The sequence below is a fragment of the Caballeronia sp. LZ043 genome (genome assembly GCF_031451075.1).
In the GTDB taxonomy this organism is placed as follows: domain Bacteria; phylum Pseudomonadota; class Gammaproteobacteria; order Burkholderiales; family Burkholderiaceae; genus Caballeronia.
On the sequence record NZ_JARUXT010000001.1, the window covers coordinates 182,812 to 237,479 of the forward strand.

At 64.2% G+C, this 54,668-nt stretch carries 59 protein-coding genes, 1 tRNA gene and 1 pseudogene (2 of these 61 only partly in view); 33 read left to right on the forward strand and 28 right to left on the reverse strand.

Annotated elements, in window-relative coordinates; genetic code table 11:
• The 4 genes from grxC to QCE64_RS00910 all read left to right on the forward strand — a co-directional run.
• On the forward strand, window positions 1–129 hold the final stretch of the coding sequence (gene grxC, locus QCE64_RS00895) for a glutaredoxin 3 (RefSeq protein WP_309913461.1). It extends 132 nt beyond the left edge of the window; the window shows 129 of its 261 coding nt (coding positions 133–261); its start codon lies off the left edge, out of view; its stop codon occupies window positions 127–129.
• 71 nt (window positions 130–200) lie between these two features.
• Entirely contained in the window at window positions 201–671 is a 471-nt protein-coding gene (secB, locus tag QCE64_RS00900) for a protein-export chaperone SecB (protein ID WP_309807086.1), read from the forward strand.
• 33 nt (window positions 672–704) lie between these two features.
• On the forward strand, window positions 705–1,703 hold the full coding sequence (locus tag QCE64_RS00905) for an NAD(P)H-dependent glycerol-3-phosphate dehydrogenase (RefSeq protein ID WP_309913464.1): 999 nt from the start codon (window positions 705–707) through the stop codon (window positions 1,701–1,703).
• Between the two features lie 64 nt (window positions 1,704–1,767).
• Window positions 1,768–2,334: an O-acetyl-ADP-ribose deacetylase gene (locus QCE64_RS00910; protein WP_310002450.1), complete on the forward strand. Its 567-nt coding sequence runs from the start codon at window positions 1,768–1,770 to the stop codon at window positions 2,332–2,334.
• Here QCE64_RS00910 and trmL read toward each other — a convergent pair.
• Window positions 2,307–2,777, reverse strand: a complete 471-nt coding sequence (gene trmL, locus QCE64_RS00915; protein ID WP_309928989.1) for a tRNA (uridine(34)/cytosine(34)/5-carboxymethylaminomethyluridine(34)-2'-O)-methyltransferase TrmL — start codon at window positions 2,775–2,777, stop codon at window positions 2,307–2,309. The genes QCE64_RS00910 and trmL overlap by 28 nt on opposite strands.
• Before the next feature lie 21 nt (window positions 2,778–2,798).
• Window positions 2,799–3,539 (reverse strand): ComF family protein, encoded by a 741-nt coding sequence (locus QCE64_RS00920; protein WP_310002451.1) that lies wholly within the window; start codon window positions 3,537–3,539, stop codon window positions 2,799–2,801.
• 213 nt (window positions 3,540–3,752) lie between these two features.
• On the opposite strand from QCE64_RS00920, the gene QCE64_RS00925 reads away from it, so the two are divergent.
• From QCE64_RS00925 to QCE64_RS00960, 8 genes are all read left to right on the forward strand, one after another.
• A complete protein-coding gene (locus QCE64_RS00925; RefSeq protein WP_310002452.1) occupies window positions 3,753–4,733 on the forward strand; it encodes a methyltransferase domain-containing protein in 981 nt (326 codons plus the stop codon).
• Window positions 4,734–4,977: 244 nt separating this feature from the next.
• Window positions 4,978–5,451, forward strand: coding sequence for a DUF2244 domain-containing protein (locus QCE64_RS00930; protein WP_309919523.1), 474 nt, complete (start codon window positions 4,978–4,980; stop codon window positions 5,449–5,451).
• 68 nt (window positions 5,452–5,519) lie between these two features.
• A complete protein-coding gene (gene coxB, locus QCE64_RS00935) occupies window positions 5,520–7,148 on the forward strand; it encodes a cytochrome c oxidase subunit II (RefSeq protein WP_309807092.1) in 1,629 nt (542 codons plus the stop codon).
• A 110-nt stretch (window positions 7,149–7,258) separates the two neighbouring features.
• Entirely contained in the window at window positions 7,259–8,872 is a 1,614-nt protein-coding gene (ctaD, locus tag QCE64_RS00940) for a cytochrome c oxidase subunit I (protein ID WP_309807093.1), read from the forward strand.
• Between the two features lie 73 nt (window positions 8,873–8,945).
• A complete protein-coding gene (locus tag QCE64_RS00945) occupies window positions 8,946–9,086 on the forward strand; it encodes a cytochrome oxidase small assembly protein (RefSeq protein ID WP_087047888.1) in 141 nt (46 codons plus the stop codon).
• A 9-nt stretch (window positions 9,087–9,095) separates the two neighbouring features.
• Window positions 9,096–9,668 carry a cytochrome c oxidase assembly protein gene (locus QCE64_RS00950; RefSeq protein ID WP_309807095.1) on the forward strand — a complete coding sequence of 191 codons (573 nt, stop codon included), beginning with the start codon at window positions 9,096–9,098 and terminating at the stop codon, window positions 9,666–9,668.
• 5 nt (window positions 9,669–9,673) lie between these two features.
• Window positions 9,674–9,874 (forward strand): DUF2970 domain-containing protein, encoded by a 201-nt coding sequence (locus QCE64_RS00955; protein WP_309913477.1) that lies wholly within the window; start codon window positions 9,674–9,676, stop codon window positions 9,872–9,874.
• A gap of 82 nt (window positions 9,875–9,956) precedes the next feature.
• On the forward strand, window positions 9,957–10,814 hold the full coding sequence (locus QCE64_RS00960; RefSeq protein ID WP_309807097.1) for a cytochrome c oxidase subunit 3: 858 nt from the start codon (window positions 9,957–9,959) through the stop codon (window positions 10,812–10,814).
• Window positions 10,815–11,010: 196 nt separating this feature from the next.
• Here the strand turns inward: QCE64_RS00960 and QCE64_RS00965 are convergent, their stop codons facing one another.
• Window positions 11,011–11,220, reverse strand: a complete 210-nt coding sequence (locus tag QCE64_RS00965) for a twin transmembrane helix small protein (RefSeq protein ID WP_309807098.1) — start codon at window positions 11,218–11,220, stop codon at window positions 11,011–11,013.
• 159 nt (window positions 11,221–11,379) lie between these two features.
• Here QCE64_RS00965 and QCE64_RS00970 point away from each other — a divergent pair, with 159 nt between their 5' ends.
• From QCE64_RS00970 to QCE64_RS00990, 5 genes are read left to right on the forward strand one after another with little or no spacing between them, the layout of a single operon-like run.
• Window positions 11,380–12,123 carry an SURF1 family protein gene (locus QCE64_RS00970; protein WP_309913480.1) on the forward strand — a complete coding sequence of 248 codons (744 nt, stop codon included), beginning with the start codon at window positions 11,380–11,382 and terminating at the stop codon, window positions 12,121–12,123.
• 29 nt (window positions 12,124–12,152) lie between these two features.
• Entirely contained in the window at window positions 12,153–12,818 is a 666-nt protein-coding gene (locus QCE64_RS00975; RefSeq protein ID WP_404987123.1) for an SCO family protein, read from the forward strand.
• Between the two features lie 36 nt (window positions 12,819–12,854).
• Window positions 12,855–13,964 (forward strand): COX15/CtaA family protein, encoded by a 1,110-nt coding sequence (locus QCE64_RS00980; RefSeq protein WP_309913483.1) that lies wholly within the window; start codon window positions 12,855–12,857, stop codon window positions 13,962–13,964.
• Between the two features lie 9 nt (window positions 13,965–13,973).
• The gene (cyoE, locus tag QCE64_RS00985) at window positions 13,974–14,879 is read left to right on the forward strand and encodes a heme o synthase (RefSeq protein ID WP_309807102.1); all 906 of its coding nucleotides are present in this window, start codon (window positions 13,974–13,976) and stop codon (window positions 14,877–14,879) included.
• On the forward strand, window positions 14,876–15,466 hold the full coding sequence (locus QCE64_RS00990) for an SCO family protein (RefSeq protein ID WP_309807103.1): 591 nt from the start codon (window positions 14,876–14,878) through the stop codon (window positions 15,464–15,466). Before cyoE ends, QCE64_RS00990 begins: the two co-directional genes overlap by 4 nt.
• Before the next feature lie 33 nt (window positions 15,467–15,499).
• Here QCE64_RS00990 and QCE64_RS00995 read toward each other — a convergent pair whose 3' ends face one another.
• Complete coding sequence (locus QCE64_RS00995; RefSeq protein WP_309913488.1) at window positions 15,500–15,799, reverse strand: YciI family protein; 300 nt, start codon at window positions 15,797–15,799, stop codon at window positions 15,500–15,502.
• Window positions 15,800–15,992: 193 nt separating this feature from the next.
• On the opposite strand from QCE64_RS00995, the gene QCE64_RS01000 reads away from it, so the two are divergent.
• A complete protein-coding gene (locus QCE64_RS01000; protein ID WP_309913492.1) occupies window positions 15,993–16,811 on the forward strand; it encodes a MetQ/NlpA family lipoprotein in 819 nt (272 codons plus the stop codon).
• Between the two features lie 87 nt (window positions 16,812–16,898).
• On the opposite strand, the gene QCE64_RS01005 is transcribed toward QCE64_RS01000, so the two are convergent.
• Entirely contained in the window at window positions 16,899–17,825 is a 927-nt protein-coding gene (locus QCE64_RS01005; RefSeq protein WP_309913494.1) for a bifunctional helix-turn-helix transcriptional regulator/GNAT family N-acetyltransferase, read from the reverse strand.
• Between the two features lie 319 nt (window positions 17,826–18,144).
• Here QCE64_RS01005 and QCE64_RS01010 point away from each other — a divergent pair.
• The 5 genes and pseudogenes from QCE64_RS01010 (at window position 18,145) to nagE (ending at window position 25,722) form a co-directional block, all read left to right on the forward strand.
• A pseudogene (locus tag QCE64_RS01010) lies at window positions 18,145–18,878 on the forward strand (GntR family transcriptional regulator).
• A 221-nt stretch (window positions 18,879–19,099) separates the two neighbouring features.
• Window positions 19,100–20,203, forward strand: a complete 1,104-nt coding sequence (gene nagA / locus QCE64_RS01015) for an N-acetylglucosamine-6-phosphate deacetylase (protein WP_309913500.1) — start codon at window positions 19,100–19,102, stop codon at window positions 20,201–20,203.
• Window positions 20,196–21,203: an SIS domain-containing protein gene (locus QCE64_RS01020; protein ID WP_310004103.1), complete on the forward strand. Its 1,008-nt coding sequence runs from the start codon at window positions 20,196–20,198 to the stop codon at window positions 21,201–21,203. The genes nagA and QCE64_RS01020 overlap by 8 nt, the downstream gene beginning before the upstream one ends.
• Window positions 21,204–21,215: 12 nt before the next feature.
• On the forward strand, window positions 21,216–23,813 hold the full coding sequence (gene ptsP, locus QCE64_RS01025) for a phosphoenolpyruvate--protein phosphotransferase (protein WP_310004105.1): 2,598 nt from the start codon (window positions 21,216–21,218) through the stop codon (window positions 23,811–23,813).
• A gap of 85 nt (window positions 23,814–23,898) precedes the next feature.
• Window positions 23,899–25,722, forward strand: a complete 1,824-nt coding sequence (gene nagE, locus QCE64_RS01030; protein WP_310002453.1) for an N-acetylglucosamine-specific PTS transporter subunit IIBC — start codon at window positions 23,899–23,901, stop codon at window positions 25,720–25,722.
• Between the two features lie 138 nt (window positions 25,723–25,860).
• Here the strand turns inward: nagE and rpoH are convergent, their stop codons facing one another.
• The gene (gene rpoH, locus QCE64_RS01035) at window positions 25,861–26,796 is read right to left on the reverse strand and encodes an RNA polymerase sigma factor RpoH (protein ID WP_309811346.1); all 936 of its coding nucleotides are present in this window, start codon (window positions 26,794–26,796) and stop codon (window positions 25,861–25,863) included.
• A 378-nt stretch (window positions 26,797–27,174) separates the two neighbouring features.
• Here rpoH and QCE64_RS01040 point away from each other — a divergent pair, with 378 nt between their 5' ends.
• Both QCE64_RS01040 and QCE64_RS01045 read left to right on the forward strand, forming a co-directional pair.
• On the forward strand, window positions 27,175–27,741 hold the full coding sequence (locus QCE64_RS01040; protein ID WP_309913506.1) for an acyloxyacyl hydrolase: 567 nt from the start codon (window positions 27,175–27,177) through the stop codon (window positions 27,739–27,741).
• 44 nt (window positions 27,742–27,785) lie between these two features.
• A complete protein-coding gene (locus QCE64_RS01045; protein ID WP_309807110.1) occupies window positions 27,786–28,169 on the forward strand; it encodes a nuclear transport factor 2 family protein in 384 nt (127 codons plus the stop codon).
• A 26-nt stretch (window positions 28,170–28,195) separates the two neighbouring features.
• Here QCE64_RS01045 and leuA read toward each other — a convergent pair whose 3' ends face one another.
• Window positions 28,196–29,860 (reverse strand): 2-isopropylmalate synthase, encoded by a 1,665-nt coding sequence (leuA, locus tag QCE64_RS01050; protein ID WP_310002455.1) that lies wholly within the window; start codon window positions 29,858–29,860, stop codon window positions 28,196–28,198.
• A 454-nt stretch (window positions 29,861–30,314) separates the two neighbouring features.
• On the reverse strand, window positions 30,315–31,286 hold the full coding sequence (ybiB, locus tag QCE64_RS01055) for a DNA-binding protein YbiB (RefSeq protein WP_309913511.1): 972 nt from the start codon (window positions 31,284–31,286) through the stop codon (window positions 30,315–30,317).
• A gap of 350 nt (window positions 31,287–31,636) precedes the next feature.
• Between ybiB and QCE64_RS01060 the strand changes: the two genes are divergently transcribed.
• The 3 genes from QCE64_RS01060 to QCE64_RS01070 are packed head-to-tail and all read left to right on the forward strand — an operon-like array spanning window position 31,637 to window position 33,619.
• A complete protein-coding gene (locus tag QCE64_RS01060; RefSeq protein ID WP_309913513.1) occupies window positions 31,637–32,335 on the forward strand; it encodes a fumarylacetoacetate hydrolase family protein in 699 nt (232 codons plus the stop codon).
• Between the two features lie 10 nt (window positions 32,336–32,345).
• Window positions 32,346–32,990 (forward strand): maleylacetoacetate isomerase, encoded by a 645-nt coding sequence (gene maiA / locus QCE64_RS01065; RefSeq protein WP_310002456.1) that lies wholly within the window; start codon window positions 32,346–32,348, stop codon window positions 32,988–32,990.
• A complete protein-coding gene (locus QCE64_RS01070) occupies window positions 32,987–33,619 on the forward strand; it encodes a LysE/ArgO family amino acid transporter (RefSeq protein WP_310002457.1) in 633 nt (210 codons plus the stop codon). The genes maiA and QCE64_RS01070 overlap by 4 nt, the downstream gene beginning before the upstream one ends.
• 62 nt (window positions 33,620–33,681) lie before the next feature.
• On the opposite strand, the gene ftsY is transcribed toward QCE64_RS01070, so the two are convergent.
• Window positions 33,682–34,932 carry a signal recognition particle-docking protein FtsY gene (ftsY, locus tag QCE64_RS01075; protein ID WP_309913519.1) on the reverse strand — a complete coding sequence of 417 codons (1,251 nt, stop codon included), beginning with the start codon at window positions 34,930–34,932 and terminating at the stop codon, window positions 33,682–33,684.
• A 259-nt stretch (window positions 34,933–35,191) separates the two neighbouring features.
• On the opposite strand from ftsY, the gene rsmD reads away from it, so the two are divergent.
• The 3 genes from rsmD to QCE64_RS01090 all read left to right on the forward strand — a co-directional run bounded on the left by rsmD (window position 35,192) and on the right by QCE64_RS01090 (window position 36,760).
• Entirely contained in the window at window positions 35,192–35,818 is a 627-nt protein-coding gene (rsmD, locus tag QCE64_RS01080) for a 16S rRNA (guanine(966)-N(2))-methyltransferase RsmD (protein WP_309929015.1), read from the forward strand.
• Between the two features lie 100 nt (window positions 35,819–35,918).
• Window positions 35,919–36,425, forward strand: a complete 507-nt coding sequence (gene coaD / locus QCE64_RS01085; RefSeq protein WP_309807118.1) for a pantetheine-phosphate adenylyltransferase — start codon at window positions 35,919–35,921, stop codon at window positions 36,423–36,425.
• 77 nt (window positions 36,426–36,502) lie between these two features.
• Window positions 36,503–36,760: a YfhL family 4Fe-4S dicluster ferredoxin gene (locus QCE64_RS01090; RefSeq protein ID WP_309807119.1), complete on the forward strand. Its 258-nt coding sequence runs from the start codon at window positions 36,503–36,505 to the stop codon at window positions 36,758–36,760.
• Between the two features lie 15 nt (window positions 36,761–36,775).
• Here QCE64_RS01090 and hisC read toward each other — a convergent pair whose 3' ends face one another.
• From hisC to QCE64_RS01130, 8 genes are all read right to left on the reverse strand, one after another.
• On the reverse strand, window positions 36,776–37,843 hold the full coding sequence (gene hisC, locus QCE64_RS01095) for a histidinol-phosphate transaminase (RefSeq protein ID WP_309929017.1): 1,068 nt from the start codon (window positions 37,841–37,843) through the stop codon (window positions 36,776–36,778).
• Window positions 37,844–37,855: 12 nt separating this feature from the next.
• Window positions 37,856–38,458 carry an aminoacyl-tRNA hydrolase gene (gene pth, locus QCE64_RS01100; RefSeq protein ID WP_310002458.1) on the reverse strand — a complete coding sequence of 201 codons (603 nt, stop codon included), beginning with the start codon at window positions 38,456–38,458 and terminating at the stop codon, window positions 37,856–37,858.
• Window positions 38,459–38,583: 125 nt separating this feature from the next.
• Entirely contained in the window at window positions 38,584–39,204 is a 621-nt protein-coding gene (locus tag QCE64_RS01105) for a 50S ribosomal protein L25/general stress protein Ctc (protein ID WP_309811349.1), read from the reverse strand.
• Window positions 39,205–39,359: 155 nt separating this feature from the next.
• Window positions 39,360–40,313: a ribose-phosphate pyrophosphokinase gene (locus tag QCE64_RS01110; protein WP_309807122.1), complete on the reverse strand. Its 954-nt coding sequence runs from the start codon at window positions 40,311–40,313 to the stop codon at window positions 39,360–39,362.
• Window positions 40,314–40,363: 50 nt separating this feature from the next.
• A tRNA-Gln gene (locus tag QCE64_RS01115) sits at window positions 40,364–40,440 on the reverse strand.
• A 55-nt stretch (window positions 40,441–40,495) separates the two neighbouring features.
• Window positions 40,496–41,377, reverse strand: coding sequence for a 4-(cytidine 5'-diphospho)-2-C-methyl-D-erythritol kinase (gene ispE, locus QCE64_RS01120; RefSeq protein WP_309929019.1), 882 nt, complete (start codon window positions 41,375–41,377; stop codon window positions 40,496–40,498).
• A 29-nt stretch (window positions 41,378–41,406) separates the two neighbouring features.
• Window positions 41,407–42,027 (reverse strand): lipoprotein insertase outer membrane protein LolB, encoded by a 621-nt coding sequence (gene lolB / locus QCE64_RS01125; protein WP_309913530.1) that lies wholly within the window; start codon window positions 42,025–42,027, stop codon window positions 41,407–41,409.
• Entirely contained in the window at window positions 42,027–43,904 is a 1,878-nt protein-coding gene (locus QCE64_RS01130) for a tetratricopeptide repeat protein (protein ID WP_309913532.1), read from the reverse strand. The genes lolB and QCE64_RS01130 overlap by 1 nt, the downstream gene beginning before the upstream one ends.
• Window positions 43,905–43,988: 84 nt before the next feature.
• On the opposite strand from QCE64_RS01130, the gene mutM reads away from it, so the two are divergent.
• Complete coding sequence (mutM, locus tag QCE64_RS01135) at window positions 43,989–44,819, forward strand: bifunctional DNA-formamidopyrimidine glycosylase/DNA-(apurinic or apyrimidinic site) lyase (RefSeq protein ID WP_309913534.1); 831 nt, start codon at window positions 43,989–43,991, stop codon at window positions 44,817–44,819.
• A 5-nt stretch (window positions 44,820–44,824) separates the two neighbouring features.
• Window positions 44,825–45,886 carry an A/G-specific adenine glycosylase gene (gene mutY / locus QCE64_RS01140; RefSeq protein ID WP_310002459.1) on the forward strand — a complete coding sequence of 354 codons (1,062 nt, stop codon included), beginning with the start codon at window positions 44,825–44,827 and terminating at the stop codon, window positions 45,884–45,886.
• Window positions 45,887–45,900: 14 nt separating this feature from the next.
• Here mutY and QCE64_RS01145 read toward each other — a convergent pair whose 3' ends face one another.
• The 11 genes from QCE64_RS01145 to kdsD all read right to left on the reverse strand — a co-directional run.
• Complete coding sequence (locus QCE64_RS01145; RefSeq protein WP_310002460.1) at window positions 45,901–46,542, reverse strand: LON peptidase substrate-binding domain-containing protein; 642 nt, start codon at window positions 46,540–46,542, stop codon at window positions 45,901–45,903.
• Between the two features lie 34 nt (window positions 46,543–46,576).
• Entirely contained in the window at window positions 46,577–47,473 is an 897-nt protein-coding gene (gene rapZ, locus QCE64_RS01150) for an RNase adapter RapZ (RefSeq protein ID WP_310002461.1), read from the reverse strand.
• A gap of 100 nt (window positions 47,474–47,573) precedes the next feature.
• Complete coding sequence (gene hprK, locus QCE64_RS01155; protein ID WP_061172712.1) at window positions 47,574–48,542, reverse strand: HPr(Ser) kinase/phosphatase; 969 nt, start codon at window positions 48,540–48,542, stop codon at window positions 47,574–47,576.
• A 201-nt stretch (window positions 48,543–48,743) separates the two neighbouring features.
• On the reverse strand, window positions 48,744–49,199 hold the full coding sequence (gene ptsN / locus QCE64_RS01160; RefSeq protein WP_309913543.1) for a PTS IIA-like nitrogen regulatory protein PtsN: 456 nt from the start codon (window positions 49,197–49,199) through the stop codon (window positions 48,744–48,746).
• 388 nt (window positions 49,200–49,587) lie between these two features.
• Complete coding sequence (gene hpf / locus QCE64_RS01165) at window positions 49,588–49,947, reverse strand: ribosome hibernation-promoting factor, HPF/YfiA family (RefSeq protein ID WP_309807131.1); 360 nt, start codon at window positions 49,945–49,947, stop codon at window positions 49,588–49,590.
• A 181-nt stretch (window positions 49,948–50,128) separates the two neighbouring features.
• Complete coding sequence (locus QCE64_RS01170; protein ID WP_310002462.1) at window positions 50,129–51,646, reverse strand: RNA polymerase factor sigma-54; 1,518 nt, start codon at window positions 51,644–51,646, stop codon at window positions 50,129–50,131.
• 133 nt (window positions 51,647–51,779) lie between these two features.
• Entirely contained in the window at window positions 51,780–52,547 is a 768-nt protein-coding gene (lptB, locus tag QCE64_RS01175; protein WP_309807133.1) for an LPS export ABC transporter ATP-binding protein, read from the reverse strand.
• 11 nt (window positions 52,548–52,558) lie between these two features.
• Entirely contained in the window at window positions 52,559–53,266 is a 708-nt protein-coding gene (gene lptA, locus QCE64_RS01180) for a lipopolysaccharide transport periplasmic protein LptA (RefSeq protein WP_309913549.1), read from the reverse strand.
• A 29-nt stretch (window positions 53,267–53,295) separates the two neighbouring features.
• Window positions 53,296–53,898, reverse strand: coding sequence for an LPS export ABC transporter periplasmic protein LptC (gene lptC / locus QCE64_RS01185; protein WP_309929030.1), 603 nt, complete (start codon window positions 53,896–53,898; stop codon window positions 53,296–53,298).
• A 4-nt stretch (window positions 53,899–53,902) separates the two neighbouring features.
• Window positions 53,903–54,442 carry an HAD family hydrolase gene (locus QCE64_RS01190; protein ID WP_309919534.1) on the reverse strand — a complete coding sequence of 180 codons (540 nt, stop codon included), beginning with the start codon at window positions 54,440–54,442 and terminating at the stop codon, window positions 53,903–53,905.
• A 20-nt stretch (window positions 54,443–54,462) separates the two neighbouring features.
• Window positions 54,463–54,668, reverse strand: the 3' end of a protein-coding gene (gene kdsD, locus QCE64_RS01195; protein ID WP_309913555.1) for an arabinose 5-phosphate isomerase KdsD. 778 nt of this gene lie beyond the right edge of the window; 206 of the gene's 984 nt are visible here — the last part of the coding sequence; its start codon lies off the right edge, out of view — the gene reads right to left on this strand; the stop codon is at window positions 54,463–54,465.

A 54,668-nucleotide genomic window follows, 5' to 3' on the forward strand; every position in this document is an offset into this window, starting at 1 on the left:
ATGATGACGCGCACCGGCCGTCGCACCGTGCCGCAGGTGTATATCGGCGAAACGCACGTCGGCGGCTACGACGACCTTTCCGCGCTCGACCGCCAGGGCGGCCTCGTGCCGCTGCTCGAATCGGCCTGAAGCAGCTCGCATTCCGGCGCGCGGGCCATCCTGACACCGCGCGTCCATACCGAATCACCTAGGAAATCACTATGTCCGACGAGAACAACCAGCCGTTTTTCAACATCCAGCGCATCTATCTGAAGGACATGTCGCTCGAGCAGCCGAATTCGCCGGCCATCTTCCTCGAGCAGGAAATGCCCTCGGTGGAAGTCGAAGTCGACGTGAAGGCCGACCGTCTCGCGGAAAGCGTGTTCGAAGTGCTGGTGACGGGCACCGTCACGGCCAAGGTCACGAGCAAGGTGGCGTTCCTGATCGAAGCGAAGCAGGCAGGCATCTTCGACATCCGCAACATTCCGGCTGAACAGATCGACCCGCTCGTCGGCATTGCGTGCCCCACCATCCTGTTCCCGTACCTGCGTTCGAATATCGCCGACGCCATCACGCGCGCCGGTTTTCCCCCCATTCACCTCGCGGAAATCAACTTCCAGGCGCTGTACGAGCAACGCATGGCCCAGCTCGCCACGGCGCAGGAAGGCGCGGCGAACGGCGCCACGCATTAAATTCCCGCGACTTCTGCCGACCGGAGCCGGGCAATGAAAGTAGCCGTTCTTGGCGCCGGCGCGTGGGGCACCGCATTGGCGGGCCACCTCGCGGAGCGGCACGACACGACCTTGTGGGCGCGCGACGCCGCGCTCATCGAATCACTCTCCCGCACGCACGAAAACACGCGCTATCTGGCTGGCGTGCGCTTGCCGCCGTCGCTGGCGTTCGAGACGGACCTCGCCGCCGCGCTGCGGCACGCGTGCGCGGATGACGCCCTCTGCGTCGTCGCCGCGCCGGTCGCGGGGCTGCGCCAGTTGTGCCGCGCCATGCATCGGGAAGGCATCGTTCCGGCGCATGTCGTGTGGCTCTGCAAGGGATTCGAGGCCGACACGCAGTGCCTGCCCAATGAAGTCGTCGCGGCCGAACTGCCCGGGCACAGGAGCAACGGCACGCTGTCCGGCCCGAGCTTCGCGCGCGAAGTGGGGCAGGGCCTGCCGGTCGCGCTGACGGTCGCGAGCGCATCGGCGGAACTGGCCGCGCGCACGGTTTCGGCGTTTCATCACGGCGCCATGCGCATCTATACCGGCGACGATGTCATCGGCGTGGAAGTCGGCGGCGCGGTGAAGAACGTGCTTGCCATCGCCACCGGCATTTCCGACGGCCTCGGTCTCGGCTTGAACGCGCGCGCCGCGCTGATCACGCGCGGGCTGGCCGAGATGTCACGTCTGGGCGTCGCGCTCGGCGGGCGGGCGGAGACCTTCACGGGCCTGACCGGTTTGGGCGACCTGATCCTCACCGCAACGGGCGACCTGTCGCGCAACCGTACCGTCGGCGTGCAGCTGGCGAGCGGCCGCACGCTCGACGAGATTCTCACGGCGCTCGGCCACGTCGCGGAAGGCGTGCGTTGCGCACGCGCTGTTCTGGCGCTCGCGCAGTCGCGCGGCATCGAGATGCCGATCACGCAGGCGGTATGCCGTGTGCTCTTCGAGCAGGTAGCGCCCCGCGATGCCGTGCAGGCGCTGCTCAATCGGGACGCGAAGGCGGAATAGGTCCGCGCAGGACCGGACAGGCGCGTCGTCAGAGTCGCTGAAGTCCACGAACCGGAGGCGCGCCATGGCCCAGCTCGAAGCCCGAAAGGTCGACATCACGACGCTGCAAGTCGATGCCATCGTCAACGCGGCGAACAAGTCGCTGCTGGGCGGCGGCGGTGTCGACGGTGCGATTCATCGCAAGGCGGGGAAGAATCTGCTGCGCGAATGCGAAACGCTCGGCGGCTGCGAAACCGGCGACGCGAAGCTCACCGCGGGCTACGACCTGCCGGCGAAACACGTGATTCACGCCGTCGGGCCGCGCTGGAGCGGCGGCAACAAGAACGAGCCCGAACTGCTTGCAAGCTGTTACCGGCGCTCGCTCGAACTGGCGGCTAAAGCCGGCTGCGAGTCGATCGCGTTCCCGGCCATCAGTTGCGGCATCTATCACTTTCCCGTCGAACAAGCCGTGCCGATTGCCGTGCGCACGGTCATTCAAACCCTGTCCGCCGCGCCTGGCATCAAGCACGTGATCTTCGCCTGCTTCCAGGACGACATGCTCGCGCGCTATCAGGCTGAACTCCAGGCCGCACTCCATTCCCAACTCCGGTCCGAACCCGACCTTCAGGCACCGCCTTCGAAACCGGCCTGACGCCAGGCCTCGAACGTCACGATCGCCACCGTATTCGAAAGGTTCAGGCTGCGGTTGCCGGGTCGCATCGGCAGGCGCACGCGCTGTCCGTTCGGAAAGCGTTCGAGCAGCGCAGGCGCGAGTCCGCGCGTTTCGGCGCCGAACACGAACCAGTCGCCGGGCCTGAATGCGTGATCAAAGAACGGCGTCGAACCGCGCGTCGTGAACGCGAACATGCGCGCCGCATCCGGCGCTTCCTTCCCGATGAACGCGTCCCAACTGGCATGCACGTTCATCTCGGCGTACTCGTGATAGTCGAGGCCGGCGCGACGCATCTTGGTGTCGTCGAGCGGAAAACCGAGCGGCTCGATCAGATGCAGCCGCGCCCCGGTGTTGGCGCACAGGCGGATCACATTGCCGGTGTTCGGCGGAATTTCGGGTTCGACGAGTACGACGTTGAACATGACAGTCTGAAGATGAAATGGTTAATCCTGCGGCGTGCGCAGCGCCACGAAGTTGGTGACGCGGCGCGCGCCGGCTCGCTTGAGCGTGTGGGCGAGCGCGTCGAGCGTCGCGCCCGAGGTCATCACGTCATCCACCACGCCGACGTGCAGGCCGCGCACCGCTCGCGAAACCGAAAACGCCTCGGCGACATTGCGGCGGCGTGTCTCCTGATCGAGGCGCGACTGCGCCGGCGTGTGCCGGTTGCGCAGCACGAGCGCTGCATCGCTTTGCACGCCCATCAGGCGCCCGAGCGGACGCGCGATCGCCCAAGCCTGGTTGTAGCCCCGTTCGACGAGCCGCTTGCGCGACAATGGCACCGCAACGATCACGTCCGGCCGGGGCAGGCCGCTGTCCTCGAACGCGCCATGCAGATGCCGCGCGAATGCCGGGGCCGCCGCGAGCTGGCCGCGAAACTTGAGTCCGACGGCCAGCGTATCGAGCGGCGCGCGATAGTGGGCGAGCACGAGCGTATCGTTGAAGGAAGGCGGTTTGTCGAGACACGCGCCGCAATGACAACGTGCATCGTCGCCGCGGCGGCGGAGCTGAAACAAGGTCAGCGGCAGGGCGCACGTGGCGCAGCGCATCCGCGGCTCGTTCCAGACTTGCGCATCGCATCCCGGGCACAGCAGGCTTTGCGACAAATTGCCGCATAGTGCGCACTGACCCGGCAGCGCAGCCGAGACGAGGCGCTTCAACGCTGTGCCGAATGCGCGCAGGCGCATGATGCCGCTGACAGCCGGCGAACGAGGCGATTGAGACGAGGGACGAATCGTGTTGGCGTTCAAGGCCGCTTGCCCGGAAAAATGATGGCTCGACCCGGCTGCTCGCACGCACTCGTCATGCGTCTCGCGGCCTTTATGCCTCGTATCAGCACTTCGCATGGGTCGTTTTAGAGACGACCGAGTATACTTCGCACTCTTCGCAAATAGATCGACATGTCCCCAACCTCCTCCGAAACCAGCCGTCCGGCCTATGATTCGCGCCGTTTGCGCGCGATCTTCGACGACCGCGCCGCTGCCTTCGACGAGGTCGCATTCCTGCCGCGCGAGATCGCCGGACGGATGCGCGAGCGGCTCGACTACATCAAGGTCGCCCCGCTGCGCGTACTCGACGCGGCGTGCGGCATGGGCGCCGATCTGCCCGGTCTGCGGGAACGCTTCGCCGAAGCTTCGGTGACAGGTGTCGATCTTTCGTCTGCGATGCTCGCACGCGCGCACGCCGCCGAGGCCGCCGATGGCGATGCCGGCGCAGGCTGGCGCCGCTTCCTCCCCGCGACACTCGCCAAGGCGCTCGGCGCGCGCGGCCCGCAACTCGCTCAGGCTGATTTCTCCGAGTTGCCGTTCGCATCGGGCGCATTCGAATTGCTCTGGTCGAATCTCGCGCTGCACTGGCACGCGCGCCCGGATCTCGTGTTTCCGGAATGGCAGCGCGTGCTGAAGGTGAACGGCCTGCTGATGTTCAGCACGTTCGGCCCCGACACGCTGCGCGAGCTGCGAGCCGCGTACCGCGAATCCGAGCGCACGCTGGGTCTCGCGCCTGTGCCGCACACGATCGATTTCGTCGACATGCATGATCTCGGCGACATGCTCGTGGAGAGCGGCTTCGAAATTCCGGTGATGGATCAGGAAGTCCTGACCATTACCTACAAGTCCCCTGAATCCCTGTTGGCCGATGTGAGACGGTGGGGCGCGTATCCGTTCGTCCGGGTTTACGCGGCGGGCCGCGCGGATCCGCAAGCCGTGCGCGGTGCGGTGCATCAGGCGCTGGAGGCGCTGCGCCGCGACGACGGCACCATTCCGCTGACCTTCGAGGTGATCTACGGCCACGCGTGGAAGGCCGTGCCGCGCACCACGGCGGAAGGACACGGCATTGTGCGGCTCGAGGATATCGGGCGAGGACCGAAACGGAAGTTGTAGGGAGAAGCGCCGAGCCGTAAATAGGGCTCAGGTTATGTCTGAAATTTGCGTGGAAAAGCTGCGCAAAAAGGTGCGTCAAAAGGGCGCAGAAGCTTGTGGCGCTTGGCTTTCCAGCGTTACGACCCTTGCTTGTGGATGCCCCTCAAGACGCCTATAATGCGTCAGTTTGTCGCCCGGGCTGACACAATTTTGGGCGAAATCCGAGCAAAAGTATGCGACTGCGTGCGGATTGATGGAGGCAGCGATGCAAGCCAGCCAGACGCTGACGGATACCGAGCCAGTCATCAAGGACTGGCTCATGAAGCGCAACTGTTCGGTATCGCCGCGTCAGTTCGTGGGCTTCTATCTGTCGCTTGCGTTGTTTTCGCTGGCAATCGCAACGCCGCTGTTCTTGAATGGCGCCTGGCTGGTGCTGCCGTTCACCGGAATCGAACTGACGGTCACAGGCATTGCGTTCGTGATTTACGCGCGTCATGCGGTGGACTACGAGCGAATCCGGCTGTATCAAAACCGGTTGTTGATCGAGCAGATGAACGCCGAAGAGCTGACGCAGTTCGAGTTCAATCCGCGTTGGGTGCGGGTCGAAGCGGGCGCGACACCGAGAGAACCGCTCACGATCACCTCGCGCGGTCAATCGGTGAAAATCGGACAACACCTTGCACAGCATCGTCGCCAACACTTTGCTGCCGAGCTGCGGGCCTCGCTGAGATGTCTTTGAGATGTCTCTGATGCGCGCCTGCGAGAGGAGCCGGCCGATGCTTGATGCCACGGGGGTCGAGGGTTTGAATGGAAAATTTGGGTAAGGATGCTATGAAAACAATCAAGCGAGCCCTCTCGGGCGTGCTGGCGGCAGGCGCACTGCTTTCCGCCGGCGCAGCCCTGGCGGTCGAAAACAGTCCAGGCGGTCCCGCTGTCAACGAGATCAACTTTCAGCCGCCCGTGACGAAGATCGCCGAGGAGCTCTACGGCCTCCATATCTTCATGCTCATCATCTGCACCGTCATCTTCGTTGGCGTGTTCGGGGTGATGTTCTATTCGATGTTCGTGCATCGCAAGTCGAAGGGCTTCAAGCCCGCCAATTTCCACGAAAGCACCACGGTCGAAATCATCTGGACCATCGCGCCGTTCATCATCGTGATCCTGATGGCGCTGCCCGCCACCAAGGCGGTCGTCGCGATGAAGGACACCTCCAACGCCGACCTCACCGTGAAGGTCACCGGCTATCAATGGAAGTGGGGCTATGACTACGTGAAGGGTCCGGGCGAAGGCATCAGCTTCCTGTCCACCCTGTCCACGCCGCGCAGCGAGACCAACGGCCAGAAGCCCATCTCCACGCTGTATCTGCAGGAAGTCGACAACCCGCTGGTCGTGCCGGTCGACAAGAAGATCCGCATCATCACCACGGCGAACGACGTCGTGCACTCGTGGTATGTCCCGGCCTTCGGCGTGAAGCAGGACGCGATCCCCGGCTTCGTGCGCGACACCTGGTTCAAGGCGGAGAAGGTCGGCACCTACCGCGGCTTCTGTACGGAGTTGTGCGGCAAGGAGCACGCGTACATGCCGGTGGTGGTGGAAGTGCTGTCCACCGACGACTACGCGAAGTGGGTCGACGGCCAGAAGAAGAAGATGGCCGCAGGCCAGGACGATCCGCTCAAGACCTACACCAAGGATGAGCTGATGGCGCGCGGCCAGCAGGTCTACACGTCGAACTGCGCGGTCTGCCACCAGCCGACCGGCAAGGGCGCGGGCCAGTTCCCGGCGCTCGACGGCTCGAAGATCGCGAACGGTTCGATCGCCGAGCACCTGAATCTCGTGCTGCACGGCAAGGGCGCGATGCCTTCGTGGCAGGGCGTGCTGAACGACGTCGAGATCGCCTCGGTCGTGACCTTCGAACGCAATAGCTGGAGCAACCACACCGGCGACGTGCTGCAACCGAAGCAGGTCATCGACGCCAAGGCCGGCAAGATGCCCGAAGGCGGCGGCACGGCAGCGGCGGCATCGGCATCCGCTCCGGAAGCAGCGAGCGCCGCGCCCGCCGCGGCCGAAGCGAGCGCCCCGGCGGCATCGGGCGCGGAAGCCGGCAGCGCGACGCAGGCCGCCGGCCTGCCCGCCAGCATCTATTTCGAGACGGGCAAGGACACGCTGCCCGCCGACGCGAAAAACGCGGTCGACGCCGCAGCGGCCTACGCCAAGGCGCATCCGGACGCGAAGATCGCGTTGTCCGGCTTCACCGATGCCACCGGCGGCGCCGACCTGAACGCCGACCTCGCCAAGCGCCGCGCGCAAGCCGTGCGCGATGCGCTGAAGGCAGCGGGCGTAGCGGAAGACCGTATCGTGTTGAAGAAACCGGAAACCATCACGGGGGGCGCCGACAACAAGGAAGCCCGTCGCGTTGAAATCAGTCCGGCTGCTTGACGTGCCTGGCGTGCTGTTTTCCTTCGCCGCATCGGAAGATGCATATAAGCAACGGAAAACCACGCGTCATTGCCAAGTGCCCCGAGTATTCGCTTTAGGAGATGATTGTCATGTCTAGCATCGGACACGATGTAGGCGCAGGCCACGACCACGCGCACGATGACCATGCGCACGAACTGCCGCATGGCTGGCGCCGCTGGCTTTTCGCCACCAACCACAAGGACATCGGTACGCTGTACCTGTTGTTCTCCTTCATCATGTTCCTCTCTGGAGGCGTGATGGCGCTCGGCATCCGTGCCGAGCTGTTCGAGCCGGGCCTGCAGATCATGCGCCCCGAGTTCTTCAATCAGCTGACCACCATGCACGGCCTCATCATGGTGTTCGGCGCGATCATGCCGGCGTTCGTCGGTTTCGCGAACTGGATGGTGCCGCTGCAGATCGGCGCATCGGACATGGCGTTCGCGCGGATGAACAACTTCAGCTTCTGGCTGCTGCCGGCCGCCGCCGTGCTGCTGGTCGGTTCGTTCTTCGCACCGGGCGGCGCGACCGCCGCGGGCTGGACGCTGTACGCGCCGCTCTCCACGCAGATGGGCCCGGGCATGGACTTCGCGATCTTCGCGGTCCACATCATGGGTGCGTCGTCGATCATGGGCGGCATCAACATCGTCGTGACCATCCTCAACATGCGCGCGCCGGGCATGACGCTCATGAAGATGCCGATGTTCGCGTGGACCTGGCTGATCACCGCGTACCTGCTGATCGCCGTGATGCCGGTTCTGGCGGGCGCCATCACCATGGTGCTGTTCGATCGTCACTTCGGCACGTCGTTCTTCAACGCAGCGGGCGGCGGCGATCCGGTGATGTACCAGCACATCTTCTGGTTCTTCGGTCACCCCGAGGTGTACATCATGATCTTGCCGGCGTTCGGGATCGTGTCGCAGGTGATCCCGGCGTTCTCGCGCAAGCCGCTGTTCGGCTATAGCTCGATGGTGTATGCAACGGCATCGATCGCGATCCTGTCGTTCATGGTGTGGGCGCACCACATGTTCGCGACCGGCATGCCGGTGACGGGCCAGCTGTTCTTCATGTACGCCACGATGCTGATCGCCGTGCCGACGGGCGTGAAGGTGTTCAACTGGGTGGCCACCATGTGGCGCGGCGCGCTGTCCTTTGAAACCCCGATGCTGTTCGCGATCGGCTTCCTGTTCGTGTTCACGATGGGCGGCTTCACGGGCCTGATCCTCTCGATGGCACCGCTCGACATCCAGATGCACGGCACCTACTACGTGGTGGCGCACTTCCACTACGTGCTGGTGGCGGGTTCGCTGTTCGCGCTGTTCTCGGGCTGGTACTACTGGGCGCCGAAGTGGACCGGCTGGATGTACAACGAGATGCGCGGCAAGATCCACTTCTGGGCGTCGATGATCTTCTTCAACATCACGTTCTTCCCGATGCACTTCCTGGGTCTCGCGGGCATGCCGCGCCGCTATGCGGACTACCCGGCGCAGTTCACCGACTTCAACCAGATCGCGACCATCGGCGCATTCGGCTTCGGCCTCGCGCAGGTGTACTTCCTGTTCGCGGTCGCGCTGCCCACGTACCGTGGCGGCGGCGAGCTGGAGAAGGCGAGCGACAAGCCGTGGGATGGCGCGGAAGGCCTCGAATGGACCGTGCCGAGCCCGGCGCCGTTCCATACCTTCGAGCATCCGCCGACGGTCGAGTAATCAGTCTGAATGTTTCGCGGGACGGCTCTCTTGAGCGTCCCGCGAATCGAGAGCAAGGAAAGCCAAGGAAAGCATGGCCCCGGATCCACAAAAAAGACGCACGCCCGAAGAAATCCGCGCGGGCAACAAGCGGCTCGGAATCGTCATGGTGTTGATTGCCGCCGTCTTCTTTGTGGGTATCGTCGTCAGGCAGTACCTGTTGTCACGAGGGTAGGAAAGCCAAGTGTCTGCTCCGCAGGAAAATTCGCATGTCGACCGGTCGTTCAACCGGTCGATGCTCGTCAAGCTGTTCGTCGTGGCCGCGCTGATGTTCGGCTTCGGCTTCGCGCTGGTGCCGATGTACAAGGCCATCTGCGAAGTCACCGGCATCAACAACCTCGTGCAGCGCGACGTCAGCGCGCGCGAGGCGAAGAACACGCAGGTGGATGCGAGCCGCACGGTGTCTATCGAGTTCGATGCGAACGCACGCGGTCCGCTGCAGTTCAAGCCGGAGCAGAACACGCTGGACATCCACCCCGGCGAAGTGATGACGGTGATGTACCAGGTGACCAACCAGCAGGGTCGCACGGTGAAGGCGCAGGCCATCCCGAGCTATGCCCCGAAGCAGGCCACCGAGTATTTCAACAAGATCGAATGCTTCTGCTTCACGCAGCAGACGCTCGGCCCGAACGAAACCAAGCGCCTGCCGGTGGTGTTCGTCGTCGACCCGAAGCTGCCGAAGGACATCAGGACGATCACCCTGTCGTACACGTTCTTCGAGCTGGATGCGCCGAAGACGGTCGAGAAAGGAACCTGACGGCCATGAGCGCGGATTCGCCGAAGGGTGGTTTCCTCAAGCTCATGAAGGCCGTGTTCTGGTCGTTCTTCGGCGTACGCCGGCGCGCGGACCTGGAAAGCGATGCGGCCCAGCTGAACCCGCTGCATCTGATCGCGGCAGGCATCATCGGCGCGGTGCTGTTCATCGTCGTGTTGCTGCTGATCGTGCGCGCGGTAGTGGGATAGACGGAACGCCGGGACGTGGCCCAGCCATGCGTCCGGCGGGAAAAGAAAATTCAAGCAACTGGATCGAAGTGGAGAATCAACAATGAGCGGTCAAAACGAGAGCCCGTACTATTTCGTGCCGCATCCGTCGCGGCATCCGGTGATGGCTGCAACCGGCCTGCTGATCATGCTGGCGTCGCTGGCATCGTGGGTGAACGGTCATAGCTTCGGGCCTGCGGGCACGTTCATCGGCCTGCTGTTCGTACTGTTCGTGCTGTGGCACTGGTTCGGCGACGCCATCTCCGAATCCGAAGGCGGCATGTACGGCAAGCGCGTGGATGTGTCGTACCGCTGGAGCATGAGCTGGTTCATCTTCTCGGAAGTCATGTTCTTCGCGGCATTCTTCGGCGCGCTGTTCTATGCGCGGCAGATCGCGCTGCATGAACTCGGCAGCCTCGATTACAAGCTGATCTGGCCGGACTTCAGCGCCGTCTGGCCGAACAACGGTCCCGCCGCGCTCGTGCCGCATTTCCGCGCGATGGTGCCGTGGCCCCTGCCGACCATCAACACCGCGCTGCTGCTGTCGTCCGGCGCGACGCTGACGGTGGCTCACCACGCGCTGCGTGAAGACCATCGCAAGAAAGCGATCATCTGGCTGGGCGCCACCGTGCTGCTGGGCCTGATCTTCCTGTTCTGCCAGGGCTACGAATACTTCCACGCGTACAACGAACTGAACCTGACGCTCAATTCCGGCGTGTATGGCTCGACGTTCTTCCTGCTGACCGGCTTCCACGGCTTCCACGTGTTCCTCGGCGGCACGATGCTGGCCGTGGTGATGATCCGTCTGATCCGCGGTCACTTCACGGCGGAGCATCACTTCGCCTTCGAAGGCGCCGCATGGTACTGGCACTTTGTCGACGTCGTGTGGCTGGGTCTGTACGTCGTCGTCTACTGGCTGTAAGAAGACTGGAGCGGACCGGCGCGCTGCGCCGTCCGCGATGCGCGACCGGTGGCAACGCTGGTTGAAGAGAGCATAGAAGCAGTGACCTACACGCCGCCCTCGAAGTCCACAGGGGCGGCGTTGTCGTTTGAAGCGCAGTGAGCAGGACAGGCACCGGGCGCGACAATCCGTCTCGCGGGACCTGCCCGCAACGGCGTTATCGTCCGATCGGCACGCCCGATGATTGAATCCAGCCCATCCAGTGAGCGAACAGGATGAAGAGGAACAGCGAGATGGACAGTCCGACGCGCGCGGCGAGCGACCAGACCATCCGCTTGGTGCGGCCCTTGTCGGTCATCATGAAGTAGAGCGCCGAGCCCAGGCTGCCGATGATCAGGATGAATGCGATAGCAACGAAGATGTGCATGAAACCAGCCAGCGTTGTTTGCTCGTGGGTCCGGTTGGCGGCACTTCAGGCCATGTCAGGAACCACCTTGAGCAGTATGGAATCGAAACATCCTATTATCTCACTCGACGGATTGCGCCGTGCGCCGCTCAAACGGATGCCGGCGGTAAGGCTTGCCGCATGAAGATTCGTTTCTGGCCCACGCTCCTCATCCTGATCGTCGTCGCGGTGACGGTGCGGCTGGGCTTCTGGCAGCGCGACCGCGCCCATCAGAAGGAGGCGCTCAACGCGCATATCCTCGCCTTCGAACATGCGCCGGCGCAGACAGTCCGCGTCGAGCCGCTGCCGCTGAAGTCGATCGAATTTCATCGCGTCGAGGCGCGCGGGGAGTTCATGCCGGAACGCGTCGTGTATCTGGACAATCGTCCGTATAACGACCAGCCGGGCTTTTATGTCGTGATGCCGCTTAAACTCGAGGACGGCGGCTACGTGCTCGTGAATCGCGGCTGGCTGCCGCGCAATATGGCGGATCGCACGGGCATCGAGGCGTACGACACGCCGAAAGGGGTCGTCGACGTGCAGGGCATCGCGCGCGCCAATGCGTCGCAGGCTTTCGAACTGGGTCATGGCGGCTCGGCCGCGCACAAGGAGATCCGCCAGAACCTGGATATCCGCGCGTATGCCGCAGAAACCGGTCTGTCGTTCCAGCCGTTCGTGATCCAGCAGACCAACGACACCGGCGACAAGCTCGTGCGTGACTGGCCCGCGCCGACCTTGGGCGTCGAGCGCAACTATGGCTACATGTTCCAGTGGTGGGGCATGGCGGCGGCGGCGGTCGGCTTCGGCCTGTACGCCGCGCGGCGTGCCGCGAAGAAGGGCACGACACGCGACACACTCGACGAAGAAGCCGAACACCACGCCTGACAACCGAAGAACCGAGGCACGTTTCATCGATGCAAACACAACGCTCCACCGCCGCCGACACCGATCCCGACAAGACCCCCCGCGCCCGGCAACGCACGGCCAGACAAGGCTCCTGGACCAGCGGACGCTGGATGCTGGTCTTGCTGGCGCTCGTGTGCGCGGCGCCGGTGATCGCGTCCTATCTGATGTACTACGTGTTCAAGCCGGCGGGCGGCACGTCGAGTTACGGCGCGCTGGTCGAACCGCAGCGGCCGATTCCTTCGCAACTGGTCGTGACGAACGAGCAGGGGCAGAGCGTGCCGCTCAAGTCGCTCGAAGGCAAATGGCTGATGATCACGGTGAACGGCAGCGCGTGCGACGAGCAATGCGTGACGCGCCTCTACTTCATGCGTCAGGTGCGCGTGCTGCAATCGGGCGAGCGCGAGCGCGTGGTGAACGTCTGGCTGCGTACCGATGACAAGCCGGTCTCCGACGTCATCAAGGCCGCCTATCCGCAACCCGACACGCGCATGCTGGTCGCCGACGAGAAGGCGGTGGCCGCGTGGCTGCCCGTCGATGACGGCACGAAGCTCACGGACCACATCTATCTCGTCGATCCGAACGGCAATCTGATGATGCGTTTCCCGAAGAACCCCGATCCGAAGAAGATCAACGGCGACGTGGCCAAGCTGTTGAAGTGGTCGCGGATCGGTTGATGGGCGCCTGATACTGAAGTGCAAGGGTAAGAGAGCATGTTCCTACTGCAACTGGGGCTGATCGGCGTGTGCATCGCGCTGCTGCCGCTGTCCTACGTGTGGGTCAAGGCTGATGACAGCAAGTTTCGCAAGCTCGTCTGGCTCACGACTTTCCTGACGCTCGACCTGATCATGTTCGGCGGCTTCACGCGCCTGACCGATTCGGGCCTCGGCTGTCCCGACTGGCCGGGCTGCTACGGCACGTCGTCGCCGTTCATCGCGCATGCGCAGATTGCCGCCGCGTACCAGGCGATGCCGACCGGCCCCGTCAGCATGATGAAGGCGTGGATCGAAATGCTGCACCGTTACTTTGCGATGGCGATCGGCGTGCTGATCATCGCGCAGACGATCATCGCGTGGGCCGCGCGCATCAGGAAGCGGCCGCTGCACGTGTCGCCGTGGTGGCCGACCGGCATCCTCGCGCTGATCCTGCTGCAAGGCGCGTTCGGCGCATGGACGGTCACGCTCAAGCTGCAGCCGGTGATCGTCACGACGCACCTGCTGCTCGGCCTGGCGCTGCTCGGCGTGCTCGGCTGGCTGGCCGCGCGCATGACGCCGATTCCGTCGCTCGACACCGCCGCCGCGCGCTGGATGCCCGCCGCGATGTTCGGCTTGCTGTTGCTGATCGTGCAGATTGCGCTGGGCGGCTGGGTCAGCACCAATTACGCGGTGCTCGCGTGTACCGACTTCCCGCTGTGCAACGGCCAATGGATTCCGCCGATGAACTTCGAGCACGGCTTCCATCTGTGGCGCGCGCTCGGCATGACCGGCGACGGCGATGTGATCTCGCAGGACGCGCTGGTCGCGATCCACTGGACGCACCGCACCTTTGCGATCGTTGTGGTGTTGTACCTGCTGTGGCTTGCAAGCCGCCTGCGACGATTCGAATCGCTGCGCAAGCCCGCGAATGGCGTATTGTTCGTGATCGTGATCCAGTTCCTGACCGGCCTCTCGAACATCGTGCTGCAATGGCCGCTGCCCATTGCCGTCGCGCACAACGGCGGCGCCGCGATCCTGTTGCTGCTACTCGTTATGCTAAACTTTCGAATCTCTTCCAGCCGTCCCGGCCGCGCCACGCTTCCCGCGCGCGACGTCGTTTCAGCGTGACTCCACATCATGGACAGCACGACTCTCAACTCCCCCATCGGCAGCCGCGCAGCGCAGTATCTCGCGCTGACCAAGCCGCGCGTCACGCAACTCGCGGTGTTCTGTGCCGTCATCGGCATGTTCCTGTCCACTCCCGGCATGGTGCCGTGGGACAAGCTGATCGGCGGCGCCGTCGGCATCTGGCTGCTGGCAGGCGCGGCCTTCGCCATCAACTGTCTCGTCGAGCAGAAAGTCGATGCCAAGATGCGCCGCACTGCATGGCGTCCGTCCGCGCGCGGCCAGATCACCACGGCGCAGATCCTGTGGTTCTCGGCGGTGCTGGGCGGCATCGGCATGTGGACGCTCTATCGCTTCACCAATCCGCTCACGATGTGGCTCACGCTCGCCACCTTCGTCGGCTATGCGGTCATCTATACGCTGCTGCTCAAGCCGTACACGCCGCAGAACATCGTGATCGGCGGCGCGTCCGGCGCCATGCCGCCCGCGCTCGGCTGGGCCGCGGTGACGGGCGCCGTGCCCGGCGACGCGTGGATTCTCGTGCTGATCATCTTCGTCTGGACGCCGCCGCATTTCTGGGCGCTCGCGCTGTATCGCCGCAAGGACTATGAGAACGCCGGCCTGCCCATGCTGCCGGTCACGCATGGCGAGAAGTACACGCTGCTCAACATCTTCCTGTACACGCTGGTGCTGTTCGCCGTCACGCTGATGCCCTACATCTCCGGCATGAGCGGCGTCGTGTATCTGGCGAGTGCGATCGCGCTCGGCGCGGGGTTCATCGGCTATGCGTGGAAGATGTACCGCGATTATTCCGATGCCCTCGCGCGCAGGACCTTCCGCTATTCCATCGTGTATCTGTCGCTGCTGTTCGGCGCGCTGCTCGTCGATCATTACGTGCGCACGGTGATCGGGGCATGATGGCCGGTCTGCGTCGTCTGTTCGCGCTGCTGTTCATCGCGGCGCTGCTTTCCGCCTGCGAGAAAGCGCCCGATTTCAAGAATCTCGACATCACCGGCAACAAGCAGTTCGGCAGCGCCTTCTCGCTGCCCGACACGCACGGCAAGACCCGCACGCTCGGCGATTTCAAGGGCAAGGCCGTCGTGCTGTTCTTCGGCTATACGCATTGCCCCGATGTCTGCCCGACCACGCTCGCCGAACTCTCGCAAGCGCTGCAGCAACTCGGCGACAAGGCGAAGGACGTGCAGGTGCTGATGGTGACCGTCGATCCCGCACGCGATACGCCTGAATTGCTGGGTCAGTACGTGGCGGCCTTCAATCCTTCGTTCATCGGCCTGAGGCCTGACAACGACGCGCAGCTCGCGCAGGTCGCCAAGGACTTTCGCGTGTACTACGCGAAATCGGCGGGCAAGACCGCCGACGACTACACGATGGATCACACCGCTGCCAGCTACGTCTTCGACAAGGACGGCAAGCTGCGTCTCTTCGCGCGCGACGGCCAGGGCGTCGAGCCCTGGGTGCACGACCTGAAGCTGCTGATCGACTGAACCTGCAAACGGCCCGCTCGACGGGCCGTTTTCTCATGCGTCGGAAGAAGGCTCCGGCAGGTTCAGCCCGGGCGCAAGCCGCGTGGCCTTGAACTCGGTGATCTCGTAGTGCGCGAGATTTTGCTGCGTGAACGGGTCCTCGGCGATGATCGCGTCGAGCCGCTCACGTTCGATGTTCGACGCCAGGATCACGCCGCCCTCGCGCGGTACCTTCGGCCCCGCGATGACGAACACGCCCGCCGCGAAATAGCGTTCGAGAAAGAGCCGGTGAGCGTCGAGTGCGTCGTCGATTTCGGCCAGCGCGCCGGTATAGCGCAGGTTGATCAGATACATGTCGAGGCTCGCCTCCTTTGAATGCGCAATGGTGATCTTCTGTCGCGATTCTAGCTGCGTCGTGATGCACGTGATAAAGACATGAGCAAACGGTATTTCGACTTGCACCAGCGCTGTGCGAACATCCGTCACCCTGGCGCGTCACTCACCGGCGCCTACCTGCAAGCCACGCATCATCGAAACAAGGAACACCATGCAGCGCAGAAATTTGCTCAAAGCCCTTACCGCCCTCACCGCCCTCACGTCCGCCGCTTTGTTCGCGAGCGCCGCCGCGCACGCGGATGACAAGGTCATCAAGGTCGGCACCATCAGCGGCCCCGACGCGCAGATCTGGCAAGTCGTGCAGAAGGTCGCGAAGCGCGAAGGGCTGAACGTGAAGGTCATCGAGTTCAACGACTACGTGCAGCCGAACGCCGCGCTCGACGCCGGCGATCTCGACGCCAACAGTTTCCAGCACCAGCCTTATCTCGACAGCCAGGTGAAGCAGCGCGGCTACAAGATCGTCAGCGCGGGCCTGACCTATATCTCGCCGCTCGGCGTGTATTCGAAGAAGCTCAAGTCGTTGAAGGACTTGCCGCAGGGCGCGAAGGTGGCGGTGCCGAATGATCCGTCGAACGAGAACCGCGCGCTGCTGCTGTTGCAGACGCAGGGCGTGATCAAGTTGAAGGCGGGCGCCGGCACGAACGGCAACAACGCGACCGCGCTCGACGTGGCGGCGAATCCGAAAAAGATCAAGCTGGTCGAACTCGATGCAGCGCAGTTGCCGCGCACGCTCGCCGACGTCGACGCTGCCGTCATCAACACGAACTTCGCGCTTGCGGCAGGCCTGCAGCCGACGAAGGACGCCATTGCGCTCGAAGACGTGCATAGCCCGTACGCGAACCTGATCGCCGTGCGCGCGCAGGACAAGGACCAGCCGTGGGTGAAGAAACTCGTGGCCGCCTACCAGTCCGACGACGTGCGCCAGTTCCTGAAGAGCGAGTTCAAGGGCTCGATGGTGCCGTCGTTCTGAGGGCGCTCGAAGGCTCGACGCCTTCGCCCGTCATTGCCAGCAACGGCGTCCTGCGGGACGCCGTTGTGCCTTTCACGCCGCGCCGCTTCATTCGACAAACAGCTGCTGCAATTCGCGTTGCCAGATCAGGGTGGTCGAATCGTCCTGCACGGGCGTGAAGCCGGTATGCAGGAACAGTCCGCACAGATCCTCCTGAGCCTCCTCGAGACGGCAGATCACCTGTCCATAGCCGGCGCCGTGCGCGAAGTTGGTGGCGGCGGCCAGCATCCGTTCTCCAAGCCCGCGACGGCGCGCGCCCGGCTCGACGAACAACATGTCGATGCTCGCCTGCGTGTGCGACGCCTCGGTCAGCATGGCTGCGCCGATACGCGTGGAATTGTCCTGCTCCGCCACCCAGCAGGCGATACGCGGTGTGTTCGCCTGCATGGCCGTCAAAAAGCGCGCGACCAGTTTCGCGGCGAACGCCTCGTGCTGCAACTTCGGCCGTCCGGCCACGGAAAGGTGTGCATGGCGCTCGATCATCCAGCCGAAGTCGCCGCCGCGTGGACCACGAAGACGCGTCTCGACATCAGGACGCGCCGGCGACAGCAGGCGTTCGACATCCGCCATGGCCGAGCACAACTGCTCGATTTCGGCGCACGTGAGCTTCTTCAGCAACAACGCGGTGTCGCCGGAAACATGCAGGTCGATTTCATCGACCTTGGCCTTCGCCTCGGGTGTGATTGACAGCAGATGAGCGCGTCCGTCCGCCTCGTTCTTGCGGCGCGCGATCAGTCCGAGCTTCTGGAAGTTGCTGATCAACCGGCTGAGATAGCCGGTGTCCAGTCCAAGATTGCGCGACAGGTCCGCGGCCGTGCTGGCTTTGTGCTGCGCCAGCTCGTGAAGGATGCGAATCTCGGTAAGGGAAAGCGAACTCTTGTGAAGCCGCTCATGGAGCGCGCCGGTATGGCGCGCATAGAAGCGGTTGAAGCGACGCACTGCTTCAACGGCCCGGCTCGGATCTGGATGGCCCATCGCGTAGTCTCTCAAAAATTTTTGATTGAATTTAGTTTTGAATCCGAATTAGCGACAGCATTGTGCCAAGAAGGATTGGTCATGCGAATACGAAAATGCCCGAAAGTTGAATGAATTCAACATTGCAAACCACTTGTAAAAGTGGAATGCCGATACGGGTAAATCCTGATGTTCGTCAAATTCGAAAAAATGCGAAGAAAATCATATAACTTATTGATTTTAAACAGGTTATATCGCTATCGCAAGGGCGTTGAACAGGCGTTGACTGGTATTATGTTGGTTATATAATGGGCTCCGTTCAAGGTTTTCGGGAGCCCAGATGGGTGACGATTGGCAGGCATTGACGCCGGATGCACAGAGCGCAACGCCGCTCTACCTGCAGCTTGCGTCGCGTCTTGCCAGCGCCATTCATGCGGGCACCCGGAGCGCAGGCGAGGCGTTGCCGGCGGAGCGCACGTTGTCGGAAGCGGTGGGCGTGTCGCGCATCACGGCGCGCAAGGCACTGGCGCTGCTGGTCGAGCAAGGCCTCATCCGGCGCGCACGCGGTGCCGGCAGTTTCATCACGCCACGCACCGAAGATCCGCTGTCCCGTCTGACCGGCTTCACGCGAAAATGGAGCAGCGCGGCTTCAGGTCGGATTCGGTCTGGCTGGATCGCAGACTGCGCACAGCGAATCGGGAGGAAACGGTGCGTCTGGGTCTGTCTCCGGGCGCGGCCGTTGCGAGCCTGAAGCGTCTGCGCCGTGCGGACGGCATCGTGATGGCCGTGGAGCAATCAACCTTGCCGGTGGCCGTCGTACCGGACCCGGACGCAATCGGGCTGTCGCTGTATCGCTATCTGGAGGAGCGTGGACTGTCGGTGGTGCGCGCGTTGCAGCACTTTCGCGCGGTGAATGCGAGTGTGGACATCGCCCGGCTGATGGGTGTCGCGCCGCGCGCCGCCTTGCTCGTGATCACGCGGATCGGCTATTCGGCGGATCAACGCGCAATCGAACTGACGGATACCTATTGCCGCGACGACTACTACGACTTCGTCGCGGAACTGCACCGATGAATTCCCGGTAGCGCAATCAGCAGCAAGCCCCGCATCACCCGCAAGCCCCGCAACACCCGCAACACCCGCAACACCCGCAACACCCGCAGCATCAGCAACAAAGAACAGAACGAGAGGACCCAAGGAAGCCGTTCGCCTTTCCATCCGATGGAAGCCTGCTCGCAGCAGGGCGCGGACGACACTGAACCTCATTCAAGCATCGCGTACTTCCAGAGAACTTCATGCTGAAAGGAAACATACTCACGACCGACGGCTGGATCCATGGCTCGGTGCGTTTCGAGAACGGCCGCGTGACGGCGCTCGAAGGGCATATCGTCGATCCGCTCGCGAACGATGCGCCATACATCCTGCCGGGCTTCATCGACCTGCACGTGCATGGCGGCGGCGGGCGCGACATCATGGAAGGCGGCGACGCCGCCGACACCGTGACGCGCCAGCACGCGCAACACGGCACGACGAGCCTGCTCGCCACGACCATGACCGCGCCGCGCGACGAACTCATGCAGGTCGTGGCCGGTCTCGGCGAACAGGCGAAGCGGCGCGCGGCGGGCGGCGCACGCGTGCTCGGCGTGCATCTCGAAGGGCCGTACATCAATCCCGGCAAGCTGGGCGCGCAACCGGACGCGGCTGCCGTCGCGGTGCGCAGCGAGGTGCTGAAGTACCTCGAACTCGCGCCGATTCGCGTGGTGACGATCGCGCCGGAAATCTCCGGCCATCTCGACATCATTTCCGACATGGCGGCGCGCGGCGTACGCGTGCAGCTCGGCCATTCGCTCGGCACCTATGACGACGCCGTCAACGCGCTCAAGCACGGCGCCCGCGGTTTCACGCATTTGTTCAACGCCATGTCGCCGCTGCATCACCGCGATCCGGGCATGGTCGGCGCGGCGCTCGCGCACGCCGAATACGCCGAGCTCATTCCCGATCTGCTGCACGTGCATCCGGGCGCGATCCGCGCCGCGCTGCGTGCGATCCCGCGCCTGTATGTGGTCACCGACAGCACCTCGGCGGCGGGCATGCCCGACGGCGAATATCGCCTGGGCAGCCAGCATGTGACCAAGTGCATGGGCGGCGTGCGTCTCGCCGACGGGACGCTTGCCGGCAGCACGCTCACCATGGACCAGGCGCTGCGCAATCTCGTCTCGCTGGGCATTCCGCTCGCGGACGTCTCGAATCGCCTGTCGCGCTATCCCGCCGATTACCTCGGACTCGAAGATCGCGGCCGCATCGCGCGCGGCGCATGGGCCGATCTCGTCGTGCTCGACCGGGACCACGCGCTGACCGCCACGTATGTCGAAGGAGAATCCATTGTCGAATATGCTTAACGAAGCGCTGGAAGCCGCGAATGTCGTCGCGGCCCAGCTCGCCGATACCTCGCGCGTCGAGGCGCTCGCCGTAAAACTGGCGGAGCAGCCGCGTCACGTCGCGCTGACCGTGGCGCGCGGCAGCTCGGATCACGCCGCCAGTTATTTCGCAAGCCTGACCATGAGCCGCCTCGGCGTGCCGGTCGCTTCGCTGCCGATGTCGGTCGCCACGCTGCAACAGGCGCCGCTGCGCGTGTCGGGCCAATTGGCCGTCGCGTTCTCGCAGTCGGGCAAGAGCCCGGATCTCGTCGGCACGATGCAGGCGTTGCGCAACGCCGGCGCCTTCACGGTCGCGGCCGTCAATGTCGAAGGCTCGTCGCTCGAAAGCGCCTGCGAATACTTCCTGCCCTTGCTCGCGGGTCCGGAACTCTCGGTGGCCGCGACCAAGAGCTACATCGCGATGCTCTCGCTCTCGGCCATCGTGGTCGCTCACGTGCAACGCGACGCCGAACTGCTGAAGGCGCTCGAATCCCTGCCGGACGCACTGCGCGCCGCGGGCCGGCTCGACTGGACGCGCGCGGTGACGGAGCTGACGAACATCGACCGGATGATCGTGATCGGACGGGGTCTCGGTCTCGCGATCGCCCAGGAAGCCGCGCTCAAGCTCAAGGAGACCTCGGGCATCCAGGCCGAGGCGTTCTCCAGCGCCGAAGTGCGTCATGGTCCGATGGAAATCATCGATCGCGACTATCCGCTGCTCGTGTTCGCGCCGCGCGGACCGGAGCAGGCAGGTCTGATCCAGCTTGCCGCCGACATGCGCGCACGCGGCGCGCGCGTGCTGCTCGCCGCGCCGGAGGACGTCGCGGACGCGGAGCTGCCGCTCGTCGCCACGGATCATCCGGCGCTGGATCCGATTGCCGCGATCCTTTCGTTCTACGTGATGGCCGCGGGTCTGGCCGCCGCGCGCGGGCGCAATCCCGACGCGCCGCGCCACCTGAACAAGGTCACCGAAACCCATTGAGTGAGAAAGCCGATGCGCCGTGCCGAGGAGTCCCTGTTGAATCATTCCACCGATAACCCGAGCGATGTCGTGCTGCTCGCGCCGTTCACCGGCCCGATCGTCCCGCTCGCCGACGTGCCGGACCCGGTGTTTGCGCAGGGCATGTTCGGCGACGGCATCGGCATCGATCCGCTCGACAACGTGCTGGCCGCGCCCTGCGACGGCACCGTGACCCATCTCGCGCGCACCCATCACGCGGTGACGCTGCGCACGAAGGAGGGCGCGGAAATTCTCGTGCATATCGGCATCGACACGGTCGAGCTGGGCGGCGAGGGCTTCGCGCCGATGGTCGAGCAGGGCGCCGAGGTGCGCGCCGGCCAGCCGCTGATCGAATTCAACGCAGATTTTGTCGCGCAACACGCGCCGAGCCTCGTTTCCGTGATCGCGATCGCCAACGGCGACGCGTTCGATGTCATCGAGCGCGCCGGGCGCGGCGTGCTGAAGTCCGGTGCGCGCTTGCTGGTTCTCCGTGCGAAAGCCGGCGAGCGGGCCGAGACGGCGCGCTCGGGTGCGCTCGTCATGGAAGAGGCGCGCCGTCGCCTGACGCTGGCGAGCGCGGGCGGTCTGCATGCGCGGCCGGCGGCGCGGGCGCGCGAGGCCGCGCGCGGTTTCGACGCCAAGGTGGAAGTGCGTTACGAAGGCAAGAAAGCGCCGGTGGAGAGCGTGGTCGGCTTGCTCAGCCTCGGTGCGGGCGAAGGCGTGACGGTCGAACTGGTCGGCATCGGCGCGCAGGCGCAGCAGGCCGTGGACGCGGTCGCCGCCGAATTGCTGCGCGAGGCGCATGGCGAAGTCGAGGAATCGCGGGCGCAGACGCGTTCGCCGGCGCCTGTCGCGTCGGCTGCGCGGACGGCCGACGCGGGCCAGCCGCTGCCGCCCAACACGCTCGCGGGCGTGTGCGCCGCGCCGGGCATCGCGGTCGGAAAGCTGGTGCGATGGGACGACCAGGACATCGTGCCGCCGGAGCAGGCGAGCGGTTCGTCGGCGGCGGAAAGCCGTGCGCTCGATCGCGCCATCGCCCAGGTCGATGCCGAACTCGGCGAGACCGTGCGCACTGCCTCGCAGCGCGGCGCGGTGGGTGAGGCGGGGATTTTCGCGGTGCATCGCGTGCTGCTGGAAGACCCGACTTTGGTTGACGCCGCGCGCGATCTGATCAGCCTCGGCAAGAGCGCGGGCTTTGCGTGGCGCGAAGCGATCCAGACGCAGATCGCGTTGCTCTCGAACGTGCAGGACGATCTCCTCGCCGAGCGCGCCGCCGATCTGCGCGACATCGCCAAGCGCGTGCTGCGCGCGCTCGGGCTGACCAATACGGCGGCAGCGGAACTGCCGCCGGAAGCCGTGCTCGCGGCGACCGAATTCACCCCGTCCGACCTGGCCTCGCTCGACCGCACGCGCGTCACGGCGCTCGTGATGTCGCGCGGCGGCGCAACTTCGCACGCGGCGATCATCGCGCGGCAGATCGGCATCCCGGCGCTGGTCGCCATCGGCGATGCGCTGCACGCCATTCCGGAAGGCACGCAGGTCGTCGTCGATGCCTCGGCGGGCCGCCTCGAGCATGCGCCCACCGACGTCGATGTCGAACGCGCCCGCGCCGAGCGCGATCGTCTGGCCGGCGTGCGCGAAGCGAACCGCAAGCTGTCGCAAGAAGCGGCCTCGACGAAGGACGGCCGGGCGATCGAAGTCGCCGCCAACATCGCGACGCTCGACGACGCGAAGGCCGCCGTCGAGAACGGCGCCGACGCCGTCGGCCTGCTGCGCACCGAACTGCTGTTCATCCATCGCCAGTCGGCGCCCACCGCCACTGAGCACGCGGAGAGCTACCAAGGAATCGTCGACGCCTTGCAGGGCCGCACGGCCATCATCCGCACGCTGGACGTAGGCGCGGACAAGGAAGTCGACTACCTGACGCTGCCGCCTGAGGAAAATCCGGCGCTGGGCCTGCGCGGCATCCGGCTCGCACAAGTGCGCCCCGATCTGCTCGACGACCAGCTGCGCGGCCTGCTGGCCGTCAAGCCGGCGAGCGCGGTGCGCATTCTCCTGCCGATGGTCACCGATTCCGGCGAGCTTCAGCGCCTACGCGCGCGCATCGACGAACTGGCGCGCGAAGCGGGACGCACGGAGCCGGTGGAAGTGGGCGTGATGATCGAGGTGCCGTCGGCGGCGCTGCTCGCCGACCAGCTCGCGAAATACGCGGACTTCCTCTCCATCGGCACCAACGATCTGACCCAGTACACGCTCGCGATGGACCGCTGCCAGCCCGATCTCGCCGCGCAGTCGGACGGTCTGCATCCGGCTGTCCTGCGCCTCATCAAGACGGCGGTGCAGGGCGCGGAGAAGCACGGCAAGTGGGTCGGCGTGTGCGGTGCGCTCGGCGGCGATCCGGTTGCGGCGCCCTTGCTCGTCGGCCTCGGCGTGACCGAACTGTCGGTCGATCCGGTGTCGGTGCCCGGCATCAAGGCGCGGGTGCGCAATCTCGACTATCAGCTTTGCCGTCAGCGCGCCGAGGATTGCCTCGCGCTCGAATCGGCACAGGCAGTAAGAGCGGCAAGCCGCGAGATCTGGCCGCAGGACTGATCGTCCCCCGCGGTCCGTCGCGCGCAAGCCATTTTTGGCCATCCCCGAAGCAGTAACGACAAGACCTATATTTTTGGAGAACCCGATGGACGCCAACCCGTTTGCGAAAATGCAGCGACTAGGTCGCGCGCTGATGCTGCCGATCGCCGTGCTACCGGTGGCCGGCCTGCTTCTGCGGCTCGGCCAGCCCGATGTCTTCAACATCAAGATGATCGCCGACGCCGGTGACGCCATCTTCACGAATCTGCCGCTGCTGTTCGCCATCGGCGTGGCGGTGGGTTTCGCGAAGGACAACAACGGCACGGCGGGCCTGGCCGGTGCGATCGGCTATCTGATCGAGATCGCCGTGATGAAGGACATCAACGACAAGCTCAACATGGGCGTGCTGTCGGGGATCATCGCCGGGATGGTGGCCGGCTATCTGTATAACAAGTACAAGGACATCAAGCTCCCCGAGTACCTGGCGTTCTTCGGCGGCAAGCGCTTCGTGCCGATTGTCACGGGCGTCGCCTGCCTGATACTCGGCATCGTGTTCGGCTATGTCTGGCAGCCGGTGCAGGCGGCCATCGACAGCGCGGGCAACTGGCTCACGACGGCCGGCGCGCTCGGCACCTTCGTGTTCGGCGTGCTGAACCGGATCCTGCTCGTCACGGGCCTGCATCACATCATCAATTCGCTGGCCTGGTTCGTGTTCGGTTCGTTCACCCCGCCCGACGGCGGGGCGATCGTGCATGGCGACCTGCATCGTTTCTTCGCCGGCGACAAGACCGCGGGCGGCTTCATGACCGGCTTCTTCCCGATCATGATGTTCGGCCTGCCGGCCGCGTGCCTCGCGATGTTCCACGAAGCGCCGAAGGAGCGCCGCGCGGTGGTGGGCGGCCTGTTGTTCTCGATGGCCCTGACCGCGTTCCTGACCGGCGTGACCGAGCCGATTGAATACAGCTTCATGTTTCTGGCGCCGGTGCTGTACGGCATCCACGCCGTGCTGACGGGGCTGTCGCTTGCGATCTGCTCCGCGCTCGGCATCCATCTGGGCTTCACGTTCTCGGCGGGCGCGATCGACTACGTGCTGAACTACGGGCTGTCGCAGCGCGGCTGGCTGGCGCTCGTGATCGGCGTGATCTATTTCGTCATCTACTACGGGCTGTTCCGCTTCTTCATCCGCCGCTTCAACATGGCGACGCCGGGCCGTGAGCCGGCCACGACCGACGCTGAAACCGATGCCACGCAAACGGTGGAAGGCGGCCTGATTCCGCCGCTGCCGGGCACGGTGGCCGCGTCGGCCGCGAGCTCGCGTGCCGCGAAGTACATTGCCGCGCTGGGCGGTGCGTCGAACCTGACGCTCGTCGATGCCTGCACGACGCGCCTGCGTCTCTCGGTCGTGAACTCGGAGAAGGTCTCGGAAGCGCAGTTGAAGACGATTGGCGCGCGTGGCGTGCTCAAGCGCGGCGCGACCAACGTACAGGTCATCATCGGGCCGGAAGCGGATCTCATCGCCGATGAAATCCGCGGTGAACTGGAGCATTCGTCGGAGCGCGGCGCGACGCCGGCATCGTCGGCGCCGGCGCAACCGGCGGCGGCTGTTGCGGCATCGGCCACGGCTACGGCTACCGCGACTTCCGGCGATCAAACCGCCGGCCCGCTCGATCCCGATCCGCTGCGCTGGCTCGCGGTGTTCGGCGGCGCGACCAATGTGGCCTCGCTCGATGCCGTCGCGGCGACGCGCCTGCGTGTGGTCGTGCGCGATCCTTCGTCGGTGGATCGGCAGCGGCTGTCGGCGCTGGATGTGGCGTGGGTGTCGGCGGATACGTTCCACATTGTCGTGGGCGCGGCGGCGCAGCGTTATGCCGCGCAGATGTCGACGCGTCTGTCGAACAATGGCGGCGGCGCGGCGCCCCTGCCGGCGTGATGCGGTGATGGAGCTGTCGTAACGTAACGGCGCCTGCGGGCGCCGTTACTTATGCTGCATTCGGAGCAAGAAAAAAGAAAAGGCCGGCCGTCTTGCGACGGCCGGCCTTGCAGTTTCTGCTTAAGGCATAGTCAGGCGTTACGCGTAGTCGTGCAGCGCGGAACGCATCTTCTTCATGGCGCTGGCCTCGATCTGGCGAATGCGCTCCGCCGAGACGCCGAATTCATCGGCCAGTTCGTGCAGCGTCTTGCCGCCCGAGCCGTCGTCCTGCACGTCGAGCCAGCGCGCCTCGATGATGCGGCGGCTGCGCTCGTCGAGCGACTCCAGCGCGTCGGCCAGGCCGTCGCTTTGCAGCTTGTCGAACTGGCGCGCGGCGATCACGTTGGTCGGCTCGTTGTGCGAGTCAGCCAGATAGGCGATGGGCGCGAACGCTTCCTCGCCGTCTTCCACCTGGCCTTCGAGCGCAATGTCGCCGCCCGACAGACGCGTTTCCATCTCCGCAACTTCCTCGCGCTTCACGTTCAGTTCGCTCGCGAGGCCTTCGATCTCGTCCGGCGTGAATGCCGCATGGCTGGTCTTGTGGCTGCGAAGATTGAAGAACAGCTTGCGCTGGGCCTTCGTGGTTGCGACCTTGACCATGCGCCAGTTGCGCAGAATGTATTCGTGGATCTCGGCCTTGATCCAGTGCATGGCGTACGACACCAGGCGCACGTTTTGCTCCGGGTCGAAACGCTTCACGGCTTTCATCAGACCGATGTTGCCTTCCTGGATCAGGTCCGCGTGCGGCAGGCCGTAGCCAAGATAGTTGCGGGCGATCGACACGACCAGCCGCAAGTGCGAAAGCACCAACTGGCGCGCGGCGTTCAGGTTGCCCTGTTCGCGGAATTCAGTGGCGTACTGACGTTCCTCTGCTTGCGACAGCATCGGAATACGGTTCACTGCTTGTATGTAGGAATCGATGTTGCCGATCTGGCCGGTCAACATCGACGACTGTGCGTACGTCAGCGCGCCTGCCGAAGATGCCTTGGCAGGTGCCGAGCTCAGTACATTCGGAAGGGTCATCGCATTGGACACGCTCATAAGCTCCTTAATCAACAATTGCTGGTTGCCTTGGCCTTCTGTTGAATCCAGCCGCGACAAGTCAAGCACGATATTAGCACTCCGGTTCAACGAGTGCTAAGTGTTAGAGGGGAGGGATATGCGGGAGTTCCCACAAATGCTATCAGAGTTGCGGGTTTAATAGGACAGACTGTTGCGGCGTACAAGGTCAGACTTACCGATATGGGGGGCAGTGTCGAATGTATTTCCAGTTTGAACCTGGCAGACGAAAGATAATTCAACGAAAAGTGTAAGGCAGCAGCAAATCCTGCAATTGTTTTAAAAGGTCTCTAGAATCCGCCAGACGACTGTCGTCTCGTGAACCCGCCTGTCATCGGAGCATATGGGGTGCCCATGCATAAAAAAAAGAGTTCCTGGCTGAGTCCGCTGTCCCGTCTGGCAGTCTGCGCCGCATTCGGCCTGGCCTCGGCTGCCGCGCATGCTGACCGGTTCGGCGTGCAGTTTGCCGGCGGCGTCGCGGATCGCGACATCAAAAAAGCCGATCTCGGCCTGGTCTGGGATCCCGGCCTCACCTGGTGGGAAATCGGCGGCTTCCATTTTACGGTCGTCGGGGAGGGCCACGTGTCGTACTGGCATACCACTGAAGACAATGCCGTGCACCCGAACATCTGGGAATTCGGTCTGACGCCGGTGCTGCGTTTCGTGAAGAGCTCGGGCTATTTCCGGCCGTTCATCGAGGCGGGCGTGGGCGTGCGGCTGCTGTCGCACACGCGGATCACGCAGGACTTCACGGTGTCCACCGCGTTCCAGTTCGCCGACATGGTCGGCGTCGGCATGATCTTCGGCGAGAAGCAGAACTATCAGGCGGGCTTCCGCTTCCAGCATCTCTCGAACGCCAGTATCAAAGAGCCGAATCCTGGTATAAATTTCAGCCAGCTCTATCTGCAATACAACTTCTGACGAGGCGCCGGCGCAGCGGTTCCTCGACTCAAGAGGACCGACAGATGCCGGCGAAAACCATTGAGGCCATCCGCGGCCTCGAGCGCGACCGCTTCCGGGCCATGGTCGAAGGCGACGGCCCGGCGCTCGACGCGCTGCTGGCCGAGAACGTCTGCTATGTCCACACCAACGGCAAGCGCGAAACCAAGCGCCAGTTCATCGACGCGATCACCGCGGGCCGGCGGCGGTATCGGCAGATCGAGATCCAGTCGCAGGACGTCTTCGCAGCAGGCCGCGACACCTGCCTGGTGTCGGGGCGGGCGCTGATCGAAATGGAATCGAAGAACGGCGCGCTGCTGTTTCCCATCGCCTACACCGCGGTCCACGTCCAGAGCGAAGGGCAGTGGCAGCTGCTGGCGCTGCAGGCAACGCGCGTTGCACTCGAATAGCTGCGCGCCGCCCCCTCCACCCGGCGTTACGCCGTCTCCACCGTCTCGTCCTGCCGTTCCACCTGTCCGACGCGCTTCGAGCGGTTCACCGCGCTCACGACCGCATCGGCGACCGCCAGCGCCGGATTCGCATGCACCGCGACGCCGAAGCGCGTCTGCCCGTCGCCGACCCGGCAGCCGACGAACGCCGCCGTATCGCCGCCCGCCGTCACGGCCGTTTCAAGCCAGTTGACGCTGGCCTCGATGCCCAGCACCGACGCGACCGTCCGCGCCCATGCATCGCCGCTCGCCGCATTCGAGGCGCTCGCCGCGCCCGGCACCGTGACGCGCTTGCCGAACACCGACAACGTCGCTGCGTCCACGCGCGACACCGGCCCGCCCGCGTCGAAATACTCGCGCTTGAAGAGTTCGCAGATCGCCTCGCCGCCGATTTCCGCGCCCGAGGCATCGGTGACCTGCTGCACGGCGTGGCTGAATTCGATCTGCACGCGGCGCGGCGGCGTAAAACCGAGGCCGCGTTCGAGCAGATAGGTCGCGCCGCCCTTGCCGGACTGGCTGTTGACGCGAATCACGGCGTCGTAGCTGCGGCCGAGATCGGCGGGATCGATCGGCAGATAGGGAATTTCCCAGACGGTGCCCGGCTCGCGCTGCGCGAAGCCCTTGCGGATGGCGTCCTGATGCGAACCCGAAAACGCGGTGAACACGAGGTCGCCGGCATACGGATGACGCGGATGCACCGGAATCTGGTTGCAGCGTTCGATCAGCCGGCGCACGGCGTCGATGTCCGAGAAATCGAGGCCCGGATCGATTCCTTGCGTGTAGAGATTGAGCGCGAGCGTCACGAGATCGACGTTGCCGGTTCGCTCGCCGTTGCCGAACAGGCAGCCTTCGACGCGGTCCGCGCCCGCCAGCACCGCAAGTTCCGCGGCGGCGACCGCCGTGCCGCGATCGTTGTGCGGATGCACCGACAACACGATGCTGTCGCGGAAGCCCATGTTGCGGTCCATCCATTCGATCTGGTCGGCGAAGACGTTGGGCGAGGCGGCTTCGACCGTGGCAGGCAGGTTCACGATCATCTTGTGATCGGGCGTCGGCCGCCACATCTGCGCGACGGCGTCGCACACCTCGCGCGCGAACGGCAGCTCGGTCATGCTGAAGGTTTCGGGCGAGTACTGATAGGTCCAGTGCGTGCCCGGCCGGGTGGCCGCGCATTCCTTGATCATGCGCGTGCCTTCGACCGCCAGCGCCTTCACCTCGTCCTTCGACTGGTTGAACACGATCTTGCGGAACGACGGCGCGATCGCGTTATAGAGATGCACGATCACCTTGCTCGCGCCTTCGACCGCCTCGAACGTCCGTTCGATGAGTTCACGCCGCGACTGCACGAGCACTTCGATGGTGACGTCGTCCGGAATGCGTTTTTCGTCGATCAGCTTGCGGACGAAATCGAAATCCGTCTGCGATGCCGAAGGGAACCCCACTTCGATTTCCTTGAACCCGATCTTCACCAGCATCTCGAAGAATTCGAGCTTGGCGGCGATGCTCATCGGCTCGATCAGCGACTGGTTGCCGTCGCGCAGGTCGGTGCTCATCCAGATGGGCGCGCGTTCGATCGTGCGATTGGGCCAGCGGCGGCCATTGAGGCGGACTTGCGGGAACGGGCGGTATTTCTCGGCGGGGCTCGGCATCATGATCGTCGACCTCTTTTCGGACGGTTTGCGTAGCGCCTGCGAGAGCGGCCGGCACCGGCGGCTGGCCGGGCACGGCGGGATGCACGAGAAACCGGGCGGCGCGCGCGTTCGCGTGGATCACCAGCGATGGTGACGCTTGCGACCAACGTGAACGTGCGCGAAGCAGCGTGCATGTGACCCTCGCGTTTCCGTTTCGCGGGATGCGCGAACGAAACACTGACGACTACAGGTGGTGACAAAGGAACTGCGGGAACGGCGAAAAACGGGCGGAGGACCGGGCGCCTTGCGACGCACGGCGCTACGTCTGGCGACTTACGCTAGACGTAGCGATAGGGGCCGCGCTAGGCGGCCCGAAATAATTCGGAGGGAGGTGTTCGGGGTGAAGCTCATGCGCTCGACTTTAAACCACCGTTGAATACCGTGTCAAATGGCGATCCCGATGAAGCCTGGCCGCTCAGGCGGTCCGGCGCACCACGTCGCTGATCACTTCCACCTGCCGAGCGACCGCCGGCGGCACCGGAATATCGCCGCGCAGCACGCATTCGGTCCAGCGCGCGGTGGTCGCCGCGTCCAGCGCTTCGGGCAGATCCACATGCGGCGCGTGCGCCTGCGAATGCTCCGGGGAGAGCAGCGTTTCGACGCGGCCGTCGTGGAACCAGTCCACCTGGACCTGACGGCGCGTGTCCGCGACCGCCTCGCCTTCCGTGCCGCGCGCCAGCAGCGCACCGCCCGCCGCGGCTTCCGGATGCGCGGTGAACAGGCCGGTAAGGCTGTCGCGATATTCCGGATGCGTGTAGTTGACGAGTCTCAGCCCCGGTTCCGCGAACGGCTGGAGAATCTTGACGAGCGTATGGGTCGAATTGCGCACGCCCATCCGGCGCCGCAGCGCCAGCAGCCGCGCGAGCTTCGGCGCGAGCACGTTAATGGGCGCGAACGCCAGGCGGCGCGAGGCGAGACTGTCTTCGATTTCGTCGTGCGAAGCGGCATGCGCGATGCCCAGTTCAGCAAAGATTTCGGCGCTGGTGATGCGGCCAGGATCGTCGCTGACGCCGTGCACCAGTACGGGCACGCCCTCGCGCGCCAGCAAGTGCGACAGCAGCGGCACGAGATTCGGGGTCTTGCGCGCGCCGTTGTAGCTCGGGATGGAAACCGGCCGCGCGTGTTCGCGGCCATCCTGGACGTGCAAGGGCTCGAACGACCGATGCGCGGCCGCCAGCATGGCATTCAGTTCGGCGGACGTTTCGCCTTTCACGCGATACGCGAGCAGCACGGCGCCGAGTTCGAGCTCGGGCACGCGCTCGTCGAGCATGGCTTCGTAGAGTGCGTAGGTGTCGTCGTGCGAGAGGGCGCGCGCGCCGTTCGGTCCACGGCCGATTTCCTTGATATAGCGTGCGCAGGGGAAGACGGGAAGAGCAGAGTCGGTCATTGGAGAGGGGCGCGGGCCGGGCGCTCACGTGGGTGTTCGGATGCGTCTTTGTGAGCGATGCCGCCGCGCATTTTCAGGGTGCAGGAATAACATTCAGTACCGCATTTGGCGGGCGTACGCAAGTTGCGCCAGCCTTCTGTCAGACGTGCCATTCGTCTGACGGCTTGCCGCCATCCTGATCCGGCACGCGTCGCGCCAGCGCGCCGAAAGCTCTGAAAGCCGCGCCGCACAAGGCGCACCGGCCTCGCCACGAGTTGCGCGGGCACGTTAAACTCCTTCTTCTCACGCAGCGTGCGGCCGAACCGCGCGTTCAAGCTTTGCCAATCCAGAATCAGCACCAGGAGAGCGGGATGACTTATGTGTTTCCTCCGGCGTCGGCCGCGGCCGTGCCCGTCGACGGTTCGAACGAGCAGTTTCCCGTGCGCCGCATCTACTGCGTCGGACGCAACTACGAGGCCCATGCGCGTGAAATGGGTCACGACCCGGATCGCGAGCCGCCGTTCTTCTTCAGCAAGCCGGCCGACGCCGTGCTGAATGTCGCGCCCGGCGCTACCGGCGAGTTGCCCTATCCGTCACAGACCAGGAACCTGCATTTCGAGATGGAACTGGTCGCGGCGATCGGCAAGCAGGGCAAGGACATTCCCGCCGAACGCGGGCTCGATTACGTCTACGGCTACGCGCTCGGCCTCGACATGACGCGCCGCGACCTGCAGGCCGAAGCCAAGAAGCTCGGCCGTCCGTGGGACACCGCGAAGGGCTTCGACCACTCCGCGCCGATCGGCCCCATTCACCCGGTGTCGAAGGTCGGGCACCTCGAAAAGAGCGCGATCTGGCTGACCGTCAACGGCGAGGAAAAGCAGCGCTCGGATATCTCTCAACTGATCTGGTCGGTGGGCGAGACGGTGGCCTACCTGTCGACCCTGTTCGAACTGTTCCCCGGCGATCTCATCTTCACCGGCACGCCCGAGGGCGTCGGCGCGGTCGTGAAGGGCGACTTGATGAAGGGCGGCGTGGACGGCATCGGTGAATTTTCGGTGCGTGTGGTCTGAGCCCGCGGCCATGAAGCTCTACAGCTATTTCCGCAGTTCGGCGGCGTATCGCGTGCGCATCGCGCTGAACCTCAAGGGGCTCGACTACGAGTACGCCGCCATCCATCTGCTGCGCGACGGCGGCGAACAGCTCAAGGCCGACTATCGCGCGGTGAATCCGGACGGCATCGTGCCGGCGCTGGTCGATGGCGACGACACGCTCACGCAATCGCTCGCGATCATCGAATATCTGGAGGAGACGCATCCGGAGCCGCCGCTGCTGCCGAAGCATCCCGCCGATCGCGCGTTCGTGCGTTCAGTGGCGCTGCAGGTCGCGTGCGAAATCCATCCGCTCGACAATCTGCGCGTGCTCAAGTACCTGAAACACCAGGTCAAGGTGCCCGACGAATCGAAGGATGCGTGGTACAGGCACTGGGTGGAAACCGGCTTCGCATCGTTGGAACAGCGCCTCGCTGCGGACCGGCGCGTCGGCGCGCTGACCTTCGGCGACACGCCCACCGTTGCCGATCTCTGCCTCGTGCCGCAGGTGTTCAATGCGCGGCGTTTCGGGATCGACGTGAGCCGTTATCCGACCATCGAGCGCATCGCGGATCACGCGGGCACGCTGGATGCCTTCGCCCGGGCCGCGCCGGCGCAGCAGCCAGACGCCGAATGACGGCGGCGGTTTCGGCCGGGGCGTTGCCAGGATTCCTGTCGGGCGCGGGACTCGGCGCGAGCCTCATCATGGCGATCGGCGCTCAGAATGCCTTCGTGCTGTGGCAAGGGCTGAAGCGCAGGCATGTCGGCGTCGTCGTGACGATCTGCGCGGCGATCGATGTGCTGCTGATCGCGCTGGGCGTCGGCGGCATGGGCGCGCTCATTTCGCGGGCGCCCGTGCTGCTCGACGTGATCCGCTGGGCGGGCGCGATCTTCGTGTTCCTGTACGGCGTGCGCGCGTTCCTCGCGGCCTGGCGCGGGCCCGGACATCTGCATGCCGCGGACGGCGAAACGCAGACGGCGCTCGGCGCGGCGTCGACGGTGCTCGCGCTGTCGCTGCTCAATCCACACGTTTATCTCGACACCGTCGTGCTGCTGGGCGGCATCGGCGCGCAGCGCGGCTGGCCCGGCAATGCATGGTTCGCGGCGGGCGCCATGTGTTCGTCGATTGTCTGGTTCACCGCGCTCGGCTATGGCGCGCGCTTGCTGGAGCCATGGTTCGAGAAGGACGTCTCTTGGCGCGTGCTGGACGTGATCGTGGGCTGTGTAATGTGGTGGATCGCGGCGTCGCTGCTTCTCGCACGATGAATCGCCCGATGAAAAAAGGGCGTTCGCATCGAACGCCCTAGTTCTTTCCGCAGACCCCGGATTCAACCCAGCAATGCGTCCGCGAATTCCTCCGCGCTGAACGGCTGCAGATCCTCGACCTTCTCGCCCACGCCGATGAAATAAACCGGAATGGGCCGCTGCCGCGCGATGGCCGCGATGATGCCGCCCTTCGCCGTGCCATCCAGTTTCGTGACGATCAGGCCGGTGAGGCCGAGCGCGTCGTCGAACGCCTTCACTTGCGCGAGCGCGTTCTGGCCGGTGTTGGCATCGATCACGAGCAGCACTTCGTGCGGCGCATCGGGCATGGCCTTCGCGATCACGCGGCGCACCTTGCGCAGCTCTTCCATCAAGTGCAATTGCGTGGGCAGGCGTCCGGCGGTGTCGGCCATCATGACGTCGATCTTGCGGGCGCGCGCCGCACCGACCGCGTCGAAGATCACCGCGGCGGCATCGCCGCTTTCCTGCGCGATCACGGTCACGTTGTTGCGTTCGCCCCAGACCATCAGCTGCTCGCGCGCGGCGGCGCGGAAGGTGTCGCCGGCGGCCAGCAGCACGGACTGGTTGAAGCGCTGCAGATGCTTCGCCAGCTTGCCGATACTCGTCGTCTTGCCGACGCCGTTCACGCCCGCGATCATCATCACCAGCGGCTGTGCGCGGCCGAGCATCAGCGATTTTTCGAGCGGACGCAGCAGATCGATCAGCAATTCGCGCAGGGCAGCCTTGACCTGCGACGCCTCGGTCAGACGTTCCGAGCGCACTTTCTCGCGCAGGGATTCGAGCAGGAATTCGGTGGCGTCGATGCCGGCATCGGACATCAGCAGCGCGGTCTCGAGTTCTTCGTACAGATCCTCGTCGATCTTCGCGCTGACGAAGATGCCCGTCAGGTTGGAGCTCGTCTTCGACAGGCCGTGACGCAGGCGCGAGAGCCAGGACTTCTTCGCGGCGGGGTCGGCATCGGGCGGCGGGACGATTTCCTCGCTCGCCTGATCCGTTTCCGGGCCGCGCGACCATTGCGACTGCGTGCGGCCTTGCCAGTAGGGTTTTGCGTCTTCGGCGTGCGCTGACGGGACAGGTGCAGGTGCGGGCGTAGGTGCAGGCGCAGGCGCGGGCGCAGTAACAGGCGCTGGTGCCGCAGCAGGCTCATCCTGTGCCGCTTCTTCCGCCGCGAGCGCTTGCCGTTCGAGCTCGGCGTCAGACACTTCTTCCTCGCCGGACGCCTCGGGCGACAAGTCCTCGGGCGTGTCGAGCGGCTCGTCAGCCGGCTTTTTGAATTTCTTGAAGAAGCTGAACATGGGTGTGTGGCGATGATGCGCGCGTCATCCGTCGGCCTGTCGCGTGCGCCCGCCGGGCGCCTCGCCGGCAAGCCCGCGCGAAGGAATGGAAGCCGCGTATTTTATCAGGCGCGCGGAGCCCTTTCCGGGGCGCAAGCGCACGGTTCGCGGCACTGCGGGCCGCTGTGGTAACGTGGGCGCTCGATGCGCACGAAAACCAATCGCGAACAATCGCAATCCAGACGAAAACTGCGCGCCCGGAATCGAATCCCGTTGCCTCATGCCTCGCTCCCCAGCTACCCGCTCCGTTCTGCCCAGCCATACGCCCTCGCGCGGTGGCAAACCTCACACCATCCGCATCATCGGCGGCGACTGGAAGCGCACGCCGCTGCCGGTGCTCGATCTCGACGGCCTGCGTCCCACGCCCGATCGCGTGCGCGAGACGCTCTTCAACTGGCTCGGCCAGGACATGAGCGGACAGCACTGTCTCGATCTGTTTGCCGGCAGCGGCGCGCTCGGCTTCGAAGCGGCGTCGCGCGGCGCCGCGCGCGTGCTGATGGTCGAGCGCAACGCCAAGGCCGCTGCCCAAATGCGCGCGAACCAGGCGAAACTCGGCGCACGCAACATCGAGATCGCCGAAGCCGATGCGCTGCGCCTGGCCGCGAGCCTCGCGCCCGGCAGCTTCGACGTCGTCTTCCTGGATCCGCCATTCGGCGATCAGGCGCTGCTCTTGCGCGCGCTCGAACTGGCGGCGCCGCTCGTCAATGCCGATGGCGCGCTTTACGTCGAATGCGGCGATCTGCTGGACGTGTCGCAGATCGAAGCGCTGGCCGGCTGGTCGGTGGTGCGTGACGGCAAGGCGGGTGCGGTCCGCTATCATTTGCTGCGCCGCCAAAATGAGGAATAATGCGCGTTCCCCAGACTGGCGCAGCCGGTGATGCGGGACGTGAAGCAGAACAGGTCGTCGCAAAGACGCGGCCCAAGGTCAATTGGAAGAGGAGAAGCCCATGGTTGTCGCCGTGTATCCGGGAACGTTCGACCCGCTGACTCGCGGGCATGAGGACATCGTCCGGCGCGCATCGAGCATCTTTGATCAGCTCGTCGTGGGCGTGGCGGACAGCCGGGCGAAGAAGCCGTTTTTCTCGCTGCAGGAAAGGCTGGATATCGCGCACGACGTGCTCGGTCACTATCCCAACGTGCAGGTGAGCAGCTTCACCGGCTTGCTGAAGGACTTCGTGCGCAAGAACAACGCGCGCGTCATCGTGCGCGGCCTGCGCGCCGTGTCGGACTTCGAATACGAATTCCAGATGGCCGGCATGAACCGCTACCTGCTGCCCGATGTCGAGACGATGTTCATGACGCCGTCGGATCAGTACCAGTTCATCTCGGGGACGATCGTGCGCGAGATTGCGCAGCTGGGCGGCGATGTCAGCAAGTTCGTGTTCCCGTCCGTGGAAAAGCGGCTGACCGATAAAGTGGTTATCCTGTCTCAGAAGGATTCCGCGGCGCCCTGAAGCGCCGGACCCGCCACCCGGATGACCGGGCGCGCGGGTTTCATGCCGGTGCGAGAACCGGCGCAAGAGAGTGAAGCATGTCTTTGATCATCACCGACGAGTGCATCAACTGCGACGTTTGCGAGCCCGAGTGCCCGAACGACGCCATTTCGATGGGTCCCGAGATCTACGTGATCGACCCGAACAAATGCACGGAGTGCGTCGGCCACTATGACGAGCCGCAGTGCCAGCAGGTCTGTCCCGTCGAATGCATTCCGCGCGATCCGGCGCATGTGGAAACGCCGGAACAGTTGCTCGTCAAATACCGCGCGTTGATGGCGGCGAAGGGCGAATAAGCCCTTCCTCCACGTTCAGCCCATCACTTCGTTCAAGGCCGCGACGAGCGCAGCGCATTCAGCCGGCGTGCCGATCGAGATCCGCAGATGCTGGTCGATGCGCGGCAGCCTGAAGTGACGCACGAAGATCTCGCGAGTCTTGAGCGCGGCGGCGAGCGTTGCGGCGTCGTGCGCGGGATGCTTCGCGAACACGAAATTCGCAGCCGACGGCAGCACGCCGAAACCCAGTTCCTGTAGCTGAGCCACGAGCGTTTCACGGCTCGCCACGACCTTCGCGCAACATTGTTCGAACCACGACGGATCCTCGTAGGAGGCCTGCGCCGCGACTTGTGCAAGCCGGTCGAGCGGATACGAGTTGAAGCTGTCCTTCACGCGCGTCAGCGCTTCGATCAACGCCGCATCGCCGAATGCAAAGCCCACGCGCATGCCGGCCAGCGAGCGCGCCTTCGACGTCGTCTGCACGACCAGCAGGTTCGGATAGGCGTCGATCAGGCTCACGGCCGATTCCGCGCCGAAATCCACATACGCTTCATCGACGATCACCGGTGCGTCCGGATTCGCCTTCAGCAGCACCTCGATCTCGGACAGCGGCAAGGCGCGGCCGGTCGGGGCGTTCGGATTCGGCAGCAGCACGCCGCCGCTCGGCGCACGGTAATCGTCCACGTCGATGGCGAAGTCCGCGTTCAGCGGAACCGTCCGGTACTCGACGCCGTACAGCTGCGCATACACCGGATAGAAGCTGTAGGTGATATCGGGGAAGGCGATCGGCCGCTCATGCTTCAACAGCGCCTGGAACGCATGCGCCAGCACTTCGTCCGAACCATTGCCGACGAACACCTGCTCGACGCGCAGACCATGATGCCGCGCGACGGTTTCACGCAGCGCGCGCGCGGTCGGATCGGGATACTTGCGCAACGACGCGCCGTCCTCGCCGAGTTCGCGGCGAATCGCCTCAAGCACGCGCGGCGACGGCGGATAGGGATTCTCGTTGGTATTCAGCTTGACGGGATGCGCCAGCGCGGGCTGTTCGCCCGGCACATACGGCGTCAGTCGATGAACGATGTCGCTCCAGAAACGGCTCACGGTCGGCTCCAGTCAGGGGTTACGGTGCAGGTTCATCATCGCGCGCCCGGCTTCCCCGGCGACGACGAAAGGCATCACGGCGAGCGCGCGCTCGATCGACTGATCGATCACGTCCTGCTCTTCGCGTCGCGGCGGCTTCAGCACGAAGTTCGCGACATCGGGCTTCGCGCCCGCGCGCGCGCCTTCGGGAATCAGATCGCGCGGATGCCCGATGCCGATCCGCAAGCGCCAGTACTGCTGCGACGACAGATGCGCGGAGATGTCCTTGAGGCCGTTGTGGCCGCCGCTGCCGCCGCCGAGCTTCATCTTGACGGTGCCGGGCGGCAGGTCGAGTTCGTCGTGCGCGACGAGGATGTCATCGGGCAGGATCTTGAAGAACTGCGCGAGCGCGACCACCGATTGCCCCGAGCGGTTCATGAAGGTCTGCGGTTCCAGCAGATGCACTTCGTGGCCGTGCAGGCGTCCCTTGCCGTAGAAACCGTGGAAGCGGCGTTCGTCGCGCAGCGTGGCGCCGGCGTCGCGTGCCAGTTGGTCGACGAACCAGAAGCCCGCGTTATGCCGCGTCGCGGTGTATTCGGCGCCTGGATTGCCCAGGCCGACGATCAGCTTGATCATGTCGAATCAGCGCAAGCCCGAAGGCCCGCTCGGTCAGAAGCCAAAAAAAACCCGCCGGGCTTGCGCACCGGCGGGTCACGTCGACCGCCCTTGCGGACGGATCGAGAGGATAGCGATAAAGACGCTTATTCGGCAGCCGGCGTTTCGCCTTGAGCTGCTTCGCCAGACTCTTCCGACACGACGGCAGCCGGAATGGTCGCCGAAGCCACCACCGGGTTTTCTGCGTCGACGGCGATCGTCAGGCTCACGCCCTTCGGCAGCGCGATGTCCTTGGCGTGCATCGTCTGGCCGGCTTCGATCTTGGCCAGATCGATTTCCAGGAACTCAGGCAGGTCTGCCGGCAGGCATTCCACTTCCAGTTCCGTCACGACGTGGCTGATCACCGCGCCCGACAGCTTCACGGCCGGGTTGGTTTCCTGGTTCATGAAGTGCAGCGGCACCTTGGTGTGCAACTTCTTGTTCGCATCAACGCGTTGGAAGTCCACGTGCAGCACGTACTGCTTGAACGGGTGGTATTGCACGTCGCGCAGGAGAACCTGTTGCGACTTGCCGGCCACTTCCAGTTCCAGGATCGACGAATGGAACACTTCTTTCTTCAGGGCATGCCACAGGGCGTTGTGATCGAGTTCGACCAGTTGAACGTCCGCAGCACCACCGTACACGATACCCGGGGTCTTGCCCGAGTTGCGCAGGCGGCGGCTCGCACCCGTACCTTGCTTGCTACGCTCGAAAGCGACGACTTTCATGTTTGACTCCTCTATCTGCCCGCGACCAAGCAGGGAAACCGGGATCATCGAAAAGGTGTGATCCCACAACAAGCGATGCGAACCTTCGTACGTTCGCATCGATCATGCAAAAAGACGCGAAGCCTGAGGGTTTCGCGTCTTTTCGCCAATTCTGCTTAACCTTCGGCGAACAGCGAGATCACCGAGTCGCCGCGCCGGATGCGGGAGAACGTCTCCGCGAGCAGGCCTGCGCTCGACAGCGGGCGGATCTTCGCGCACGCCAGGGATTCGGCCGAGAGCGGAATGGTATCCGTCACGACGAGTTCATCCAGTTCCGACGCCGTGATGCGCGCCGCCGCGCCGCCCGACAGGACCGGGTGGGTGGCGTAGGCGAACACCTGCTTGGCGCCGCGCTGCTTCAGCACTTGCGCGGCCTTGCACAGCGTGCCGGCGGTGTCGACCATGTCGTCCATGATGACGCAGGTACGGCCTTCGACTTCACCGATGATGTTCATCACTTCGGCGACATTCGCTTTCGGACGACGTTTGTCGATGATCGCCAGATCCGTGTTCAACTGCTTCGCGAGCGCACGCGCGCGCACCACACCGCCGACGTCCGGCGACACGACCAGCAGATGGTCATGATTCTGCTTGCGCAGGTCGCCGAGCAGTACGGGCGTGGCGTAGATGTTGTCGACGGGGATGTCGAAGAAACCTTGAATCTGGTCGGCGTGAAGGTCCATGGTGATCACGCGATCGACGCCGGCAATTTCCAGCATGTTCGCGACGACCTTTGCCGAGATGGCCACGCGCGCCGAACGCGGACGGCGGTCCTGGCGTGCATAGCCGAAGTAGGGGATGGCTGCGGTGATCCGGCCGGCGGATGCGCGCTTGAGCGCATCGACCATGATCATCAGTTCCATCAGATTGTCGTTCGTGGGAGCGCAGGTGGACTGCAGCACGAACACGTCCTTGCCCCGAACGTTTTCCTGAATCTCGACCATGATCTCGCCGTCGGAGAAACGGCTGACCATCGCTTTGCCAAGTGGGATTCCAAGGATTTTGACGACTTCCTGTGCAAGCGCGGGATTGGCGTTGCCAGTAAAAACCATCAGGCCGTCACTGCTCATCGTGCACCTGTCTGCGGCTGGGGGCGAGAGGAAAAACGCGAGAAAAAGAATGGCAGGGGAGGAAGGACTCGAACCCTCGCATGCCGGAATCAAAATCCGGTGCCTTGACCAACTTGGCGACTCCCCTACACTAACTTTGAGTTTCGCCGAGAAGTGTAGGACATGCCCGGCAAAACAAAACCTTATGACGCGAAAGCGAAGAGAGGATGAGAATCCAGACTTGCCGTTACCACACTCTTCCAGCTTGCCGGCAGTTTGACTTGCGCCATTTCTGCTTCGGCTCGGCTGGGGAAAGCGGCAAAAACGCTTGCTCCAGATCCGGTCATTCGCGCTGGCGCGAGACTGGAAAACCACTCGAGCACTTGCGCAACTTCCGCGTACTTTTCTGCAACTACAGCCTGCATGTCATTTCGACCGAAGCTGTCTGGCCAGTTAGTGTCTGACCTTTGCTGTGCAAGAAAGTCCATCATTGTGGCGACTTTCGTATCCCGTGTCAAGCTTTTTTCGGAGAAAATCGCCGCGGTTGGGACGTGGACAGCAGGATTCACCACCAGGAAGAAACGTTGCGGCAGTTTTACTGCTTGCAGCGCTTCGCCCACTCCTTCTGCGAAAGCATTTTGCCCGAAGACAAAAAACGGCACGTCCGCGCCGAGTTGCAGGCCGAGATTCTGCAGAATCTCACGCGAAAGATCAACACCCCAGAGACGATTTAACGCCAAAAGAGTCGTGGCCGCGTCGGAACTGCCTCCGCCGAGGCCCGCGCCCATCGGCAGTCGCTTGTCGATCTCGATGTCCACGCCATGCTGCACGCCTGTGTGCTGCTGGAGCAGGCGGGCGGCGCGCACCACGAGGTCGTCGGATTCCGCGACTCCCGGCACGTCCGTCTTGCGGCGGATGACGCCGTCATCGCGCCGCGTGAAGTGCAGGCGATCGCCCCAGTCGAGCAGCTGGAAAACCGTCTGCAACGAGTGATAGCCGTCCGGACGGCGTCCCGTGATGTGCAGGAAGAGGTTCAGCTTTGCCGGCGCGAGACAGTCACGGAGCGAATCGTGGGTTACGGACATGCGGTGTATTCAAACAAGGTGCGGAAACGTTACTGGTCGAGCACCAGCTTGATGTCGAGCGGCGGTTCGCTGCGCGAGAGATTCACGCGCTTGACGCCGGTGGCGGGCGCGTCGGCATAGGCCAGATAGTCGATCGTCCAGCCGTCCTGCTTGATCTCCTTCGGACGGCCGTTGTTCGCCTCGGGATCCAGCGTGGTCTGCGCGCGGGAAGTGGGCGCGGCCGACGGCTGCAGCCAGTAGCGCAGACCTTCCACCGGCAGCGCGAAGCCAAGCGTGTTCTGCATGAGCTGCGACACGTTGTCGGCGCTGGCGGGCTGCCGGTTCGGCAGTTCGAGCGTGGCGAGCGACGGTGACGACGTCACGATCGCCATCGTCTGGCCGAGCGGATTGCGCAGTTGCAGCGTGACGGTGTCGCCGGTTTCCTGCCAGTCGAAGTTGCCATACGCGTTGCGCTGCACGCCGTTCTGGTCGTTGTACTGCACCGAGAAGCGGCCGTGGTACTCACGGCTCGTCTGCGTCGAGAGGGACGTGCTGGCGTTGGAGGTCGTGGGAAGCCGCGGCTGGAGCGCGCAACCGGACATCGCGAGTACGGTTGCGAGGCCGAGCGCACCGCGTCGAAGGGATGCGCCGGCGAGAAAGTCGAATGCCATCAAAGATCGTTTACCTGGAGTCGTTTGAGCGTTTTGACGAGCGTGTCGTTGTCCGGTTCGAGTTTTTGCGCCTGGCGCCACGTGGCGCGCGCCTCGTCCTGCTGCCCGGACTTCCACTGGACTTCGCCCAGATGCGCGCCGATCTCCGCGTTCGGCTGAATCTTGTACGCGCTCGACAGGATCTTTTCCGCTTCCGCCGCATTGCCCTGACGGAAGCGCGCCCAGCCGAGGCTGTCCATGATGAAGGCGTCGTTCGGCGCGAGCGCGACCGCTTTCTCGATCAGCTTCACGGCTTCGTCGAGCCGCTGGTTGCGATCGACCAGCGAATAACCGAGCGCGTTGTAGGCCTGCGGATTGTTCGGCTGCGTGCGCATCAGCGTGCGCAACTGCGTTTCCATCACGTCGTAGTGGCCGTTCTTCTCGGCGGCCATTGCGTAGTCGTAGATGAGATCGGGATCATCGGGAAAGGCCGCGACAGCCTTCGCGAGGTTATCTTCCGCTTCCGGATAGCGATGCGCCTCGAACAGAATGGCCGAGTCCGTGCGCGCGAGCAACGCGAGGTCGCGCGGGTCGGAGCTCTGGAGGTTGCCGAGCAGCGCACGCGCTTCATCGACCTTGCCCTGCTTCGCGAGGATCTGCGCGCGCGTGATCTGCGCGGGCAGGTATTGCTGGCTCGTGCGCGGAATGCGGTCGAGCCACTGGCTCGCGACGTCGTCGTTCTTCTGTTCCAGCGCCATCTGCGCCAGGTAGATGTACGCCTGTCCCGGGTCCGCGCCGGGCGTGTTCTCCGCGGCCTTCGCGTACTGGTTCAGGTAATCCTGCGCCTTGTCGAACTGCTTCTTCTGGATGTTGATCAGCGCGAGCGCCATCAGCGGCGTCAGATCCTTCGCGTCGTTCTTGCGCATGATCTCGAACTGCTTCTGCGCGTCGTCGAGCCGGTCGGCCGACAGATACAGCTGCGCCAGCGCAAGCCGTGCATCATGCGACTTCGGGTTCTTGTCGACGTACTTCTCGAACGACGCGATCCCTTCCTGACGTTCCTGCGGACCCATGCGCGCCAGCGTCAGCGCGGCCGGCAGATAGTCCGGCTTGAGCTGCAGCGCTTTTTCGAGCGACGCCTTCGCGCCCGGCTGATCGTCGGCGAGCAGTTGCTGGCGTGCAAGCGCGAGTTGCGCTTCGGGCCGGTCCTGGTCGTTGGCGGTCAGGTCCTTCAGGACATTCAAACCGCCCACCCGATTCGGCCCGCGCGCCAGCAGCGCCTGCAACGACAACAGCGCTTCGCCGCGCTGCGCGGGCGCCACTTTCGCGAGTTCGCGCTCGAGCGTGGGCTTCGCGTCTTCCGGCTTGCCGGCGACGATCTGCAGCGACGCGCTCAGTTGCGACGCGCGCTCCGAATGCGGCGCGAACTGCTGCCAGAGTTGTGCCGATGTGAGCGCGTCGTTCGGGCTCTGGGCGGCGATGGCGATCTCGGTCGCGCGCTGCGCGAAACGCGGATCGTGCGTGTCGCGGGCCAGCGCGAGATAGGTCTGGAATGCGGGCGCGGGCTGACCGCGCTGCAGGGCGACTTCCGCGGCCAGAACCTGGAAGACGATCTGGCTGGACATCGATACGTTCGGCAGGTCCTGCGTTTCACTGCCGCTGACCGGCGCGGTGAGCAGTTCGGCGGCGTTCTGCGCGTCGGCCTGGTCGTCGCTGCTTGGAGCGGAGGTTGCGCCTGGAACGGGTGAAGCATTGGGTTCCTGAGCGTGTACGGGCGTGAACGCAAGCGCCGACATCGCAAGCGCGACGGCGCCGGCGATGCGCGACATGGGCATGGCGAACGAATGCGCCAAGCCGGCCTGACGCTTCGCAAACAGCTTCATGACGAACGGGTTCATGGAATTCCAGACGATGTTTCGGTCGATTGTAACGCGGTCGCTAAAATACCGGCACAACGCCCCAGCAAGTCTCACTCCACACAAATGCCCGAACTGCCAGAAGTCGAAGTCACCCGCCGGGGAATCGAACCGTATGTCGCCGGAAGGCGCGTCGAGCATGTCGATGTCCGCACGCCGGCCTTGCGCTGGCCGATTCCGGCGCACCTGCCGAAGACGCTCGATCGTCTGAAGATCGAGCGGGTCGAGCGGCGCGGCAAGTACCTGTTGTTCGAGACCGTGGAGGGCTGGCTGATTGTTCATCTCGGCATGACCGGCACGCTGCGCGTCCTGCGTCACACGCCGCGTCCGCCTGACGCCGCGAAGCATGATCACGTCGATATCGTGTTCGACGATTTCATCCTGCGCTTTCGCGATCCGCGCCGTTTCGGCGCGATTCTCTGGCATCCCCGCGCCGATGGCGACGTCTTCGATCATCCGCTGCTCGCGAGTCTCGGCGTCGAGCCGTTCTCGCCGGAGTTTTCGGGCGCGCTGCTGTTCCGGGAGACGCGCGGACGCAAGGTGTCGGTGAAGCAGGCGCTGCTGGCGGGCGGGATCGTCGTGGGGGTGGGCAACATTTACGCATCGGAAAGCCTGTTTCGCGCCGGCATCCGCCCGACGACCGCCGCGGGACGCATCTCGCTCGTGCGCTACGATCTGCTCGCCGACGCGGTGCGCGTGACGCTCGCCGCCGCCATTGAAAAGGGCGGCAGCACCTTGCGCGATTTCGTCGGCAGCAATGGCGAATCGGGCTATTTCCAGCTCGACTACTTCGTCTATGATCGCGCGGGCCTGCCGTGTCACGTCTGCGGCACGCCGATCAGACAGATCGTCCAGGGGCAACGCTCCACCTACTTCTGCCCGCGCTGCCAACGCTGATTCCGATGCTCGCCCTCACCGATTTCTCCACGCGCCTGATCGCGTGGCAACGCATTCACGGCCGCCACGACCTGCCGTGGCAAAACACGCGCGACGCGTATCGCATCTGGCTGTCGGAGATCATGTTGCAGCAGACGCAGGTGTCCACCGTCATCCCGTATTACGCGCGCTTTCTCGAACGGTTTCCTTCGGTGACGGCGCTCGCCGATGCCCCGCTCGACGATGTCATGGCGCTCTGGGCCGGTCTCGGCTACTACTCGCGGGCGCGCAACCTGCATCGTTGCGCGCAGGTCGTCGCGTACGAGCACGGCGGCGCCTTTCCCCAGACCGTGGACGAACTGGCGGAACTGCCTGGCATCGGCCGTTCGACGGCGGCGGCCATTGCGTCGTTCGCGTTCAGTGCGCGCGCGACGATTCTCGACGGCAACGTGAAGCGCGTGCTGGCGCGGGTATTCGGTGTCGAAGGCTTCACGGGCGAAAAGCGCGTGGAAAACGCGCTTTGGACGCTGGCCGAATCGCTGTTGCCGGATGCGGCGAAACCGGATGAAGTCACCGCGTACACGCAAGGTCTGATGGATCTCGGCGCGACGCTCTGCGTGCGCGGCAAGCCCGACTGCGCGCGTTGTCCGTTCATGGCGGATTGCGTCGCGAAGGTCGAAGGGCGGCAGCGCGAGTTGCCCGCCGCCCGGCCGAAGAAGACCGTGCCGACGCGCAAGACCTGGATGCTGGTGCTGAAGGACGGCGATTCCGTGCTGCTGGAAAAGCGCCCGCCCACGGGTATCTGGGGCGGCCTGTGGAGCCTGCCCGAAGCGGCCGACGAGACGGCGCTCGCGACGCTTGCGCAGCGCTTCGGCGGCGATGAGTCCTTGCAGCGGCTCGCACCGCTGACCCACACGTTCACTCACTTCAAGCTCGATATCGAGCCGCGTATCGGCGTGGCGCGTGGTGCGCCGCTCGAGGCGATGAACGTCGAAACCGTGTGGGCGCCGCTTGCGCGCATCGATGCCTACGGCGTGCCCTCGCCCGTGCGCAAGCTGCTCGACGCGCTGAGCGGTTCGCTGATTTAAGGCGTCACTCAGCGTCAGAGCAGCTGATGGTGCTGCATGTAGTGATGCACGACATCGATGCGCGCGCCGGCGTCCATCAGTTCCATCAGCTTCTGGCGGGCGCGCATCGGGATCGGCAGGATTTCGGAGAGGCGGTTGGACACCCAGGTGGGATCGTCGAACAGAAAGGGTTCGACGAACGGCAGATTCTGCGGTTCGCGCTCCCGGATCGTATCGATGATGCGCTCCAGCACTTCCGCGCATGCGCCGAACTTGGCCAGCGTTTCCGAGCCCTGCAAGGGCTGGTCGTCGCCCAGCAGCTGCGCGGTGCCGACCAGCAGGTTGCTCGGCTCGACGCGATGATCGATCAGCTTGAAACGCGCCGTGCCGCGCGCCTGCACGAGCAGCAGGCCGAAAGTATCGACATCGCATTCGGCGATCTCGGCAAGGCAGCCGATCGGCTCCGGCACCGACGGATCGCCCGGCGAGGCAACTTCATGCCCGCTTTTCAGCAGGCAGACGCCGAACGGCGATTGCTCGCGCAGACAACCGCGCGCCATGTCCAGGTAACGCGCCTCGAAGATCTTGAGCGGCAGCAGCCCGCCGGGAAACAGCACGGTGTGAAGCGGAAACAGCGGCACATCGTCCAGAACCGGATTCGCGGGAATCGAAGACATCGCGTCCCTCCAGGGTGGATCGCCGGCGTGGCGATCAGGTTCGCGCGTGAACCGCTTCGCCATCCACCGGGATGGGCGCGTCACGATGCCGCACGATCACATTGGCCTGGTCGCGAAAACGCGCGGCAAGCGCCTCCGCGATGAACACCGAACGATGCTGTCCGCCCGTGCATCCGACCGCAACGGTCAGATAGCTGCGGTTGTCATCGCGAAAACGTGGCAGCCATTTGCCGACGAACGCGCCGATGTCCTCGATCATCTCGCCGACCAGCGGCTGCGCCGAGAGAAAGTCGATGATGGGCTTGTCGCGGCCGGTGAAGGGGCGCAGCTCGCGGTCGTAGTAGGGATTGGGCAGGGTGCGGACGTCGAACACGAGATCGGCGTCGAGCGGCACGCCGCGCTTGAAGCCGAACGATTCGAACATCAGCGTGAGATCGGCCGCGTCGGTTTCGACGAAGCGCTTGACCCATGCGCGCAGCACGTTCGCGCGCAGATTGCTGGTGTCGATCTGATGCCCGTACTCCGCGAGGCCGGCGACCAGTTCGCGTTCGCGTTCGATCGCCTCGGCCAGCGAATTCAGCAAGCCGACGTCGGCTTCGCGCATCGGCGGACCGGACAGCGGATGACGCCGGCGTGTTTCGGAAAAGCGCTGGATGAGCGACTGCGTGCTCGCGTTCAGGAACAGCACGCGCAGGTCGTATTCTGCCGAGAGCGTGTGGATGATGCTGGGGACTTCATCGAGCGAAAGGCTGGAGCGCGCGTCGATGGCGACGGCCAGGCGGGTCTGTCCTTCCTTCGCGAGATGGGCGGCAAGTTCGGGCAGAAAACGGGGCGGCAGGTTGTCGACGCAGTAGTAGCCGCCGTCTTCCAGCGCGTTCAAGGCAACGGACTTGCCGGAACCGGAGATGCCGGTAATCAGGATGATACGCATGGGAATCGGCTCGTTCGCTTAATCTTAGCACCTGCTCTTGATTCGAATCCGGGCGCGAAATGATCGCTGCGCTCGCTGCAATCTACGTTACGCGACTGCCTCAGATCAGCTTGCCGGGAAACTGGCTGTCCGGATCCTGCATGGCGAGCCGCTGACGATCCATGAAGTCGCGCAAGGTATCGATGCCGCGCAGTTGCAGGATCGTGTTGCGCACCGCGGCTTCCACCAGCACCGCAAGGTTGCGGCCTGCTGCCACCTGGATGGTCACCTTGCTGATCGGCAGGCCGAGGACGTCGACGGTCTGGCTCTCCAGCGGCAGGCGCTGGAATTCACCGTCGGGACGGCGTACCAGCTGCACGATCAGCTTCAGTTTCATCTTCCGGCGCACGGCGGTCTCGCCGAAGATGGTCTTGATGTCGAGCAGGCCCAGACCGCGCACTTCGAGCAGGTTCTGCAACAGCGGCGGGCAGCGGCCTTCGACGAAGTCCGGGCCGAGCCGCACGAAATCGACGGCGTCGTCCGCCACCAGGCCGTGACCGCGGCTGATGAGCTCCAGGCCCAGTTCACTCTTGCCGAGACCGGAGTCGCCGGTGAGCAGCACGCCCATCCCGAGGATGTCGATGAACACGCCGTGCAAGGTCGCGCGCGGCGCGAGGATGCGCGACATGTAGGCGCGCAGGCTGTCGATGACCGCCGCCGCCGACATGCGCGTCGTGAATAGCGGCGTCGACGAGCGCGTGCAGCGCAGGACCAGTTCGGGCGGCGCGCCGACTTCGCCCGCGACGACCAGGAACGGCGGTTCGAGCGCGATCAGTTCGGCCATGTGGCGCGAACGGTCTTCGTCGGATTGGCGCTGGTAGTAGTTGATCTCGGCGTCGCCGAGCACCTGGATGCGGTTCGGGTGGATCAGGTTCAAATGGCCGACGAGGTCGGCGCTCGACGTCGCGTTCGCTACGGTTTCGCTCGAGAAACCGCGCTCCCAGCCTTCATGCCCCGTGAGCCAACTGAGCTTCAGAGTGGCGGCGTTGTCGTCGAAAATGCTTTGGGCGTTGATGCTGGACGTATCCATGAGGCCGGAACTCCGTTGGAAGCCGGGAGCAGCCTTCGCTTGACGACGAAGCGGGTTGCTTCGATACGCCGCATGGCGCTGCTTTTGACCGATTGTGCCCCAGAAGCCTGACGTAAGCGAGGCGCGTCCAATGCAGGAGCGGGACGGACGCGAACAGGACGGACACGCTCTGGACGCGGATCCGCCCGGGTCGTGCGGCTATTACGGTTGCCACTGCGTGAGCACTTGATAGAGCGCTTCACGATTTTCTTCCTTGTGCAGACGCTCGCGCGCCTCGCTGTCGGAGAGCAGTTGCGCGATCTCCGAGAGAATTTCCAGATGCTGCTGGGTGGCCTGTTCGGGCACGAGCAGGAAGATCAGGAGGGAGACCGGCTGGCCGTCGGGGGATTCGAACGCGACGGGTTCGGACAGGCGCACGAACGCGGCGAGCGGCTGCTTGAGTCCCTTGATGCGGCCATGAGGAATGGCGACGCCTTCGCCGAGGCCGGTCGAGCCGAGTCTTTCACGAGCGAAGAGGTTGTCGGTGACGATACTGCGGGCGATACCGTTCTGATTTTCGAAGATCAGGCCCGCTTGCTCGAATACACGTTTCTTGCTGGTAACGGACAGTCCGAGAACGACGTTCTCGATGGGAAGAAATTTGGCTAAACGATTCATGTTGGCAGGCTGATGCGTGGCCTGAAAGCTCCTCATCGTGGCTGCTGTCTGAAAGCGCTCACGGCGATGTGAAACAAAAAGTGCGCTGACGGCGGTTCCCTGCAGCGTGCCTGTCGTGTGGCCCCGAAAAATTACCGGACCATTATAGAACAGGCCTTACCGCGATGGTGCGCCGCGCAAACGTACGGTTGGCGATCCAATGTGCAGTACAAAACACTGAAAATCAATGGCTTGGGCGAATCACAGCCAAAATGCAACAAAAAAGCCGCCAGGCAAGGCGGCTTCTGTTCGATGCAACTCCGTCAGGCGCGTGTCAGCAGATTCGAGGTTTTCCTCCAAATGCACCCGCCGTCGTTCGGGCGGCGGGCCTGCGGTGCATCGGTCAGTCTTACGGCGACGGCGCCTCGATGCTCTGCGGCTCCGCGTGGTACTTCACTGATTCATGCGCGTGGCCCTGGATCTTGTCCTTGTGCTTGATGACCTGGCGGTCGAGCTTGTCGACCATCAGGTCGATTGCCGCATACATATCAGCGTCACAACTCTCGATGAAAATGTCCTTGCCCTTGAGGTGCAGGTTGATTTCCGCCTTTTGGCGCTTGTCCTTTTCCCTATGATTGTCGACCGAGAGGACAACGTTGCCGTCGATAACTTGATCGAAATGACGGAGCACCCTGTCCAGCTTCGTGATCACGTACTCGCGCAACGCAGGCGTCAATTCGAGGTGATGTCCGCTGATCTTCAGATTCATAGTTGCTCTCCAAGCTAGTGGCCGTATGCCACGAAGCTCGTCCGATGCCGGTCGCGGTGCGATCCCTCAGCGCTTCAACAGAATGCGCTTGAAAAACGGGTCGCATCGGCCGGCTCGTGCGCGCGTTCGCGGGACGGCCGGTCAACGTCCATCGCAATATGCAATGGACTACAGAGACGGGTCATAGAGACTTGCGCAGATTCACTGCCGGAATTCGGAGCGCTTCGCGGTATTTCGCTACGGTGCGCCGCGCAACGACAAAACCTTGTTCCGCCAGCAATTCGGCGATGCGGCTGTCTGAAAGAGGAGTTTTGGGTTCTTCCGCTCCTATCAGTTGCTTGATGAGGGCCCGGATCGCCGTGGACGATGCCGCGCCTCCTGTGTCAGTCGAGACGTGTGAACCGAAGAAGTATTTGAACTCGAGCGTCCCGAACGGGGTGAGCATGTACTTCCCGGTGGTCACACGAGAAACCGTCGACTCGTGTAAACCCAGCGTATCAGCAATCTCCCGCAAAACCAAGGGGCGCATGGCGATTTCGCCATGTGCAAAAAAGTTCTTCTGACGCTCGACAATAGCCTGCGCAACACGCAGGATCGTCTCGAATCTTTGCTGAATATTCTTGATCAGCCAGCGCGCTTCCTGAAGCTGTTGCCGCAGCGATCCGCTGCCCGGATCGCCCCGGTTGTTGCGCAGGATATTCGCGTACAAATGATTGATGCGCAGCTTCGGCACGATCTCCGGATTCAGCTCGGCCGTCCAGCCGCCGGTGGTCTTCCTGACCAGGATGTCCGGCACCACGTAGTCCGCTTCGCTCTTGCCATACGCCGCGCCCGGAAACGGCTCCAGCGACTTGATCAGCACGTGCGCGTCGCGCAGGGCGTCGTCGCTGGCCTTGAGCTGCTTGCGCAGCCGCGTGAAGTCGCGCGCGGCGAGCAATTCGAGATGGTTCGTGACGATGTCCAGCGCCAGCGTCCGCGTAGGTGACGCTTCGAGCCGCAGCAATTGCAGCTTCAGACATTCCGACGCCGACCTTCCACCGACGCCCGACGGATCGAAACTCTGCAGCAACGCGAGTGCCGCGCTCAGTTCGTCGACTTCGACTTCGAGTTCTTCGGGCAGGTCGGCCTGGATTTCGTCGAGCGATGAAGTCAGATAGCCGTCTTCATCGAGCGACTCGATCAGGAACGTGATCAACGCGCGATCCCGCTGATTCGCCGAAGTCATGCGCAACTGCGCGGTCAGGTGGTCGCGCAGCGTGGTGGTGGATTCATGGATCTGCAGCGGCGGAAGATCGTCGTCGTCCGAGGCGTTGCTCGCGCGGCCGTAGTCTTCCAGGTTCCACGAACTCGTATCCGTACCGCCGTCCGAGCCCATGCCGTTGTACTCGTCGACACCCTGAGGCTCGCTGTTTTCCGAGCGTTCGGAACTGGACGTGCTGGAGGACGAGCCGTTGCTCATCATCGAGTCGCCGGGCGCGCTGGACGCCGCGGGCGCTGCGATCAGCGAACCGTCCGCCGCCACCCGCAGCGGGCTGGCGATCCAGTCGTCTTCGTTCTCGAGGAGCGGGTTCTGGGAGATCGCCATGGCGACCTCCTGCTGCAATTCGAGCGTGGACAACTGCAGCAGCCGGATCGACTGCTGCAGTTGCGGTGTCAGCGCAAGATGCTGCGAGAGGCGGAGTTGGAGGCTGGCTTTCATGGCAAGGTTTTCTTCATTGTAGAGAGTTTGCCACGCGCGCGAAACCTCGCGGCGAATCCAGAATGACGCGTGCCGCCCCGAGGGCGGCACGTAAGTTTTGCTGCTTGCGCTTCATGCTGCGCACGTGATGCGGTCACATGCGGAAGTGTTCGCCGAGGTACACGCGCCGCACGTTCTCGTTCTCGATGATCTCGCTCGGCGCACCGGCCGCGAGCACGCTGCCGTCGCTGATGATATACGCGTGATCGCAGATGCCGAGCGTTTCGCGGACGTTGTGGTCCGTAATCAGCACGCCGATGTTGCGCTGCTTCAGGAACTTCACGATCTTCTGGATTTCCAGCACGGCGATCGGATCGACGCCCGCGAACGGCTCGTCGAGCAGAATGAAGCTCGGATTGGTCGCAAGTGCGCGCGCAATTTCCACGCGCCGGCGTTCGCCGCCCGACAGCGACAGCGCCGGGTTCTCGCGCAAATGCGCGATCTGCAGTTCGTCGAGCAGGGCTTCGGCGCGCTGCGAGATGGCGTCCTTGGACAGGCGCTTGCCGGACTCGTCGGTCTGCAGCTCGAGCACCGCACGAATGTTCTGCTCGACCGTGAGCTTGCGGAACACCGATGCTTCCTGAGGCAGATACGACAGGCCAAGATGGGCGCGCTGGTGAATGGGCAGCAGGCTGATCGAGTTGCCGTCGAGGTCGATTTCGCCGGCGTCGAGCGGCACCAGGCCGACGATCATATAGAACGAAGTCGTCTTGCCCGCGCCGTTCGGCCCGAGCAGGCCGACCACTTCGCCGCTCTTGACGTCGAGTGACACGTCCTTGACGACGGTGCGCGAGCCGTAGCGCTTCTTCAGATTGCGGACGACGAGCGAACTCGACTGGCCTTCCGGCTGACGGTGGGGCATGGCGGGCGCGTTCACTGCTGCGGCGTTCCTTGAATGGTGTTCGACGGCGTCAGCGTGGCCGGCGGGCCGTTCAGCGGCGCGGCGCCGCCGGAGCGCGGCGCGAGCATGGCGCGCACGCGGCCGCTCGGATTGCCGGGTCCCGCGACGTCCTTGCCGGCGCTCGCCGTGTAGAAGTCCTTCTGGCCGTCATAGGTGATGACGCTGCCGTGCACCTCGTCCTGTACGTTCGTCAGGCCTTGCAGGCGGCGCACGGTGGCGCGCGTCGTGAGTTTCGTGAAATCGTTCTTGCCGTCGTAATCGATGCGCACCGCGTTGCCGTCGATGTACTCGTTCACGCCGTCGCGCTTCTGGCGGAAGTACGAAAGATTGTTGCCGGTGGAGGTGCCGGTGGCGTACTGATACCCCTGCGGATCCTGCGTGACCTCGACGCGGTCGGCCTTGATGACGATCGTCCCTTTGGTCGCGACGACGTGGCCGGTGAAGATGTTCTTCTGGTTGAGGTCGTCATACGACATGTTGTCCGCTTCGATGTTGAGCGGCTTGTCCTGGTCGGCCTTTTCCGCGTGCGCGGGCGCTGCCGTCAACGCGATCAAGGACGCGAGGGCGGCGCTCAGCACGGCGCCCGGGAGTCGCGGGAAACGCGAGAAGGGGCGCACGATGCTGCGCGCGTGCGTGGCGCGCGCGGGGCCGCCATCAGGACGGGGGAACCTTTCGTTCATGCAGTCACAATTCGGATGGGAGTGCCGGGTCACTTGGAAGCGCCGCCCTTGATGTCCGAGGCGGCGATCGAGCCGCGCACGTTGCCGAAGAGCTTCATTTCCCGGGTCACGTTGTTGTAGTTCATGCCATCGGCCGTCATTACGGACGGGCCGCGCTGAAGTCTAACCGGTTTTTCCGTTTCGATGACATCGTCGTTCACCAGCACGCGAAAATGCTGCGAATCCGCCTGCATCTGCGGATCTCCGTAACCAGCGGCGCGCAGGATGCGGGCATTGTCATAGAGATTGACGACCGAGACGTCGCCGTTCACCGTGCCGCGCTGCGCGGTGGCCGTGACCGTCGGCTTCTGCGGCTGGAACATGCGCAGCGCGGGCAGCGTCAGGTCGCTGATTTCGTCGTCTTCATAGTGAACCATCGACTTCGCCGTCAGACGATATTGCGTCGAGCCGGTGGCGTCGAGTTCGGAGACCGAGAAGTTGTTCGCGAAATAATCGGGTGTATGGCGCTTCGGCTGTTCCGGCGCTTGCGCCGCCGGCGGCAGCGTGGCCTGCAACAGCCAGTACGTGACACCCGCGAGCGCGGCCATCGCGAGGAGCGGCAGCAGCGAGGCGAGTTTTCCTGGGCGCTGCATGACGTCAGCCCCCGAGCGCCGCGGCGAGCAGGTCGTCGTAGCGGTGTTGCGCGCGCAGGATGGCATCGCAGACTTCGCGCACCGCGCCATGGCCGCCGCGCGACTGCGCAACCCAATGCACGCGCTGGATCACGTCCGGATGCGCGTTCGCCGGCGCGGCTGCGAAGCCGCAGCGGCGCATCACCGCGAGATCCGGCCAGTCGTCGCCCATGTAGCCGCAGTCGCCCGCCGGGATGCCGGTCTTCTCGAGCAGTTCAGCCAGCGCGACCGTCTTGTCCGCCACGCCCTGATACAGATGCGTGATGCCCAGTTCCTTCGCACGCGCCGCGACGATGCCGGACTGGCGTCCCGTGATGATCGCCGTCTGCACGCCGACCGACTGCAGCATCTTCACGCCGTGGCCGTCGAGCGAATTGAACGACTTCATCGCGTCGCCCTCGGCGGTGAAGTAAAGACTGCCGTCAGTGAAGACGCCGTCGACGTCGAATACCATCAGACGGAGGCGGCTGGCGCGCTCGGCGGCGCTTGCGCCGGCCGACGGCATGGAAGACGGCTGCTGCGCCATCAGATCACCTTCTTGGAAAAGAGGTCGTGCATGTTCAGTGCGCCGATCAGCGTCGCATCGGCGTCGACGACCAGCATCTGATTGATGCGATAACGCTCCATCAGTTCCACGGCCTCGACCGCGAGATGATCCGGCGCGATGGTCTGCGGGTTACGGGTCATGACATCGGCGATGCGCAGCGAACGGAAATCGCCGTCGCGTTGCA

Coding starts and splice junctions, on each gene's coding strand:
- mutY (WP_310002459.1), top strand. CDS start 44,825: ATGCTCGCCCTCACCGATTTCTCCACGCGCCTGATCGCGTGGCAACGC.
- trmL (WP_309928989.1), bottom strand. CDS start 2,777: ATGTTCAACGTCGTACTCGTCGAACCCGAAATTCCGCCGAACACCGGC.
- QCE64_RS01040 (WP_309913506.1), top strand. CDS start 27,175: ATGCATAAAAAAAAGAGTTCCTGGCTGAGTCCGCTGTCCCGTCTGGCA.
- hprK (WP_061172712.1), bottom strand. CDS start 48,542: ATGGATACGTCCAGCATCAACGCCCAAAGCATTTTCGACGACAACGCC.
- lptC (WP_309929030.1), bottom strand. CDS start 53,898: ATGCAGCGCCCAGGAAAACTCGCCTCGCTGCTGCCGCTCCTCGCGATG.
- QCE64_RS01045 (WP_309807110.1), top strand. CDS start 27,786: ATGCCGGCGAAAACCATTGAGGCCATCCGCGGCCTCGAGCGCGACCGC.
- cyoE (WP_309807102.1), top strand. CDS start 13,974: ATGGACAGCACGACTCTCAACTCCCCCATCGGCAGCCGCGCAGCGCAG.
- QCE64_RS01190 (WP_309919534.1), bottom strand. CDS start 54,442: ATGCCGTCGGCCGGCGCAAGCGCCGCCGAGCGCGCCAGCCGCCTCCGT.
- QCE64_RS00930 (WP_309919523.1), top strand. CDS start 4,978: ATGCAAGCCAGCCAGACGCTGACGGATACCGAGCCAGTCATCAAGGAC.
- QCE64_RS00925 (WP_310002452.1), top strand. CDS start 3,753: ATGTCCCCAACCTCCTCCGAAACCAGCCGTCCGGCCTATGATTCGCGC.
- QCE64_RS01000 (WP_309913492.1), top strand. CDS start 15,993: ATGCAGCGCAGAAATTTGCTCAAAGCCCTTACCGCCCTCACCGCCCTC.
- QCE64_RS00995 (WP_309913488.1), bottom strand. CDS start 15,799: ATGTATCTGATCAACCTGCGCTATACCGGCGCGCTGGCCGAAATCGAC.
- QCE64_RS01105 (WP_309811349.1), bottom strand. CDS start 39,204: ATGAAAGTCGTCGCTTTCGAGCGTAGCAAGCAAGGTACGGGTGCGAGC.
- QCE64_RS00920 (WP_310002451.1), bottom strand. CDS start 3,539: ATGCGCCTGCGCGCATTCGGCACAGCGTTGAAGCGCCTCGTCTCGGCT.
- lptA (WP_309913549.1), bottom strand. CDS start 53,266: ATGAACGAAAGGTTCCCCCGTCCTGATGGCGGCCCCGCGCGCGCCACG.
- ftsY (WP_309913519.1), bottom strand. CDS start 34,932: ATGTTCAGCTTCTTCAAGAAATTCAAAAAGCCGGCTGACGAGCCGCTC.
- ybiB (WP_309913511.1), bottom strand. CDS start 31,286: ATGACCGACTCTGCTCTTCCCGTCTTCCCCTGCGCACGCTATATCAAG.
- QCE64_RS00945 (WP_087047888.1), top strand. CDS start 8,946: ATGGCCCCGGATCCACAAAAAAGACGCACGCCCGAAGAAATCCGCGCG.
- QCE64_RS00905 (WP_309913464.1), top strand. CDS start 705: ATGAAAGTAGCCGTTCTTGGCGCCGGCGCGTGGGGCACCGCATTGGCG.
- lptB (WP_309807133.1), bottom strand. CDS start 52,547: ATGCCCCACCGTCAGCCGGAAGGCCAGTCGAGTTCGCTCGTCGTCCGC.
- coaD (WP_309807118.1), top strand. CDS start 35,919: ATGGTTGTCGCCGTGTATCCGGGAACGTTCGACCCGCTGACTCGCGGG.
- QCE64_RS00970 (WP_309913480.1), top strand. CDS start 11,380: ATGAAGATTCGTTTCTGGCCCACGCTCCTCATCCTGATCGTCGTCGCG.
- QCE64_RS01070 (WP_310002457.1), top strand. CDS start 32,987: ATGACGGCGGCGGTTTCGGCCGGGGCGTTGCCAGGATTCCTGTCGGGC.
- ispE (WP_309929019.1), bottom strand. CDS start 41,377: ATGTCCGTAACCCACGATTCGCTCCGTGACTGTCTCGCGCCGGCAAAG.
- QCE64_RS01145 (WP_310002460.1), bottom strand. CDS start 46,542: ATGTCTTCGATTCCCGCGAATCCGGTTCTGGACGATGTGCCGCTGTTT.
- QCE64_RS00955 (WP_309913477.1), top strand. CDS start 9,674: ATGAGCGCGGATTCGCCGAAGGGTGGTTTCCTCAAGCTCATGAAGGCC.
- QCE64_RS01130 (WP_309913532.1), bottom strand. CDS start 43,904: ATGAACCCGTTCGTCATGAAGCTGTTTGCGAAGCGTCAGGCCGGCTTG.
- QCE64_RS01090 (WP_309807119.1), top strand. CDS start 36,503: ATGTCTTTGATCATCACCGACGAGTGCATCAACTGCGACGTTTGCGAG.
- leuA (WP_310002455.1), bottom strand. CDS start 29,860: ATGATGCCGAGCCCCGCCGAGAAATACCGCCCGTTCCCGCAAGTCCGC.
- QCE64_RS01060 (WP_309913513.1), top strand. CDS start 31,637: ATGACTTATGTGTTTCCTCCGGCGTCGGCCGCGGCCGTGCCCGTCGAC.
- QCE64_RS01020 (WP_310004103.1), top strand. CDS start 20,196: ATGCTTAACGAAGCGCTGGAAGCCGCGAATGTCGTCGCGGCCCAGCTC.
- ptsN (WP_309913543.1), bottom strand. CDS start 49,199: ATGAATCGTTTAGCCAAATTTCTTCCCATCGAGAACGTCGTTCTCGGA.
- QCE64_RS00960 (WP_309807097.1), top strand. CDS start 9,957: ATGAGCGGTCAAAACGAGAGCCCGTACTATTTCGTGCCGCATCCGTCG.
- nagA (WP_309913500.1), top strand. CDS start 19,100: ATGCTGAAAGGAAACATACTCACGACCGACGGCTGGATCCATGGCTCG.
- lolB (WP_309913530.1), bottom strand. CDS start 42,027: ATGGCATTCGACTTTCTCGCCGGCGCATCCCTTCGACGCGGTGCGCTC.
- rsmD (WP_309929015.1), top strand. CDS start 35,192: ATGCCTCGCTCCCCAGCTACCCGCTCCGTTCTGCCCAGCCATACGCCC.
- ctaD (WP_309807093.1), top strand. CDS start 7,259: ATGTCTAGCATCGGACACGATGTAGGCGCAGGCCACGACCACGCGCAC.
- ptsP (WP_310004105.1), top strand. CDS start 21,216: ATGCGCCGTGCCGAGGAGTCCCTGTTGAATCATTCCACCGATAACCCG.
- QCE64_RS00910 (WP_310002450.1), top strand. CDS start 1,768: ATGGCCCAGCTCGAAGCCCGAAAGGTCGACATCACGACGCTGCAAGTC.
- QCE64_RS00975 (WP_404987123.1), top strand. CDS start 12,153: ATGCAAACACAACGCTCCACCGCCGCCGACACCGATCCCGACAAGACC.
- nagE (WP_310002453.1), top strand. CDS start 23,899: ATGGACGCCAACCCGTTTGCGAAAATGCAGCGACTAGGTCGCGCGCTG.
- maiA (WP_310002456.1), top strand. CDS start 32,346: ATGAAGCTCTACAGCTATTTCCGCAGTTCGGCGGCGTATCGCGTGCGC.
- pth (WP_310002458.1), bottom strand. CDS start 38,458: ATGATCAAGCTGATCGTCGGCCTGGGCAATCCAGGCGCCGAATACACC.
- QCE64_RS00980 (WP_309913483.1), top strand. CDS start 12,855: ATGTTCCTACTGCAACTGGGGCTGATCGGCGTGTGCATCGCGCTGCTG.
- hpf (WP_309807131.1), bottom strand. CDS start 49,947: ATGAATCTGAAGATCAGCGGACATCACCTCGAATTGACGCCTGCGTTG.
- rapZ (WP_310002461.1), bottom strand. CDS start 47,473: ATGCGTATCATCCTGATTACCGGCATCTCCGGTTCCGGCAAGTCCGTT.
- mutM (WP_309913534.1), top strand. CDS start 43,989: ATGCCCGAACTGCCAGAAGTCGAAGTCACCCGCCGGGGAATCGAACCG.
- coxB (WP_309807092.1), top strand. CDS start 5,520: ATGGAAAATTTGGGTAAGGATGCTATGAAAACAATCAAGCGAGCCCTC.
- QCE64_RS01110 (WP_309807122.1), bottom strand. CDS start 40,313: ATGAGCAGTGACGGCCTGATGGTTTTTACTGGCAACGCCAATCCCGCG.
- secB (WP_309807086.1), top strand. CDS start 201: ATGTCCGACGAGAACAACCAGCCGTTTTTCAACATCCAGCGCATCTAT.
- QCE64_RS01005 (WP_309913494.1), bottom strand. CDS start 17,825: ATGGGCCATCCAGATCCGAGCCGGGCCGTTGAAGCAGTGCGTCGCTTC.
- QCE64_RS00990 (WP_309807103.1), top strand. CDS start 14,876: ATGATGGCCGGTCTGCGTCGTCTGTTCGCGCTGCTGTTCATCGCGGCG.
- QCE64_RS01170 (WP_310002462.1), bottom strand. CDS start 51,646: ATGAAAGCCAGCCTCCAACTCCGCCTCTCGCAGCATCTTGCGCTGACA.
- QCE64_RS00965 (WP_309807098.1), bottom strand. CDS start 11,220: ATGCACATCTTCGTTGCTATCGCATTCATCCTGATCATCGGCAGCCTG.